The 47,045-nt window shown below is 35.8% G+C and carries 45 protein-coding genes and 1 pseudogene; 17 read left to right on the forward strand and 29 right to left on the reverse strand.

Features of this window, described 5'->3' with window-relative positions; all coding sequences use genetic code 11:
- On the reverse strand, window positions 1-330 hold a 330-nt coding region (locus AC07N0_RS22810; protein ID WP_494591145.1), incomplete at its 3' end, for a helix-turn-helix domain-containing protein.
- Window positions 331-332: 2 nt separating this feature from the next.
- Window positions 333-878, reverse strand: a complete 546-nt coding sequence (locus AC07N0_RS22815; protein WP_494591146.1) for a hypothetical protein — start codon at window positions 876-878, stop codon at window positions 333-335.
- A 364-nt stretch (window positions 879-1,242) separates the two neighbouring features.
- Here AC07N0_RS22815 and AC07N0_RS22820 point away from each other — a divergent pair, with 364 nt between their 5' ends.
- On the forward strand, window positions 1,243-2,016 hold the full coding sequence (locus tag AC07N0_RS22820) for an N-6 DNA methylase (RefSeq protein WP_494591147.1): 774 nt from the start codon (window positions 1,243-1,245) through the stop codon (window positions 2,014-2,016).
- 109 nt (window positions 2,017-2,125) lie between these two features.
- Here AC07N0_RS22820 and AC07N0_RS22825 read toward each other — a convergent pair whose 3' ends face one another.
- Genes AC07N0_RS22825 through AC07N0_RS22835 form a run of 3 tightly spaced genes read right to left on the reverse strand, consistent with a single transcriptional unit; the run spans window position 2,126 to window position 2,781 of the window.
- A complete protein-coding gene (locus AC07N0_RS22825) occupies window positions 2,126-2,290 on the reverse strand; it encodes a hypothetical protein (RefSeq protein ID WP_494591148.1) in 165 nt (54 codons plus the stop codon).
- Window positions 2,291-2,317: 27 nt separating this feature from the next.
- Window positions 2,318-2,611: a recombinase family protein gene (locus tag AC07N0_RS22830; RefSeq protein WP_494591149.1), complete on the reverse strand. Its 294-nt coding sequence runs from the start codon at window positions 2,609-2,611 to the stop codon at window positions 2,318-2,320.
- Window positions 2,596-2,781 carry a recombinase family protein gene (locus AC07N0_RS22835; protein WP_494591150.1) on the reverse strand — a complete coding sequence of 62 codons (186 nt, stop codon included), beginning with the start codon at window positions 2,779-2,781 and terminating at the stop codon, window positions 2,596-2,598. Before AC07N0_RS22835 ends, AC07N0_RS22830 begins: the two co-directional genes overlap by 16 nt.
- Before the next feature lie 363 nt (window positions 2,782-3,144).
- Here AC07N0_RS22835 and AC07N0_RS22840 point away from each other — a divergent pair, with 363 nt between their 5' ends.
- The gene (locus AC07N0_RS22840) at window positions 3,145-3,348 is read left to right on the forward strand and encodes a hypothetical protein (protein WP_494591151.1); all 204 of its coding nucleotides are present in this window, start codon (window positions 3,145-3,147) and stop codon (window positions 3,346-3,348) included.
- Between the two features lie 89 nt (window positions 3,349-3,437).
- On the opposite strand, the gene AC07N0_RS22845 is transcribed toward AC07N0_RS22840, so the two are convergent.
- The 6 genes from AC07N0_RS22845 to AC07N0_RS22870 form a co-directional block, all read right to left on the reverse strand.
- A complete protein-coding gene (locus AC07N0_RS22845; RefSeq protein ID WP_494591152.1) occupies window positions 3,438-5,789 on the reverse strand; it encodes a DUF262 domain-containing protein in 2,352 nt (783 codons plus the stop codon).
- Between the two features lie 2 nt (window positions 5,790-5,791).
- Window positions 5,792-7,123: a PIN-like domain-containing protein gene (locus AC07N0_RS22850; RefSeq protein WP_494591153.1), complete on the reverse strand. Its 1,332-nt coding sequence runs from the start codon at window positions 7,121-7,123 to the stop codon at window positions 5,792-5,794.
- A gap of 219 nt (window positions 7,124-7,342) precedes the next feature.
- Window positions 7,343-8,116, reverse strand: coding sequence for a hypothetical protein (locus AC07N0_RS22855; RefSeq protein ID WP_494591154.1), 774 nt, complete (start codon window positions 8,114-8,116; stop codon window positions 7,343-7,345).
- Window positions 8,117-8,179: 63 nt separating this feature from the next.
- The gene (locus AC07N0_RS22860) at window positions 8,180-8,917 is read right to left on the reverse strand and encodes a ParA family protein (protein WP_494591155.1); all 738 of its coding nucleotides are present in this window, start codon (window positions 8,915-8,917) and stop codon (window positions 8,180-8,182) included.
- A gap of 12 nt (window positions 8,918-8,929) precedes the next feature.
- Complete coding sequence (locus tag AC07N0_RS22865; RefSeq protein ID WP_494591156.1) at window positions 8,930-10,102, reverse strand: replication initiation protein; 1,173 nt, start codon at window positions 10,100-10,102, stop codon at window positions 8,930-8,932.
- Window positions 10,103-10,905: 803 nt separating this feature from the next.
- On the reverse strand, window positions 10,906-11,514 hold the full coding sequence (locus tag AC07N0_RS22870) for a hypothetical protein (RefSeq protein ID WP_494591157.1): 609 nt from the start codon (window positions 11,512-11,514) through the stop codon (window positions 10,906-10,908).
- Window positions 11,515-11,668: 154 nt separating this feature from the next.
- Here AC07N0_RS22870 and AC07N0_RS22875 point away from each other — a divergent pair, with 154 nt between their 5' ends.
- The 9 genes from AC07N0_RS22875 to AC07N0_RS22915 all read left to right on the forward strand — a co-directional run bounded on the left by AC07N0_RS22875 (window position 11,669) and on the right by AC07N0_RS22915 (window position 23,923).
- Window positions 11,669-12,343 carry a hypothetical protein gene (locus tag AC07N0_RS22875; protein WP_494591158.1) on the forward strand — a complete coding sequence of 225 codons (675 nt, stop codon included), beginning with the start codon at window positions 11,669-11,671 and terminating at the stop codon, window positions 12,341-12,343.
- A 112-nt stretch (window positions 12,344-12,455) separates the two neighbouring features.
- The gene (locus AC07N0_RS22880) at window positions 12,456-14,003 is read left to right on the forward strand and encodes a type IV secretory system conjugative DNA transfer family protein (protein WP_494591159.1); all 1,548 of its coding nucleotides are present in this window, start codon (window positions 12,456-12,458) and stop codon (window positions 14,001-14,003) included.
- 34 nt (window positions 14,004-14,037) lie between these two features.
- Window positions 14,038-14,823 carry a hypothetical protein gene (locus tag AC07N0_RS22885; protein ID WP_494591160.1) on the forward strand — a complete coding sequence of 262 codons (786 nt, stop codon included), beginning with the start codon at window positions 14,038-14,040 and terminating at the stop codon, window positions 14,821-14,823.
- 170 nt (window positions 14,824-14,993) lie between these two features.
- The gene (gene mobF / locus AC07N0_RS22890) at window positions 14,994-17,747 is read left to right on the forward strand and encodes a MobF family relaxase (protein WP_494591161.1); all 2,754 of its coding nucleotides are present in this window, start codon (window positions 14,994-14,996) and stop codon (window positions 17,745-17,747) included.
- Window positions 17,731-18,129 carry a hypothetical protein gene (locus AC07N0_RS22895; RefSeq protein WP_494591162.1) on the forward strand — a complete coding sequence of 133 codons (399 nt, stop codon included), beginning with the start codon at window positions 17,731-17,733 and terminating at the stop codon, window positions 18,127-18,129. Before mobF ends, AC07N0_RS22895 begins: the two co-directional genes overlap by 17 nt.
- An 822-nt stretch (window positions 18,130-18,951) precedes the next feature.
- Window positions 18,952-20,940, forward strand: coding sequence for a tetratricopeptide repeat protein (locus AC07N0_RS22900; RefSeq protein WP_494591163.1), 1,989 nt, complete (start codon window positions 18,952-18,954; stop codon window positions 20,938-20,940).
- Entirely contained in the window at window positions 20,937-21,266 is a 330-nt protein-coding gene (locus AC07N0_RS22905; protein WP_494591164.1) for a nucleotide pyrophosphohydrolase, read from the forward strand. The genes AC07N0_RS22900 and AC07N0_RS22905 overlap by 4 nt, the downstream gene beginning before the upstream one ends.
- A gap of 15 nt (window positions 21,267-21,281) precedes the next feature.
- On the forward strand, window positions 21,282-23,135 hold the full coding sequence (locus tag AC07N0_RS22910) for a DNA/RNA helicase domain-containing protein (protein WP_494591165.1): 1,854 nt from the start codon (window positions 21,282-21,284) through the stop codon (window positions 23,133-23,135).
- A gap of 182 nt (window positions 23,136-23,317) precedes the next feature.
- Window positions 23,318-23,923 (forward strand): recombinase family protein, encoded by a 606-nt coding sequence (locus AC07N0_RS22915; RefSeq protein ID WP_494591189.1) that lies wholly within the window; start codon window positions 23,318-23,320, stop codon window positions 23,921-23,923.
- 99 nt (window positions 23,924-24,022) lie between these two features.
- On the opposite strand, the gene AC07N0_RS22920 is transcribed toward AC07N0_RS22915, so the two are convergent.
- Together AC07N0_RS22920 and AC07N0_RS22925 are read right to left on the reverse strand one after the other, a co-directional pair.
- Entirely contained in the window at window positions 24,023-25,141 is a 1,119-nt protein-coding gene (locus tag AC07N0_RS22920; protein WP_494591166.1) for a radical SAM protein, read from the reverse strand.
- 447 nt (window positions 25,142-25,588) lie between these two features.
- Window positions 25,589-26,260, reverse strand: coding sequence for a recombinase family protein (locus AC07N0_RS22925; RefSeq protein WP_494591167.1), 672 nt, complete (start codon window positions 26,258-26,260; stop codon window positions 25,589-25,591).
- Between the two features lie 205 nt (window positions 26,261-26,465).
- Here AC07N0_RS22925 and AC07N0_RS22930 point away from each other — a divergent pair, with 205 nt between their 5' ends.
- Window positions 26,466-26,954 (forward strand): hypothetical protein, encoded by a 489-nt coding sequence (locus tag AC07N0_RS22930; RefSeq protein WP_494591168.1) that lies wholly within the window; start codon window positions 26,466-26,468, stop codon window positions 26,952-26,954.
- A 711-nt stretch (window positions 26,955-27,665) separates the two neighbouring features.
- Here the strand turns inward: AC07N0_RS22930 and AC07N0_RS22935 are convergent.
- The 6 genes from AC07N0_RS22935 to AC07N0_RS22960 all read right to left on the reverse strand — a co-directional run bounded on the left by AC07N0_RS22935 (window position 27,666) and on the right by AC07N0_RS22960 (window position 31,468).
- Window positions 27,666-28,232, reverse strand: a complete 567-nt coding sequence (locus tag AC07N0_RS22935; RefSeq protein WP_494591169.1) for a hypothetical protein — start codon at window positions 28,230-28,232, stop codon at window positions 27,666-27,668.
- A 173-nt stretch (window positions 28,233-28,405) separates the two neighbouring features.
- Window positions 28,406-28,573, reverse strand: a complete 168-nt coding sequence (locus AC07N0_RS22940; RefSeq protein WP_494591170.1) for a hypothetical protein — start codon at window positions 28,571-28,573, stop codon at window positions 28,406-28,408.
- 281 nt (window positions 28,574-28,854) lie between these two features.
- Entirely contained in the window at window positions 28,855-29,826 is a 972-nt protein-coding gene (locus AC07N0_RS22945) for an ArdC family protein (protein WP_494591171.1), read from the reverse strand.
- Between the two features lie 251 nt (window positions 29,827-30,077).
- A complete protein-coding gene (locus tag AC07N0_RS22950) occupies window positions 30,078-30,518 on the reverse strand; it encodes a JAB domain-containing protein (RefSeq protein ID WP_494591172.1) in 441 nt (146 codons plus the stop codon).
- A 32-nt stretch (window positions 30,519-30,550) separates the two neighbouring features.
- Window positions 30,551-31,189, reverse strand: a complete 639-nt coding sequence (locus AC07N0_RS22955; RefSeq protein ID WP_494591173.1) for a DUF8464 domain-containing protein — start codon at window positions 31,187-31,189, stop codon at window positions 30,551-30,553.
- A gap of 81 nt (window positions 31,190-31,270) precedes the next feature.
- The gene (locus AC07N0_RS22960) at window positions 31,271-31,468 is read right to left on the reverse strand and encodes a helix-turn-helix domain-containing protein (protein ID WP_494591174.1); all 198 of its coding nucleotides are present in this window, start codon (window positions 31,466-31,468) and stop codon (window positions 31,271-31,273) included.
- 759 nt (window positions 31,469-32,227) lie between these two features.
- Between AC07N0_RS22960 and AC07N0_RS22965 the strand changes: the two genes are divergently transcribed.
- Entirely contained in the window at window positions 32,228-35,599 is a 3,372-nt protein-coding gene (locus AC07N0_RS22965) for a hypothetical protein (protein ID WP_494591175.1), read from the forward strand.
- Between the two features lie 55 nt (window positions 35,600-35,654).
- On the opposite strand, the gene AC07N0_RS22970 is transcribed toward AC07N0_RS22965, so the two are convergent.
- The 3 genes from AC07N0_RS22970 to AC07N0_RS22980 all read right to left on the reverse strand — a co-directional run bounded on the left by AC07N0_RS22970 (window position 35,655) and on the right by AC07N0_RS22980 (window position 38,166).
- Window positions 35,655-36,113, reverse strand: coding sequence for a hypothetical protein (locus AC07N0_RS22970; protein ID WP_494591176.1), 459 nt, complete (start codon window positions 36,111-36,113; stop codon window positions 35,655-35,657).
- Window positions 36,114-36,454: 341 nt separating this feature from the next.
- A complete protein-coding gene (locus AC07N0_RS22975; protein ID WP_494591177.1) occupies window positions 36,455-37,438 on the reverse strand; it encodes a nucleotidyl transferase AbiEii/AbiGii toxin family protein in 984 nt (327 codons plus the stop codon).
- A complete protein-coding gene (locus AC07N0_RS22980) occupies window positions 37,435-38,166 on the reverse strand; it encodes a DUF6088 family protein (protein ID WP_494591178.1) in 732 nt (243 codons plus the stop codon). The genes AC07N0_RS22975 and AC07N0_RS22980 overlap by 4 nt, the downstream gene beginning before the upstream one ends.
- Window positions 38,167-38,504: 338 nt before the next feature.
- Here AC07N0_RS22980 and AC07N0_RS22985 point away from each other — a divergent pair, with 338 nt between their 5' ends.
- Entirely contained in the window at window positions 38,505-39,080 is a 576-nt protein-coding gene (locus tag AC07N0_RS22985; RefSeq protein ID WP_494591179.1) for a DUF6088 family protein, read from the forward strand.
- A 109-nt stretch (window positions 39,081-39,189) separates the two neighbouring features.
- Here AC07N0_RS22985 and AC07N0_RS22990 read toward each other — a convergent pair whose 3' ends face one another.
- On the reverse strand, window positions 39,190-39,663 hold the full coding sequence (locus AC07N0_RS22990) for a DUF1281 family ferredoxin-like fold protein (protein ID WP_494591180.1): 474 nt from the start codon (window positions 39,661-39,663) through the stop codon (window positions 39,190-39,192).
- A 645-nt stretch (window positions 39,664-40,308) separates the two neighbouring features.
- On the reverse strand, window positions 40,309-40,626 hold the full coding sequence (locus tag AC07N0_RS22995) for a hypothetical protein (protein WP_494591181.1): 318 nt from the start codon (window positions 40,624-40,626) through the stop codon (window positions 40,309-40,311).
- 640 nt (window positions 40,627-41,266) lie between these two features.
- On the opposite strand from AC07N0_RS22995, the gene AC07N0_RS23000 reads away from it, so the two are divergent.
- A complete protein-coding gene (locus tag AC07N0_RS23000) occupies window positions 41,267-42,451 on the forward strand; it encodes a tyrosine-type recombinase/integrase (RefSeq protein ID WP_494591182.1) in 1,185 nt (394 codons plus the stop codon).
- A 293-nt stretch (window positions 42,452-42,744) separates the two neighbouring features.
- Here the strand turns inward: AC07N0_RS23000 and AC07N0_RS23005 are convergent.
- Window positions 42,745-42,960, reverse strand: a pseudogene (locus tag AC07N0_RS23005) (SOS response-associated peptidase family protein); the annotation flags it as partial.
- A gap of 258 nt (window positions 42,961-43,218) precedes the next feature.
- A complete protein-coding gene (locus AC07N0_RS23010; RefSeq protein ID WP_494591183.1) occupies window positions 43,219-43,593 on the reverse strand; it encodes a helix-turn-helix domain-containing protein in 375 nt (124 codons plus the stop codon).
- A gap of 157 nt (window positions 43,594-43,750) precedes the next feature.
- On the opposite strand from AC07N0_RS23010, the gene AC07N0_RS23015 reads away from it, so the two are divergent.
- Both AC07N0_RS23015 and AC07N0_RS23020 read left to right on the forward strand, forming a co-directional pair.
- Window positions 43,751-44,266 carry a hypothetical protein gene (locus AC07N0_RS23015; protein ID WP_494591184.1) on the forward strand — a complete coding sequence of 172 codons (516 nt, stop codon included), beginning with the start codon at window positions 43,751-43,753 and terminating at the stop codon, window positions 44,264-44,266.
- A gap of 78 nt (window positions 44,267-44,344) precedes the next feature.
- A complete protein-coding gene (locus tag AC07N0_RS23020; protein WP_494591185.1) occupies window positions 44,345-45,145 on the forward strand; it encodes a lipid II flippase family protein in 801 nt (266 codons plus the stop codon).
- Window positions 45,146-45,517: 372 nt separating this feature from the next.
- Here the strand turns inward: AC07N0_RS23020 and AC07N0_RS23025 are convergent, their stop codons facing one another.
- The 3 genes from AC07N0_RS23025 to AC07N0_RS23035 form a co-directional block, all read right to left on the reverse strand.
- A complete protein-coding gene (locus tag AC07N0_RS23025; protein ID WP_494591186.1) occupies window positions 45,518-46,090 on the reverse strand; it encodes a recombinase family protein in 573 nt (190 codons plus the stop codon).
- 321 nt (window positions 46,091-46,411) lie between these two features.
- Window positions 46,412-46,849 carry a hypothetical protein gene (locus AC07N0_RS23030; RefSeq protein WP_494591187.1) on the reverse strand — a complete coding sequence of 146 codons (438 nt, stop codon included), beginning with the start codon at window positions 46,847-46,849 and terminating at the stop codon, window positions 46,412-46,414.
- On the reverse strand, window positions 46,846-47,045 hold a 200-nt coding region (locus AC07N0_RS23035), incomplete at its 5' end, for a hypothetical protein (protein WP_494591188.1). The genes AC07N0_RS23035 and AC07N0_RS23030, both read right to left, overlap by 4 nt.

Genomic DNA, 47,045 nt, shown 5'->3' on the forward strand with positions numbered 1-47,045 from the left:
TTTATATACGTTAGGGGCTTTTTCTCTTTTCTGTTCGTAATAACTGGCCAGAATGGGAATATCTAGGATAGTTTGTAGTTTGATTTGCGTATCAATTGTAAGATTCTCTTTACCACTGACTATTTTGGAAATTTGTTGGGGGGTTACTTCCATTTTTATGGCTAGTTCCTTTTGCGTCCAATTAAGTTGGTCAAGTCTTTCCAACACTTTCAAGGCAATTTGTTGAGATTCCCTAAGCATAGCTCGGTTTCTAATACGCTCTCTATTTTTATCGAGCGTATTAGTTTTTTCATCAGAAATCAGAGCTAAAAATTTTTCTTTATTAGTCATGTTTATAAATAAACAAGCTCATAAAATGAGCTATCGTCAAATACACCATTTTGCTGTAAATACGATTTTGCATTTTTAAGTTTTATTAGTTCTTGTGCAGTACCAGGGTGCTCCTGCATTGTTTGACTCATTTTGATAGCGCCCCCTGTAATTAAATAACAATCATGATCTATTCTAACGGCATATAACCGTAGTAGATTGTTTCTTATTTTACCTTTTTGTAAGGAAAGAGTCTTACCATACTCCGAACCTTCTAACGGCTGAAAATATTGTCCATAAGAACCATTCCCTTGTTTTAAATCTTCTAGAAGATCTTGAATTTGCTCTGCATTTTCTAAGATTCTTTCTATAAATCCTCTAGTATTTTGTATTTGATTTTGTTCTGCGAATTGATGAAGATATCCAATATCACTCCATAAATTCATTAAATTTTCGAATTCATCATATTCCTTATTCTTATCATGGAATACAAATAATTTGCCTTCTACTAAATCAACTATTCTCATAAAATTATCCAGAGGTTCCACCCGTCTGGTGTTCAATTGCATGTCTAATTAAACATGGCATTTTTGTTGTTAATTTTTGCATAAATTATTTAATATAGTTTAACGAATCCTAAATGGGTTAATTTCTAATCAAAGGTACAAATATATTTAATACAAACAACCTGTAGGTTAATTATATTATTATTTATATATATTTTTTCTTTAAATTATTAAATTTTAACCCTATGCACCCCAAATACTATTCCAAAATTTATAAAAACTACTCTTTGGGATAGTCATTATTCACAAGATGTTATGTACTAATAAATCTATCCAATAACTCACTTATAATTGGGGTTTTATTTATTCCAGTACTTATGATATACTACAATCATAGGTATAAAATAAGAGCATTATTATGCAGGACATGGTTAAATCGATTAGTCAACTTTCATATCGGCACAGTACATCAAAAATATTTGCTGATTTCGTTGAAGTGTCGGCAATTGCCTTGAGCAATGCCGTAGATAAAACACATTTTGAAGAAAGAGAAAAACGCTATTTGGACATTGTAAAGCAATATAAAAAAGAAGACTTTAGTACATTTACTCAACTATTAGGAATGCTCGTAAAGCACTTACATGATACTCCCCAAGATGTGCTGGGTGAGATTTTTCATGAGTTAGAACTACATAATGAACGCAAAGGACAATTCTTTACGCCATTTCCCATTTGTCAAATGATGGCAAAAATGATTATTGGGGACAATGTTCAAAGCATCATTGACAATAAAGGCTTTATAACCCTCTCTGAGCCTTGTTGCGGTACTGGCGCAATGGTGATAGCAGCAGCAGTAGAATTACATGCCCAGGAGGTCAATTATCAGCAAAGTATGCATGTCACAGCCATTGATTTAGATGCCACTTGTATTCATGCCGCTTACGTCCAGTTTTCTTTGCTTCATATCCCAGCAACACTTATTCATGGCGACACACTGACCTTAAAAAGATATAGTCAATGGCACACACCTGCCCATATTCTCGGTTTTTGGAAACAAAAAATAGAAAGGAGTAAAAAGGAGAGAGATTTAATGGAATTCGTTACTAATCTGCCTAAACAAGAAGTAGTAGATCCTATAATCCAGAAAGAATCTAATAAGCAAACACGACCAAATTTAGGAACACAGCTTACTATTTTCTAGAAAATCAAATTTTGACTTGAAGAGTATTCTACTTACCAATCCACTATTTCAAAAATATATCTAATTGGTCATTTCATGAGACAATAGTTAGTACCTGTTTTATTGTTTTTTACTGCTTTTGCTCATACACCCTCATTATCAAATTATGAACTGTATCTAAATGCCAATTTGAGCCTTCTCGATAAGTGGGAATTGAACGGTTATTTAACTCCGCTTTTAAGGCTCTGATTGTAGTAAAGCTTTCGCTCTTTAATTGCTCAATTACTGGCTGCATGGTTTTAGCAAAATCATCTGCAGATTTTTAATTTTGCTTTGATAAAACATTTTTACCACGTTTGCCTAAAATTACTCCTCGGTGCTTTGCCACTTTTAAAGCCTCTTTAGTTCTCGTTCTTATCTGCTCCTGTTCATGTTCGGCAAAAGCTGCGAGTAAATGAAGCATCAGGGGGTTTGTGTGGGAGTTATCAACGGCTACGAATTCAACCTTACTTTCCATCAGGCTTGAAATAAAAGCTACATTTCTGCCTAAGCGGTCAAGTTTGGCAATTACTAAAACCGCCTTTTGTTTCAGGCACTGTTTTATTGCTTCTTGCAACTGTGGGCGATTGTTTTTTTGGCCCTTTCAATTTCTGTAAATTCTCCAATTAAATTCCATTCCTTAAAATTTGTAAATTGTTGAACCTTATCGTTCTGAGCTTCTAAGCCTAAACCGCTTTTCCCTTGTCGGTCGGTTGATACTCTGTAATATGCAATTACTTTTCCCATTCTATGCTCAAAATTTTCAGAAAATTACTACTTTGTTCAGATATATACCCACGTTTATATCCGAACTAAGATAAAAAGCAATGAGAAAGAAACGTTTTTTATTTCGCCAAATAAAATTAAACATAAACTCAAAGGCTTATTGCTGGGCTGGGACAGAGTGCGTGGGCAGGAAATCAATGTGCCGTTACCGCTTGGCAAGGGTCTGTAAATGGGAGTAAAGTACCTCTGTTGTAATCTTAGGCTTGTACGGTTAGAATTGCGGATTGCAAAAGTGGTACGTTGGTGTGATTGGTGCAAAGAAATTTGAGCTTAAAGTTTTAGAGCCAAAAAAATTTATTAAGTGCTGTTTAACAAAAAATCCTATTGAAAATAGGAAAATATATTAGAATAAAAAATGCACAAAATAATAAAGCAAATATTCAAGCAACGGAACTTGGAACCCAATATAGAAATATTGGCATGACTTATGCAGTAATAGCAGAAAAATTAAACAGCCCTCACTATCAAACACGAAGGCAAAAAACATTTGATGGGAAAGCTGTTTATAGGCTTTTAAAAAGGATGTAAACAAATACTATTACTGGTAAATAATTGCATTTATATTTGTAAACTCTGAGTATAACAAAAATAAATTAATTTTAAACCCCGAATAATAGCTACGAAATATACTTTTGTTTTAAATCATTAATTAAAGAGTCAAAACTTTCTATCGAACTTTTTCCTTGTTTTATTAATTTGAAAATATTTATGGTATCGTTCTTTAAATCTTTTTTGTTTTTCCTAATTACTTCTATATCAAATTCATTTAAAATAAGCCATAATGTGTAAAAATCTTGAAGTGTTCTTCTAAAGTATCTCTTTTTGATTGGATTGAAAAATTCATCAAATGCTTTCTTTTTATCCAAATCACTTAAACTATTTTCCTCGCTATCCATTTCGAGTAATTCTTGAAAATTTGAAATGAATATTTCTGTATGTCTAATAGCCTCATAAAGTTTATTTTTCGTTTCTTCGTTTTCTGAAACTTCCTTCAATAGGTAAGTTATAGCCGCCTTTGGAATTCTTATGCTTGTTTTTTCATTCCTTTGATACTTTTCTATTACTTTTCTTTCTTTAGTAGGATATAGTTTATTATATTCAAGAAATACAAGAGATGTATATAGCTCTTCATTTTCCATTCGGTCGCCAGTATCATCAAGAAGAAGATATCTGATGTAAAACCATTTTTCATGAGAGCTAACATTTGATTTAATTTTTTTAATTACTTCAAAATCAACCCATGAATTCCACATTTCGAAAGAATTTTCTAAAATAGGGTATGGCTTGTCATTTAATCTGATAAATAAATCAACAGGATTGAAATTAGGATTGAGTTTTTCCTCGATTTCAACAACAGATAGTCCAAAATCCAAAATTTTATCTTTTAGTTTAACATCAAGAGCATCAAATGTACTTGAATTTAGTTCATTCAATATTCGTAATTTTCTTAAACTAAAATTATGATTTTTGGGTGTAACGGATTTTCCAGTTTCTGACATATAATCAGTACCTAAAAAACCTAAAATTGTTAATAGTCTTTGTTGTCCATCAATTACCTCTGAAATGTTATCGTTCTTTTTGAAAATAAAAATTGCTGGCAACGGGATTCCAAGCAAAATACTTTCAATTATTCCCGATGCTTTTGTTGAATTAATTACTTCTGCTCGTTGATAAGAGGGTCTAACTACAAATCTACTTTTACCCATGAGCCTTATAATATCATCAATGGATTTTCTTGATGGCTGAGGTTTTGTTATTCTTAAGTTTTCAAGTTCACTGAGCTGATTTTTGGTTTCACCTGATTTTTTTAATTCTTTAATTTGCTGGGTTGACTCCAAGTCACCAAGAACCCTAATATTAATTCCTCCCAAATCATAATTGACTCTAAAATAATCACATGTGCAAGCATATCTCTCCATAGTATCTTTATAATAATGATATTCGCTCTCATTATATTTGTCAATATTTTTCGATACATACTCACCAAAATTTTTATAAAAATTTTGCGTTTTTAGTTCAACAAAATCGAATGATTCTTCTTTTTCAAGTATGAAAAGCTGCCATAATAATGTTTCAAAAATTAACCAGTTAAATTGTAGATTAGATTGAGTTAAATACTTTTTTAACTCATTTATGAGATTAATCTTTGTGATTAGTTTTTGATAAAAAAGTGTTGAATTCTCAATTTCATTATTAACATAATATTCATATGCTTTTTCAGTCAAAAGAGTTCTTTCACTGCTTCTTGCATAATATTTAATAGGATAAATTGATAATGCGAGAATTTTTCTTATAAAATTTAATATATCTTCATCCTTTACTTCTTTTCTCGCTTTTGGGAAGAAAATGTCTATTATATTAGCTTTTAAATTATGGTCTTTCTTTATTTTTTCTTTTAAAAAAGTTGATAAATCATCATCATCATATTTAGCATTGTCAATTTCAACATTTTTTAATGGAGTAATACCTGAGTTATATCTCCTAAAAATTTCTTTTTTGATTTCATCTTCTAATTCTACACTAATTCCCTCCTTCACTACTTTAAACTCAAAAACCCTAATATTAGCCTCATCGAATAGGTCTTTAATCATTAATGGTTCTGTTCCTAATTGATTGTACGATTTCCTTGCTAAATCTCTCAAATTTAGAAGCCCTTTACTTGTTAAAGTAATTTGATTTTTTCTAAATCGATAAATAGTTTCAAAACGCTGTCTTCCATCTATGACTTCAATTTTATCCCCACTATTAAAAAAAATTAATGGTGGTATTTCTGTCCCTAAAAGGATACTTTCTATAAAGTAAGTAGCTTTGTGATGGTCCCAAACATAGTTTCTTTGATAGTATGGTTTATAATTTATTTTGTTTAGCATCCTCTCGCTAAACAAACTATCAATTGAGGTAGAATAGGTTTCAATTTTCAAATAGGACTTAAAAATTTCTTCGAAATCTTGTTCTTTAAATGATGACATAATTATGATTTTATTCTGTGGAATGCTTCATTTTCTAAATCAATAAAACCAAATACATACTCAATTAATGGATTGGTTTGGGGTAATTTATCAAGATAATAGGAAAGGTCTTCTAATTTTTCTATCGTAAAAATAAGAATATATTTATTGATAGGAGAATGTGTCAATATAGACTCAATTCTTTCAATAATATTTAAAATATGGTAACTTGATAATTTTAAACCTCTAATTTCAATTCCGATATCTTCAAATTTGCTACGTAGTAAGAAGTCAACACGAAAGGATTGATTATTCAAAGTCAAGCCATGTTCAAATAGAATTTCAGAATCTCTGAAAGATTCTCTTAACCATTTTTCAATTGCAATTTCTACTTTAGTTAAATGAAAAGTTGAAACATTTTCGATGTCCCTGAGAGCTACTTCATCTACTGGTTTACAGAATTTACTCGCTACATGAAAAAAATCAGAGATAGAATACATCCAAAAGTTCTTATGAGTTGTGCTATTAAACTCTAAAATTAACTCTTCTCTTGGTTTTTCAATTTTATCTGCCCTACTGTTGAGACGATAGCACCAATCTATTTTTGTATCTTTCGTTACATAAATTACATTTTTATTATTCTCTTTTGCATACTTTAATATTTCTTTCCAAATTATTAAATCACCATATTTAGAAAGTCCCTCTTTCTTTTCATCCTCATATCCTGGAGGAATTTTATTACTATATCTAAAACAACCCTCTTGAACAAACTCAATTTGCTCTAAGAATGTAAAACCATTTCCAATTTCAAAATATTGATTTATTATATTCCAAATCTCATCGTCTTTGCGTTCATTAAATTCGCCAATTATTTGATTTACTTTATTTTGAAAATTCTGGTAGAAAAGTAAATATTCTTCATGAAATTTTTTAAATGATTTTTCGGTAAACTCATCTATTATATTTTCTGAGAGATACGGATGTTTTCTATCCTTTTTAGTTTTACTATTTAACTCTTTTAATTGTGTTTCAAAATCTGATAAAATTTTTTTTGTATTACTAAGATAACCACTTTCTTTATTACCTTGTCTTTGGTCAAGTAAGTCTTTGTATGATAAAATTGGGGCAAGCCTCTTTTCGCCTCTATGTTTTAGAAATTCAAATTCAACTTGTGAAGGAATCCAAAGTCTTTTTTGTAAATTTTTGAAGATATTATCTTTAATTTCTTGAACTGTCGTCTCTGTGTAATAGTATAACTCTATTAAAGCTGATGTATCGAAAATTATAACTGCCTCCTCCCATAAACTATCTTCAAACTTACTTGAATATATATATCCATAATTGTCTTCTCTCATATATTTTGTTTAAATACTATTTTTGTATGGCTTTTGAAATTTAACTATTTTAATAAACTATTATATCCTTGGACATTAGCCATTTTTCTGACAATTGATATACGGTTGTAAAACAACTACGACACAGGTTAATTGAGTATCCTTTTTTTGTTGCCGTTCATTGACTAGTCTTCTAATTCAAGCGTCAAAGACACCTGTTATTGACCCTCCCTCCTTTTTTCAAGCTTTACGAATTAACCCCAATTCCTCAGCTTGCACTAAAGAAATATATGCTTTGTATGTTTCGGTAATTTCAGAAGTGTCTTGATTCAGTGATTGCCAAACTGAAACTAAATCATTTTCAATTAAAAAAGCACCTTTAATTTCAATCAAAATTTGGTCTAGCTTAGCTTTCTTTATTTTCTCTCTTATTTGTTTTACTAGAACATTTCTTTGTTCTATTTCAGGGGATACTTCTATCACACTATTATCTAGTTCTTTTGCAATACCATCAATCATCTTTGCTGTGATTACTTTCCCAGATGACTGATTTTTTTCTAATGCTTTTTCCCAGACTTGATTTCTAAAGTCTTCTGGAATTTTGCTCAGAGCAGCAGCATGAGATTCCTTTGTAGGAATTATAATTTGAGGTTGGTCCTCTATCTCATTTTTGTCGGAAATTTCCGACAAAGTATTTACCACAGCCGCTGCATCCATCAATTCATAGGCTCTTTGTCTTTTTAGATTCCATCTATCTCGACAATAGCTTTCAAATGTTGTGAATTTTTCTCTATATAGTTTATTATTCCTAATTTCAAAAAGTGCATTTCCAACTTCAACAAAAGTATTTAAACCTTTTTCGATGACAGACTCGCACAATAACAATCTATCTACTTCTATTGTATTCAACGCTGAAATAGATGTTTCCTCTTCAATCTGAGGCACAATATCCATTACAAGAGACTCGCTATGCAAGTCCCTTAACAAATCATTACTAAAATTTTTCTTTGCCATTTTATGCTAAATTAAACAACAATAATTCCTCTCCTACTATTACTTTTTCCAAAAGTTTATCTTCTATTGACTGAGCACCTCTTCACAAAGGACCATATAATCACTGGCACCTCTTGACTCTGGTGCATATTCAAAAATACTTTGAGCAAATGCTGTACATTCCATCAAAGATACATCTTGGCGAATATTAGATTTATAGAGTTTGATGTCGGAATTTTCCGACAGTTTTGTATAAATCATCTGACTGAATTTTGTTCGCATATCAAATTTATTCAACAGAATTCCGCCTAATTGTATATGAGGATTCATTCGTTTTCTGATTTTAGCACATAGTTGCAAAATCTCATCTAAGCCAACATAAGCAAAATTTTCACCTTGAATAGGTACAATAAAATAATCGCTTGCCACAAGTGCATTTACTGTCAAAGAACCCAAACTTGGTGGACAGTCAATTAAAACGTAATCATAATCCTTTCCCTCAAGTTGTTCTTGTAAGAAATATCCTGAGTCTGGTTCCATGTTAATTCTATACTCAAAACTCAAAAGTAATCTACTGGATGGTAAAATATCCAACGTCTCTTTCTTAATCAATGTTTGTTCAAACGTTGATTCTCCTACTAATAATTCCCCAATATGATGAATGTTATTCTTTACTCCTAAAGCTATGCTCAGGTTACATTGGGCATCGAGGTCAATAAGCAATACCTTAAATCCTTTATGAGCCAATGCTGCTCCTAAATTCAGCGTAGTAGTTGTCTTACCTGTGCCTCCCTTATTATTGGTAATTGAAAATACTTTCATATAATTTTTATACTAGTCTTTAATTAAATATTCTTCTCCATTGATAAGCTGTAACCTAAATCCCTCAGCTAATAGAGAAGCAACATAACTATCAAAATCTTCTGCGGATGCTACCCCCCTTTTTAGCATTGCGGTAAATCCTTCTTCCTGCTCTTTTACTTTTAATTTAACTGCTGGTTGGCTGGCTTCTTTACTTTTTATAGAAATTGGTTGCTTATAAATTTTATCATTTTTCTGATTCATATATGCTTCCATTAAATGCTGTTTCGTAATAGCAGAGTAGATAGCGCCGGGCAGAGACTTTATACTCCCTTTGGATTTTTTTTCTTTTAGTTCCTTAATAACATAGTGAATATAATCTTGGTCTATTTTTCCACTATTGAGCATTTCGCTAATTTCTTGCATAGAATTTAGGCTTACGCCTATCTCAGATAACAAACTCTGAAGATTATTCGGCAAGTTCAGCTCTTCTTCCATAGGTAACGAAAGCTGCCTGTTGATAACAAACTCCACCTGTTTCACAGAACGCCCTTCCTTGATTTCATTAAAAGAAAAAGCCATATCTGTTTGTGTCAACTCACGCTGAGAAACTAGTAATACCCATTTTTTAAAATCATAAAAATTTGGGTACTGCCCTTCAATGCCCATCATCGTTTTTAAATCATCAACCTTTAAGCTGAAGGTATTTGAATTATAAGCAAACGACTTCAATAACCAATAAATTCGATACGAATAATAGCTACGCAATTGAAGAAGTACTTTAATTTCTGCAACAGTAAAGTTTCCCTTCAATTGTAAAAGATAGGGCTTAACAAAGCTATTTAACTGGGCAACAATAAAACCAGAGCCGTCTTTATAACGGCAAGTAGCCATCAACGGGTCACTGATAATTTCACGTTTACCATTGTTGTCAACGGTCTCAACTGTAATAACTTTGCTGGATAATTTGATAACAGCTTCTTTGACATCTTGATATGCTTTCCCTCCATCAACATTCGAGGAAACCTCTGAGATAGGAATTCTGCATAATGAAAAATCGGTGTCCCCTTTATTTATACGACCTAATAAAGCAATGAAAAGGCGAGTTTCCATCAACGACATATTGAATCTTGCTTTTACTAATTCATTGTGTTGTGCGACCGTTATATCTGATTCTAGAATTGTAGTTTTCTTTTGCTGTCTCATAGATTCAAAAATAATATTTTATTGCGAGAAAATATCAATCGTCTCGCAATAAAAAAATATAAATTTAATTGACGGGGTTTTCCTCGTAGTTCATACGGGCAAAAATCAATCTAAGCACCCTGAACATTCATCAACCGCACTTGATATTGAGGTATTTCAAGACTGACGGGGTTTTTCTCGTAGTTCACGGGGTTTTTCTCGTAGTTCACGGGGTTTTTCTCGCAATTAACGGGGTTTTTCTCGTATCTAGACGGGGTTTTTCTCGTAATTAACGGGGTTTTTCTCGTATCTAGACGGGGTTTTTCTCGTAGTTCAATTTCACAATTGATTGATTATAAATATCTTACGGACATTTATTTATACAATAGTATAATAGTAGTAATAATAGTATAACTACTAAAATTAGTTAGATTTTATATATTTTAAAAAATGTAAACAAATGAAATAATCCGTGACGGGGTTTTTCTCGTAGTTGAATAAACTAGAGTTTAGAAAAATGTGATCAAGTAGGAGGGAGCAAATAAAAAGAAAAGTAACGAAACGATAAAAAACTTTAGCTTTATATCGTGACTTCAAACACATTTTAAAGGATATTTATGAGGCTGGTTTATTGATTGTCTATTCTTGGATATTTTTATATCTAGGTTACTTTCTAGCTTTTCTAGGTTACTTTTTTCTGCATCTTAGTTACTTATTGTGGAAATTTTAGAGCAATAAAGTCAGGATAGATTGAAAAAGAAATAATAAAATTGTGTACAAGAAAATCGATATTGAACATGATATATGCACTATTTCATGAAGATTTAGTCCATATCTTTATCAGGCTCTATCATATCTTTTGTATTTTCATCAAAGTCTTTCTCTTGTGGATAATCGTATTGAGCCATAAAGCTTTCAGGGGAGTTTTTAGAGGGTGCGTCTGATTTTTCTGGTTCGTTATGGGCTGGTTCAGCTTCTTTTGTTTTGTCAGGCGAAAATTGTCTATAATGAAGACTCTCCATGTAATTAAAGGATGATTTCACATCTTTTTCATTCCCTTTGATGTCTTTCATCTGTTGATTATCAAGATTCTTGAATTCATTATTACTGAATTGGTAATCTACAGTTTCTCGTATTTTCTGTGCTTGTTTAGGTTCTGAATTGACTAGCCCCTTCTCCATACTTTCATTAAACCCCTTTTGTATTTCGTATTTTTCCTGATTTAACCGTGCGACTTTCTGAGCGTTATTTTCACCGTAATTAGGGTTGCTATAGTTTGGAGGACGAAAAGTTAGCTGAGGGCCTCTATCAGGTCTTGTGTTCTGTATTTCTTGGTCAATTGCCTCTATTCGAGCCTTAGCCTCTTTAAAAGGTTCTTCAAGATGATTTAACTCTTCTGGAAATATTCTTTCTTCTTCTTTTTTGGTTTCCATACCCTGAGAATTTATCAATTTTAAATAGGACATTCTAAATTAAGAAAAAAATGAATCCTTTTGTTTTTTTGCTTCTATTCGATTAAAAAATCATTGAATTAACCATAGAATATGCTAAACTAGCCAAGTTGTTCCTTGCGTTTGAGGGTATAAAATGTTCACTGAATCAGAACAGGATTTAATCGACAATTGCTTTGGGGGAGATGCCGAAGCTTTTATTGCTGCCCATATCAATTCCAAGCGAAAAACACTTAAATGGAATGACCTTGTTGCGACTGAAAAAGTCTTTCCTGAATATGCCTTAGATGCCCGTAACCTCATAAAAAGATTATTAGGCTATCTTCCTCCTGATTATCTTACTATTCCATACGAAAACTTTATAAGAGCTATCGTGCATCGTTATCATAGTGGCGGTATTTCACAGGATGAAATGCTTGAACAAGCAGAAGAGTATATCAAGCTTATCCGCAATAAAGATATGGAGACCCATAGCAGTCTGTACTATTCCAGAGAAGTCTATCAACGGTATTTTGACTATTTGCCCGAATTCAAAGAAATCGTCAGAGAAAGGCTTACCCTGTTTCTGGGTTATGAAACTCAGTTAGAACACTCCGTCATTCCAGAGACCTTACTAAGAGAATGCTTTTTAGATGATAAGTTCCATCTTCAAGAAGGCATACTTTCTTCAACGGATATACAGGGGATAACCATTATTAAATATCGAGAGGCTTTATTTAAATTCGGTAAGGCAAAAGCGGATGACTCTGCTTTGATAGCGGTTGATTTATGCTATTATTTGTTGAAGAGTAAAAAACTGAGCAAAATATAATAGCCTAACAAACAACTTGTTACATTTTTTAAAATTATTGCAAAAAATATTTGTAATTATCCTATTTTAATATAGTTTTACTATATGTTTTACCCATATACATCTTGGTATAATGGACATTCACGACCTAGACTTTCCAATTTTACAATTCCCCTCTTCTGCCCATGAACAATCAACATGGACAATACGACACGCTGTTGAAGGTGTGCAGATATTTGGTGGCATTGGATCTGGTAAAACTTCTGGTTCTGGCAGGATGCTTGCTCTTAAATACCTAAAGGCTGGATTTGGTGGATTGGTTTTAACCGCCAAACCAGACGAAAAAGAGTTGTGGCAACAATACTGTGCAGAAACTAACCGAACGCAAGATTTGGTTATCATCGAACCCAACGGAAAATACAATTTTAATTTTCTAGAGTATGAATCTACGCATACGGATTCTAATGAAGCCATCACCGAAAATATCGTACAAGTATTAAAAACGGTTATTCGTGCTGGTGAAGAAAAAGATAGTGGAAAAGGAGATGACCCTTTTTGGGAATCTGCTTTAGATATGCTTATTTTCAATGTGATTGACCTTTGTAAAATTGCTTACGGTTCTGTTTCAGTGCAATTGATGTATGATATTGTTCAGACCTTACCAAAAGCAAATGAGACAATTAATTTGGAAGATGAATCAGAAAGTGAAAAACAACAAAACCCAAAAAAAGAAGTTAAAGCATTTGAAAAGGCATACCTATTAGCTAGGAACATTGTTTTTAAAAAAGTAAAAGCATGGTATGAGTCTCTCTCTATGCAACAACAAAACCTATTTAATGATACTGACCCAGAATTATATAATCAAGCTGTTTTGGAAAATGTAACGGAAACTCGTTTGATGAAATTTCTAAGCGAATTCTTTTTTGACAGTTTTAAGAACCTTAGCTCAAAAACACGCTCAATTATAGAATTCACGTTCTCTGGCTTTTTATTTAGATTACTTCGAGAACCTGTGTATTCCATGTTCTGTCGGCATAAATCCAATATTACGCCTGAGGATTGTTTGAATGGAAAAATCATTATCGTTAATCTACCCGTAAAAGTCTATCACAAGGTGGGGCGTGACTGTCAGATACTCTTCAAATACATTTGGCAGAGAGCAATGGAAAAGCGGAATATAAAACTTAACAAAAGACCTTTATTCCTATGGGCAGATGAGGCTCAAAACTTCTTGCATGAGCATGATGCTGAATATCAGGCTACGGCAAGAAGTAGTCGCATTTCTACGGTGTATATCAGCCAAAACCTACCCAATTACTATGCGTCAATGGGTGGTCAGAAAGGTGAATACCGTGTTAAAAGTTTTTTGGGGACGTTAGGTACCAAGATATTTCACGCCAATGCAGATATAGAAACGAATAAATATGCTTCCGAGTTAATTGGAGATGCGACCTTCTTTGACCCATCAAGAACCATCACTACTTCAACAGAATTTTCACAAAGCGATAGTCTATCACTTAAAATTGACAGGCAAGTAAGACCAGAAAAATTTATTAGTCTTAGGACAGGAGGAGAAAGAAATAATTATAGAGTGGAAGGCTATTTTCATCGACAAGGTGACAGTTTATCTGGGAAAAAGAATTTTATTAAAATGGACTTTGACCAATTATTTAGACCATAGGCAAAGATTTTTTTAACTTAAACCACCCCACACAATGAAAAGAAACCTGTATTACCACACCGTATTCCGCAGAAAGAATTGGATTAAAGAAATTATTTTAAACACTTTTTTAGACATGGCTTCTGCTCCAAGATTATTATTGGAAGTATTTACCAGAACTAAATTTGGAGAACGCTATTTTTCATTTTCAACAGCTATCGTTCTGACAGTAGCATTAGCATTCATTCCAGTTATCGCCTCTAACATACCAAGTTATAATGCTTATTCTTTTAGGAGAGCAGAGACTGGTTTTGGAACAGCTTTTCTTAAGCATTTCACTTGGTATGGTTACCTAGGATTATTTATGTATCAATGTATTAAGCGTAGAGAAGAAATAAAAAAAGAACCTTCCGTTTTTGATTTTGCTCGTTTCAGTCTATCTGCTGGGGTAATCAATCCCGTTTTTTATGAGTTTAAAATCAATGGTGAAAAACCTACCCATAGACAAGTTTCTATCTTGCTAGAGCCCGGCATTTTCTTAGGCATTGGTATTGTATTGGCTATCCTTCAACAGAGTGTAGGCTATTTACTCATATTTTCTAGTATTTGTTACTCTTTGAGTTGGAAGGGTGCTTATTACAAAGGAGACCAATTTGTCATGGACAAGATTGATGAACTGATTTCTAGTGAAGAGCTGGTTGATTCATTCGTCAATGGACGAAGACCAGAGGAAACCCGTGGTTTTGAAACCTACGGTAAAAAACCTGAAAATACAGATTTTAGGCGCAAAGTCGCAGATAGCTTTTTTGAAGACGAAGATGAGCCTGTGCAGGTATATTAAAGCTCCTAAGCTGTGCTTAGGGAAGACGTCTGATGAAATTTATTTACTTAATACAGTCTTATTCCTCGGCACAGCTTTTTACGACTATCTGATTTATCCAAGATGAACAGGCAATAACATCAACAGAAACATTCCCTGAGCGTTGTAGAGTATCCTTAAAATCCCTGAGCATGATAAGAATGATTCAAAGCACCTCGGCTGCTCATGCGAAAGCCTACTTCTCTGAGTCTCTATCTAAGTCGGATTATTATATCAACGACCAAGAACTCAATGGGCATATTCAGGGAAAATTGGCTGAACGTTTAGGGATTAGCGGTATTGCCACCAAGGAGGCGTTTTTTGCCCTCTGTGAGAACGTGAACCCAGCGGATGGTACTCCGCTGACCCCCAGGAAAAGAGAGGAACGGACGACAGGCTATGACATTAATTTCCATTGCTCCAAATCCGTTTCCATCTTGCACTCCCTGTCCAAAGACAGTCATATCCTCGATGCTTTTCACGAAAGCGTAAAGGAAACCATGCAAGATATTGAAAAGGATAGCAAAACCCGCATCCGAAAAAACAATGTTTACGATGACAGAGAGACCCAAGAATTAGTCTGGGCTGATTTTATCCATCAGACCGCTAGACCTGTAGAAGGTCATGCTCCAGACCCTCATTTACACGCACACTGCTTTGTCTTTAACGCTACATGGGATGAGCAAGAAAAACAAATCAAGGCTACTCAGTTTAGAGATATTAAACGGGATATGCCCTATTACCAGACGATGTTTCATAAACGCCTTTCAAATAAACTGATTAAACAGGGTTATCAAATCCGAAGAACAGAAAAGTCCTTTGAAGTGGAAGGTGTTCCTAAAAATGTTATCTCCCTATTTTCAAAACGCACGGATGAAATAGGTCGTATTGCCAAAGAGAAAGGCATTACAGACGTTGATGAACTCAGTGCCCTTGGTGCAAAAACTCGTTCAAAAAAGCAGACGGGTTTAAGTATGTCTGAATTAAAAGCTGAATGGAAACGACAAATCAAAGAATTGGATAAGAATGGACAAGAGGAAGGCGAACAAGGAAATATTCGCTTTGCTCCTGAAAAAGAAAAAACAGCAATTACGTCTAAGCAATGTGTTGATTATGCCGTTGAACATGGCTTTGAAAGAGCTTCTGTTTTGCATGACCGCCGTTTACTGGAATCAGCTTATCGCCATAGCATTGGTGATGAATCCATTTCTATGGATGAAATCGACAAGCATTTTAAGGAAGATAATCGGATTCTTCGTGTGAAAGAACAGTCTAAAATTCTATGCACGACCCATGATACGCTCAATGAAGAAAAGTGGATGGTCAAGCTGGCAAAGGAAGGAAAAGGGAAACTTAAACCCCTTTATACAAAAGTGCCTGAACTTAAATTAAATGGACAACAAGCACAAGCCGTTAACCATGTGCTTACAACCACCAATCGGGTATCCATCATTCGTGGCGCAGCAGGAACAGGCAAAACAACCTTGATGCAAGAAGCTGTAGGCTTAATGGAAAAAGCTGGCAAAAAAGTAATAGTGGTTGCCCCGACCGCACAGGCTTCTCGTGGTGTCTTGAGAGAGGAAGGATTTGAAAAGGCAGAAACGGTTGCCAAGCTTTTGACCGACCAGAATATGCAGAAGCAATTAGCCAATCAAGTTTTATGGGTTGATGAAGCTGGATTACTTGGCACAAAAGATATGACTTCATTATTGGAGATAGCCAAAAAACAGAATGCCAGGCTTATTCTGGGTGGCGATACCAGACAACATTCAAGTGTTGTCAGGGGGGATGCTTTGCGTATTCTGAATACCGTCGGTGGTATTAAAACCGCAGAGGTAAGTAAAATCTATCGCCAGAAAGATGAATATTATCGTTCAGCCGTAGAAGACTTATCCAAAGGCAATGTAAAAGATGCCTTTCAAAAACTCGATAGCATGGGTTCGGTAAAAAGTGTTTCACCGCTAAAGCCCAATGAAGCATTAGTCAGTGACTATGTGGAAGCCATTAAAAAAGGGAAATCTGCCTTGGTAGTTTCGCCAACGCATCAACAGGGAGATGAAGTCACTGATGCCATCCGAAAGAAACTAAAATCCGAAGGACTCATTGGCAAAAAGGAAATCAAAGCGACAAAACTCAATAGTCTTAATCTGACAGAAGCTCAAAAAAGTGATTGGAGAAACTTTGAAAAAGGACAAATCATTCAGTTCAATCAAAACAATGCTGGCATTAAAAGGGGTAGCCTTTGGACTGTGCAATCCAGTGCTGAAAATGAAGTCATGATTAGTAATGAAAAAGGTCACGCTGTTCCGCTTCCTACTCAAAAAAGTAGTGATTACGATATTTTCTCAAAAGGCGAAATGGCTATTGCCAAAGGCGATAAGGTCAGAATAACCCGTAATGGTTTTGACCAAGAGAAAAACAGGCTCAATAATGGACAAATTCTTGAAGTGGTTTCGGTTAGTAAAAAAGGAGATTTTATACTACGCAATGCTATCAGCAAAGGAACGTATAAACTTAAACAAGATTACGGTCATATCGCCCATGCTCATTGTGTTACTTCCCATGCCTCACAAGGGAAAACAGTAGATGAAATCTTTATTTCTCAGCCAGCATCAACTTTTCCAGCGACGGATGCCAAGCAATTTTATGTTTCTGTATCCCGTGCCAGAAACCGTGCACACATTTACACGGATGATAAAGAGCAATTGCTTTACCATGCCTCAGAGCTTGGTGAAAGACAATCAGCCATTGAGCTTGTCAGTAAGAAAAGCCTAACCGATGAAATGATTCACCATCAAATACGAGATGATTTGAACCGCACTTCTCCAGAGCCTCATAAAATAAAGCAAGCAGAAAAAGAGTCACTAATAAAATCAAATTACGAAGATTATGAGCCAAGATTATAAACTACGTTACGACCAAATACGGGAAGGAGACCCGACAAAATCCAACACCCCTGCCCCATCAAAGAGAGATGAATCAATGGAGGTTTATCATACACCAAGCCATGCTCGTAACCTGTGTCTAGTATGGCTTGATGGCAAGCGAATGTTTTTCAATTACGCTTATCTGGTATCTGGGGAGTTTTCAGCAAATGGAGCAAAGAATGTTATCCTGCTTCATTTTTCTTCTTATACCGTTCAACTGCAAGGGTACGGCTTAGAATCTGTTTTTATGAGTATTCTTGACTATACTCCTAAAATAATCGCAATGACCGATGAAAGATATGTAGTAGATTACTCTGAGATGGTAGTAACAGGCATTAGTGTTGAGAAAAAGAATGAGTAGCCTTGAAAATAGAAATTTAATTGCAAGAAGAATGAAGATGTATGGTCAAGGTTATCAAGCCCATCAAACCATTGATAATGTTAAGTAGAATAACCGTAAAATAAGAAAAGTAAAATAGTTTTGCTCTATTGATATGATTTGTCCAAGTTGCACTTACTTATAAGACAAGTTTAATTATAAAACGCAATTAAATTTTTTTGTATCATTGGAAATGGGCTTATTAGTGGTAAGTAGTATATATCAAAAGAAAAACGAAATAGTAATATGCTTAGAGTAGGGGAGAGTTGCAAGCGTTGGGGTATCGGGATTGAAAACCACCCAAGCAAGAGCCAAGCGAGATACAAAGTGATTTTATCAATAAGGTTCGCCCACTATTTGAGCAGGAGCAGGGGAGGGTCAGCAATTGAAAGTAGAATTGTTGGAATTAAAAGAGCAACAAACTCAAGAGAAACAAGACCTTAATTTGCAGGTTAGCGAAAACAAGATCAGCAGAAAGGAAGCCATGCATGCGACCCTTGAGATTAGTAAAAAATATACTCAAAAAATCGAAGAATTAAGCGAAACCTTACATACATTGTGAGTTGATTTAAGAAACCCATAATTCCGTAAAACCACAAATACAGGAATATGGGTTTATGGGATTGAGGGTTTTATGCAGATATACAAAAAATTCGTTCTTCAACAATCAAGGTAATTGAAATAGTTCTATACTACGTATAAAGGCTATTATTTAAGGAATTGAGCCTTGCAAATATCTATGTAAAAGATTATTAAAAACTAACTACCTTTGAAGAAATTTTATTTTACCAATTAAAAAGATTTATGATAATTACACACTTTATAGATGACTTTCTTCTTGAGCTTTTTCCACAAGCTCAAAAAAATGGCACGTTGGATAAAGACCAGTTAAAAATATTTCTTGAGTCATATTATACTCAAGCCGGTATTAAACCAGAAGTATCTATTACTGACACCTTTGTAACCATAACTATCGATATCCCTAAGATTTCAGCACAAGAAAATGATTTTAGGAGACTCACAAATTTGTGTGACAGAGGGAAATTTGCTGAAGCTAAACCATTAGTCGTTCAATTAATCAAAAAGAATCCTACTAATTCTGAATATTATAGAATTTATGGTCAAATTTTGTCGGATGAAGGGAATGTTGAAGAAGCAATTAATCAATTAATTGATGCATTATGTTGGGATCCCAATAACAAATGGGCATTGATTATGATGGCAAATATTTTTGCAAGGAATAAAAATGATATCCAAACAGCAATTAAATATTATGATCAAGCAATAAAAGTTGATCCCAATAATAGTATAGCAATCAATAATATTGGTGCAATATTGATGGAAAAGCGTGAATTTACTGAGGCAAAAAAGTATTTTAATAAAGCACTTCAGATTGATTCAACATACCCTAATACTTATTTTGGACTAAGTCTTATTTTTCAAGAAGAAGGGGACTTGAAACAGGCACTTCAAGAAGCAATACTTTCTTTGAAATACAGTAGTAATGGAACACAGTTATATAATAATGCACTATCTCAGGTACTAACTCTATCTCAAGAACAAATCAAGGTAACTGATATTGATCCAATCGTTAAAGGTTATGCTGCAAAATTAGAAGCGGAAGGAAATACAGAAATTGAAATACAACTTGATGAAACAATTCCAACTTCAGCGAAATTAGAAATTGCGGAAAATTATAATAGTGATAAACATGTAATTAAATATAAACCAGGAAAATCAGGTTTCCAACACCTTATAATGCATGAATTAGTGCATTTAGATTTGGTTTTAAAAGCAAGAGCGGAGAAAGTAAATAAATTATACACAAGCACACAAGAGTCAAAAAGAAAATTCTTAAAAGCTTATGAGAAAGATATAGAGAAACTTTCTAAGAAGGGAATTAGTGAGGGAAATATTGCCAATTTTATGTCAGAGATGTTTGATGGATTGAATAGACAGGTATTTAATACCCCAATCGATTTATTTATTGAAGATTTTCTTTATAATGAGTTTCCTCAACTAAGGCCATTTCAATTAATTTCATTATATTTAATTAATAGAGAAGGAGCTGAAGCTGTAACAACAACCAAAGGCTTAGAGCTTGTGCCATCGCAAATATTAAAAATAAGCAAGATATATAATATCATTAACTCATTACATTTTCAAACATTATTTTCGATTGATTTTGTAAAAGAATTAAAAGCTACTCAGATTGAGCTCGATCAGGCAAAAGGTATGTATGAAGAATACTTAGAATATCGTAATGATCGAGGAGCAGGGGAAGAATATGAACTTGTCCAGAATTGGGGAAATGATTTAAAAATGTCACCATATTTTGAAATAGTTGATGAAGATGATTACAGGAGAAGAAGTAAAGATGTTTTGGGTAGATTAGATGAAATTGAATCAGATCCTTATAATTTACGATATGATCCATATAGAGAGTCCCAGATGAAGCAATTCATTGAAAATCACTCTAATCAAGAAATAAATATGGCTGTTACCATGTATATGGTTGGAGCATTAGAAAAATATTACTCAAAAAGCCCTTCTGAAATTCAACCAGTTGCTTTTGAAATTGCTCAAATTGGTATAACAGGTATTTCACCCGAAGGTAAAAATTATAAAGTTTCATTTTTCCCAAAAGCTAATTTTACAGGATATCAACTTTTAGCATATTACTATATAACGTGGAAATTATATAATCCTGAAATGCATAAAAAGCTGGGATTACCATTTGATAAAGAGTATGAATTAGCTTTGCAGTTTTATCAATTACAATCCAAAAAATGAAAGAAATAGAACTTATTACTAACCGTCTAATTGAATTTAGGGATGATAGGGATTGGGAACAATTTCATAATCCGAAAGATTTAGCATTAGCAATTTCAATTGAGGCAAATGAACTATTGGAAGCTTTTCTTTGGAAAAATCATGATGATGTTGCGAGAGAAAAAATTGAAGAAGAGTTAGCAGATGTATTTTCATATGCTTTTTTGATGGCAGAAAAGTATGGATTTGATGTATATGAGATAGTAAATCGTAAAATAGACCTCAACAATAAAAAATATCCCGTTGATAAATCAAAGGGCACAACGAAAAAATATACAGAGTTTTAACCTAATACTTTAAACATGATTGTTTATCAAGCCACTAAAGCACAATTCAATAATGATGTTTTGACAAATAATATTGATAATATTATTTTAAATGAGTTCGAAAAAAAACTTCAAAAAAGCACATCTCTTTCAGAACAAAGGTCATGGAAAGAATCTATGTCATTTATGGATAGGATATTATGCACAAGTGATATCCCTGATAATTGCGGTGTTGTAATTGAATTTCAAATCCCGATGACCTCAAAAAGGGTTGATTTTATACTAACAGGTCAAGACCATACAGGAAAAGACAGTGCAATCCTGATTGAACTTAAACAATGGCAGTCTGCTGAACTTACAGAAAAAGACGGAATAGTTAAAACCAGATTTCAACATGGTAATGCTGAAACCAGTCACCCCTCCTATCAAGCGTGGTCATACGCTACGCTTCTCGAAAACTTTAATGAGACAGTTCAGAAGGAAAACATTCAATTAAGACCTTGTGCATATTTACATAACTATGTAAATGATACAGTTATTAATAATTCCTTTTATAAGGAATATATTGATAAAGCCCCCATATTCTTGAAAGATGACGCTCTTAAACTTCGTCAGTTTATTTCTCATTTCATGAAGTATGGAGATGAGAGCAAAATCATGTTTCGTATTGATAGTGGAAAAATAAAGCCTTCAAAGGGACTTGCAGATAGCATGGTGTCAATGATTAAAGGTAATGAGGAGTTTGTGATGATAGATGACCAGAAATTGGTTTTTGAGCAAGCAATGGCTTTGGCTAAGCAATCCAACGGTAGAAATAAAAACGTCTTAATTGTTGAAGGAGGACCAGGCACAGGAAAATCAGTAGTAGCAATTAATTTATTGGTTAAATTAACAAACAGAGAAATGCTTTCAATGTATGTATCTAAAAATGCAGCACCAAGAGCAGTATATGAGAATAAACTAACAGGAACATTAAAGAAAAGTCAGATTTCTAATTTATTCAAAGGCTCAGGTGCATTCATTGATACTCCAATGAATACGTTTGATGCTTTAATTGTTGACGAAGCACATCGTTTAAATGAAAAGTCAGGTCTATATGGTGTTGATGGAATAAATCAGATAAAGGAGATTATTAATGCATCAAAATTTTCAGTATTTTTTGTAGATGAAAATCAAAAAATTCATTTAAAAGATATAGGAGATAAAGAAGAGATTGAGAAATGGGCAAAAGAAGCTGGAGCAAACGTATACTATAATCAGCTAAGTTCACAGTTCCGTTGTAGTGGTTCAGATGGATATTTGGCTTGGTTGGACAATATACTTCAAATAAGAGAAACGGCTAATATAAATGTATCTGATTTGGGTTATGATTTTAGAATATTCGACGACCCCAATGAGATGAGATCCGAAATTGAAAAGCTCAACAAAATTAATAACAAGGCGAGAATGGTTGCGGGGTATTGTTGGGAGTGGGCGAGTAAGAAAAACCCTAATGATTATGATGTAGTTATTCCGGAACACAACTTTGCAATGCGCTGGAATTTAACGAAGGATGGTAGCCTTTGGATTATTTCACCAGAGTCAGTTAATGAGATTGGTTGTATACATACTTGTCAAGGTTTAGAGGTAGACTATATTGGTGTTGTGATAGGAGATGATCTTGATATTGAAGGTGATGAATTATGGACAAGACCAGAAAAAAGGGCTAAGTCAGATATGTCTATTAAAGGTTATAAGAAGCTTTTATTAGAAAATGATATGTCTTCAGATACCTTAGATAAAATTATTAAGAATACATATCGTACTTTGATGACAAGAGGAATGAAGGGTTGTTTTGTATATTTTACGAATAAAAAGGTTGAACAGTATTTTAAAGAAAGAATGAGGTAAAACACTTTGCCGTGTTTTCGACCGAGGAAGTACAGTATAAAGTAGTGGGTAGTTTAGGGGATTTATAAGCAACTATATCATAATAAAAATTCAGTAATGCAAAAGCTAATCTACATTCCACCAATTAGAAACAAATATAAGTTTCTCAGTTCTTCATACTTTAAACTTCGATAACGATATGAATATACGCAAGGGTTTCGACCCAGGACCAAAATTTAGATTTACAACCCGATGAATTAACGAAATTGGGATGTCAGAAAATTTACCAAGAAAAAGTGTTTTCGGGAAAAGAACGCCCTCAATTAATCAAAATGATTGAGAGTCTTCGAGAAGGTGATTCGGTGATGGTTTGGAAGTTAGACCGATTGGCACGATCATTAAAAGAGCTAATAAATCTGGTAGAAACTTTTAGAGTAAAAAAAGTAAATTTTACCTCAATTAAAGATTCCATTGATACATCTACCGTTCAAGGACGATTATTATTGAACATTTTTGGTTCATTAGCCGAATTTGAGCGAGATACTATCCGTGAACGCACCAAAGCGGGACTTTCGGCAGCCAAGGCAAGGGGTAGAATGGGTGGCAAAAAGAAGGGATTAAGTCCAGAAGCGAAGAAAAAGGCAGAAACGGCAGTAATGTTATACAAACAAAAGAAATCCGCAGTTGAAATTGCAGGAATTATTGGAGTAGGTAGAGCCACAGTTTACCGATATTTGGAAGAAATGTGGCAAGAACGAAATTTACAAAGTATTGATAATCAATTAATTACAGTCCTTATTTTATTTTAGGCCCAAATGGTGATTCCAGCCCAATAGGTATTAACACTGAAAATATAGTACAACTAAGATTGATTGAACTTTAGATTATTCTTTTAAACAGTTATTTTTTCAATGACTAGTGAATCGATACAGCAATTTTAATCGCTCCAATGCCTGAAGCTCAAAATACAAAGGGATAAATTGATGGTAAAGGCTACACTGAGGGTCTTTATTATCTTTGCGGTACACAGGGCATCCACTGGTACAAATATGTTTGTACCGACATTTTTTGCAATCTTCAGATTTCTTATCTTCGTCGTGTTTGCCCAGCGCTATCATTTCCACAAGGTCCAGTCGTTCATCGAAGATGGTGAAAGACGAAGGTGTTTCCTGCCCAAATTCCACATGGCAATATTTCAGCGTGCCATCCACGTAAATCGCCCCTCCTGAAAAACCAGAAGCACAGGTCTGAAACCCTAAATCATTGGGTTTGAGGTCACAGAATTGAAAGCGTTTTGAAAAGCTCCAACCGCTTTGAATGGCTTCTCGCATGATAGACAAAGAAGCATTCAGGTATTTTTCTAACTGAATAGCATCAATGTCCTCTCCTTTGACGATAGAATATCGAAAAGGCACATCCAGGGCGATGAGGTACTGGGTTAAGGCTGGCAATCCTGCCAAATTTTGATTTGTGATTACAGTATTCACCGAAACAGGAATCTTTTGAGATAGTAGCTTTCTCAAATTACTATCAACCACGTTGAAAGACCCCTTCCCCGATAAATATCTTCTGGTCAAATCGTGCGTTTCACCGACACCATCCAAAGATACGCCAAAGCCAAGACAATATTCTTTAGAAAAGTCGATAATCTCATCATTTAGCAAGGTCAGGTTAGTTAAGAAAGATACTTCTAAACCACAGCCCACCTCCTGCAATGCCTGTTTTGCGTAGGGAATAAATTGTTTCCAGCTTTTGAATTGGCTAAGAGGTTCGCCCCCAGCCAAGCGAAACTTGATTGATTTCAGCTTTTGCCTTTTTACTGTTTCTACCAGTTTATACAATAACTGCTCTTTTACGGCATCGGTCATGCCTTTGGTGGTATTGAGGGTAGAGATATAGCAATAGCTACACCCCAGATTACAGGTATCGGTGGTGTGAATCCAAAAATTGAGAGACTTGGTTTTCTCAGGTTTTTTAGGTTGGCTAAAACCCTTATTAAAACGAATAATCTCCGTTTTTTCCAGCATGGTAAAAAACCGATAGAGCTGCGCTGGCTCTATTCCCCAATTGTTTGCGATGGTTTCGATATTGTCCTGGCCATTGACCGATTGCAACAGGTGATACTGTGCCTCGTTTAACAACCGGAATGAGTTTGGATAAGAACAGTTCACCGCATAGGCATGGCTATCGCCAGACTGTTTAAGCAACAGGTCTGGCGATAGTTGAGGGATTAAATGTTTCATCTTTCGGTTAAGTTTTACTCATCAATTGAGGGGGTAACTGAAACCGTTATATCATCCGGTTCAAGGGTTTCTGGCGTTTCCGTCTCAAACCTGTTATCGCAGTCACCATAGGTGATGGGAAAGGTTATGGATGGGCCTGAATGACCAGATTGACTGAGCAATGCCAAATCGTCAAAGAGAATGTCGTTGTTGTTTGTTGTGAGCATGATATGTTGTTTTAATTGTTTTAGTCTATGCTGGTTGTTCCTTTTCCTGTCTGCTGATACGGGTTAGTAAGTTATATACTGAGCTGGGATGCCATTTGCCACCAGTTTGGTAAGTCGAAACTCCCTTTTTATTCAACGCTTCGCAAACGGCTCGGCAAGTCACGATACCGCGTTTTTTTAATCGTTGTATGACTGGCGACATTTTACGGGCAAAATCCTCGGCAGCCTGTTTGTTGGCAACCGATAAAAACAGTTTACCGTTTCTACCAAGTTCAACACCTCGGTTCTTTGCAGCCCTGAGTGCATCCTTTGTCGCTTCGCTAATTCGCTGTCGCTGGTCTTCGGCGACTGCTGCCAAAATATGGATGGTAAAACGGTTAGCATTGGGAGTATCCACCACCTTAATCTCGATTTTTGACCGGAAGTTGAATAACCTCGCAATCAGTTCCACATCCCGCCCCAATCGGTCCAGCCTTGACACGACAAGGGTTGCCTTGTTCTGCTTGCACAGGGCAAGCACACTGAACAACCCTGCGCAGTATTTACGGGTGGATCTTACTTCTACCACCTCTGTCAACAACTGAAAATCGTTGGCCATGCAAAAGTGTTTAACTGAATCTTGCTGTGCTTCCAGTCCCAGGCCGCTTTTGCCCTGCCTGCCTGTTGATACTCGATAATAAGCAATTGCCTGTTTCATAGACTTCCCTTTTGTTCATGGGTAAACCATCGTCTATATTTGAACATAAACAGCTTAAAATCCACTTAAGGGGAAAAATTAAATAATTGAAAATCAGTGCTTTTAAATTTCATCAAAGGGGAAAAATAGGGTTTTTTGTTTATGGGTTAACGATGGTTTACTTATAAACAAATCGCTGTGAAAATTTTAACCGTGGATGGTATCAATGTCTCTTGCCCTTTCCCTGATTATTTCCTTCCTTGCATTGCTGGCGACCTTTTATCAGGCGCACCTGCAACGTGTTCACAACCAAAAATCGGTCAAGCCATTGGCAGAAATCAATCTGAGAGATCGCGACGGTGAAATGTTCGTGCGCATCGCCAATAACGGCGTTGGTCCCTTAATCGTCGATAAGGTGGTTTTCACAAAGGGCGATAAGCAATACGAGCATATTCAGGACTGTCTGGATATAGACCCCAAGACCTATTTCCATGTCGAAGTTGGCGATACGAACAAAAAGGTCATCATTGCCGGAGGATTTTTAGAATTGTTTTCCAACGAACTCAATCCCAAAGAAAGCACAGAAAAGATTGAAATGTTCCAGAAGCAACTTTCGGTCCTTCACCTGAAAGTGCATGGACATGACATCTACAGTAATGAGATTACCGTTGAAAAGAGCCTGAGCTGGTTTGCTCGGCACCACTCATTCGCGTGAGGGATTGTCGCGGAAATCCTTTTTGAGGAACGAGAAAAGATTGCAGTAAAAGCCCGACCCTTCGGGTCACGCCCCAACCAGAGGAAAGTCCTCCCATTCAGGTCATTCGAGAAGTCCCTTCAATACCCTCGTTTTGATTATTTTACGGTTAAGTCATTATAAGTATTTGCAATTAAGAATATTGTTGAAAGGGTAGATTTGTTCTAACATACGACTTCAGGGCATGATAACCCTTACTTTATACGGTTTGTGACCGTGACCTCACTCCTCGACATATGGTCGGGGAGGTATTGGTGCTATGTTCAGGTTCTTCGGAACTAAAGACCAATACGACCTCTTATAAAGTAGGTTTATCAACTCCCCGATCACCAGGAAATCCTTCTCGGTGATATTGTCAGGAGGTTTTCTATGTGGTGGTTTCTGTTATTTGCAATACTCGCTTTTTTGATGCTTTTTATGTTGGGCTTGGCAAGAGTGGCCGGAAGATATGATGAAGAGGTTGAGGCGATGTATTTAAGAGAGCAAGAGTTCCGAAACACCCAAAGCGAGGTCAAAGAAGAATAAAAAATCTGGTCAAGGTTTCCTTTGACCAGATTTTACATTTATCGAGCTTTGCTATTACGAACTTTGTGGCTCTGACTATTTGACCAAATTCAAACTTTTTACGATAGGTATGCTTATAGTTTCTCCTATCAGTAAATCTTATACATTTTACTGACCAATATCTGCAAATTGTTCGGTAAGAACCAATTTCATTATTAAGTAGCCACAAATAAAGCCCCAAGTAGAAAAGAAAAGGATGATACCTACACACAGCATAGTTGCTTGGTATTCGTTTTGGGCAGTATTATTTGTAAGCACTAAACCTTTGCCCATTATCGATGCTACCTTAAGGGCAAATTTAGGAATCTCCTTAATTTCGACTAATGTTGCACCGATGATTATTTTCGCTAACCAATCAGAAATTTGTGTGAGGTTATTATTTTCCTGAAGGTTGATTTTAAGTGCAGCAACACGAACTTTTTCTTTATCATTTTCGGATAAAATAGGTGGGTTCACCGCTTGTGGGTTTATATCAGTAATAGGCTTAGGGACACTAAAAATAAACCCTAATAATCCACCCATAACCAAATAAGCAAATGACCACAATAGTAACAGACCTATACTCATGCCTGAAGTAGCAGAAAACAAAATCACTGAGATTAGTCCCAAGGCTGTACCAATCAATAACCATGTTGCTGTCCATTTATAACGCTCGAAATTGTCCTTCTTGTCCATGATAAATATTTAAGAGAGAGGGTTATTTTAAAGTATAAAAATAGAATGTTCATGACTTAAAAATAATGTTTATTATACAAAATAAATAGCGCTTTCCTTTATATATTTTATATTCAATTTTGGTACGCAAAAATCTGGTCAAGGGAAACCTTGACCAGATTAGATTTAAGGTATTAGGCTTTGTTCTTACGAACTGTCAGGGCCACTTTTTGTCCCAGACTGTCGAGCGATAGATTAAGCCCTTCACCGTCGGTATGTTCCCAGGCAACACCAGCTTTAATCCATTCAGGTTTTGTATTATCTCCGTTGTGTTTTACGAAGTACACTGTGTGGGTTGGCATTTTAGGGGTGTTTTCTTTTTGGTTAGACATCATCAAATCTCCTTTCTTTGTTGTTGATGATAGAAGCGTACAAAGCGAATAAGGTGGTGAAAGCTCCCCGAAGGAAAAAAATCGTAGTGCGCTATCTATTTTTTTCCGAAGTCGTTAGAGCCTTTTATGTAGTAAAAGGAGGGATAAGCGCCATCACAACCGTTGAAGCTAGGCTTCTATCAATCATTCAACGAACAAAAGAAATTGGTGATTGATAATGACTAACCAATGCAAACCCCTCAATTGCTCCCTCACGAAGGAGTAAACTTTTCCTGAGATTGCAAACCGTGAATGTATTCAACTGCTTTTTGTGCATGGGATGCCGCTGAGAAGATGAATCGCTTATCGTCTTGGAGGACTTTCAGCCATGACTGAATGTAAGCTGCATGTCCTTCTTCTGGCATAGGCTCGAAACCTAAATCTGCTGCTAAGAAACAAGCGCCTAATTCTGCCACCAGTTCTTCTTTCGCATAGCCTTCATCTGAGTGATATTTGCGTCCCAAATCACGATTTAAGCGTGTTGTATGTTTGGTCCAATGGGTAAGCTCATGGGCCAAGGTCGCATAATAGCTGGGAGCATCAACAAAGCTCTCAAAGGGTGGCATTTGAATGTTATCTAATCCCTGATTGTAAGAAGCCTTTGTACCGGTATAAATATCGGCTTTCGTTTGTGCAAAGAATTGCTCAAGCGCTTCTATGCGTTGTTGTGGATTAGTGATGACAGGTTCTGGAATTTGATAGAATACTTCCGGCAAGCCATCAATCTGTGCGACATTGAAGACAGTGTAGGATTTTAAGAATGGGATTTTAGTGACTTTGGTTTCACCATCTGTTTCATCTTCTTTGAAGATATTATCAGCATAGACCACCTGAGTTCCCTTCTCGCCTTTGCGTACTGTCGCTTTCAACTCAATGGCTTGTTTGAAAGTCATCCAGTGCGGATAAACATAGCCTTTTTCTGCGGAAGTTCCCCAAAGCATGAGGGTATTGATGCCTGTATAGGGAATATTATTCCAGCGCAAGGGGCGGGTAATTTGTCCTGCTAGATGTTCTGAGTTCCACGGCTTACGCCATGTGAGATTACCTTTTTCTAAATCTGCAAGGATTTTATTGGTCACTCGTGCATAAATATCCTGTTGAGAGGTGGTTTCATTCGTCAATTTAGCCTCCTTTGTTAGGCGTTTTGAAGGTTTTCTGTTTGGTTTTTTAGTAGAAGTTTTCATTTTCAATGCTCCGTAAGTTAGGATTACGGGGATTGATAGACCTGAAGTTAAAGCGAATGAGCCAGCAAGAATTTTGGTTGGGCGGGGAATGCAAAGCAGGCGAAAATTATTGTTGGTGGAATGAGCGCTTCAGGTAAATCTCCGTCCTTAAATCCTAACTTTTCTAATGGAGCATTGATGATGAATATCAAAACCAAACAGAAAAAAAGAAGAAGACTTACCTAAGCGAAATGAGACTGGAAAACACTGAATCACACCGGAATGAGTGATTTATCCGAGAGAGAGGTATATCCATCAGCCGTGATAATTAAGTGGTCGAGGACTCTAATACCAAGCAAGTCCCCTGCCTGCATAATTCTGTGAGTTAACTCAATATCGGCTTTGCTTTCTCTTAAGTTCCCAGAAGGATGGTTATGCGCCAGGACAATCGCACAAGCATTTGCCTTTAAAGCAGTAACGTAAATCAGCCGTGGGTCGATAGGACAGGCATCTAACCCCCCATTGGCAATTTCGGTAATACCCAAACAGGAGTTTTTCCTATCAAGTAGCATTATTTTGAACTGCTCCAACAATTCTATTTTGTTGTAATCCCAAGTATCTCTCAAGATTTCGTAAGCCTCAAATGAATTCGTTATCAAGGGTCTATCTTGGGCTTTAATATTACTGCGATATACCAATTCGATTTCGGCCACTTTGAATAGTCGAGTGAGTTTATTGCTCTTGCTCATTTAATGGCTCCTATCAATCCCATTATTTTCATGTGCCAGGTATTTACATCCTGATAAGGTTGGTAAACCTTATTCATGTTGACCTGTTTAAGGGATGGTTCCGTGCTAAATAATTCTGAAAGCATTCCACCTGCTTTCAGTCCAGCTTCATTATTTTCAAACCATGTAAAGCAATGCCGGTATCCGTAATGTTGGATGTAAGGCAAAGTCTTTTTCATGCGTGAGAATGAATGCAAAATGATGCTATCGCCTTTGGGTCGCTTACCATTGAGCTGAGTGATGACTGAAAGGAAATCCAATGCATTCTTGTACACATGAATGACTTCTGGCTTTGGTACAGCTCCCCTAATAAAAGAAATACCCTCAGCTCCTACATGGCCATTGAAGAATGGATTTATCAGCTCAAAGCCTCCTTCTTCACTGGGAAAGCCTAAGGCTAAAAAACTTTTACCTGTTTCTTTTTCCTGCACATGAAGTTCTTTGAAATATTGTTTGGCCAGATTTAAAGGGATACCTCGACTTTCGAGGAACCGAATAAGTCCAATATGTTTAATGTTTTTTTTTGATTTTAGGACCAGTGAAATATTAGGCTTGCTCAATATTTCGGAAATAGGTATATCTGTAGGATGTTCCATATTATTGTGTTCCCTCAAGAAAGCGGTGATATTGCGAGCTAGGGGAAGAAGAGTTTTCGTAGAACTTTTCTTCCCTGCCCTTTACCGGCAGAGCTGTCGTTCTATGAATTTATTCAAAGCTGATAAACGATACCTGACAGACCTTCCTACTTTTAGGGGTTGAAGGTCATACCGTTTGGTACAATCCCAAACGGCTAAAGTTCCGACGGTAACACGTAGATACTTGGCTGCGGCTTTACGGTCGAGCAAAGGCTCTAAAACATTTTTATTGTCTGGCATTGGCAATTCCTTTTAATGAGTATTCACCACCAGAAATTTCTATGAATTTCTTAGTCAGAAAGATTGATAAAGGATTTTATTGGGCGGGGTCAATACAACCAGAGATTGATTAACGAAGGATAAACTCGGTAAATGTTCGGGACTAAAACTTGCCCTTCAAATATTTGCTTTCTTCCATCAATTATCATGAAAACGGTGGGTTCCAGTCTTTTTCTCAGAATATTTGGGTTTTTAATCAATCTAAAATCATACCCTTGTCTATCATCAGATTTATTAAGTCTATTGCTTACTGCCTGTATTTAATCTATCGTAGTAATTAGCAATTTTGCTAGGGTTTAGAAACCTCTTTATGAGCGGCTTTTGTGTTGCCGTATGAACACTTCTCGGTCTGTGGTCGGGAAGGCGCATGTGTATGTCCAAGCCTTAATTGGCTAAAGATGTGCGCGACCTCTCATAAGGTTTTTCTAACTTCCCGATCATCTAGACGAGGTGTTAGAAATGGAGAAACAAATATATATTACCCCTTTAGCATACGCACTAATAGTTTGTGCTAGTTACACTGAGCACACACCATCAAAGAAACTCTCTAACGAAAAAGATAGGGTGAAAGACCAAGAGCCTTGTGGCGTACAGCCACGAAGTGATGAACAATACAATAAAGAAGATCCATAAATTTTAAGTCAGATGCCAAGTATAGAAGGCATTAACAACATTTTACACTACACGATTAGTCAATACATTTTTTTAAATAGGTGCATCATGAGAGAAAATACTTTTCTTTGCTTATTTCTTGTTACATTGATGCTGTCAGGATGTCTTCCCGGAGAAAAGCAACAAAATGCAGTCATAGAAAAAGCAATGGCTAACACGAAGGAAGTATATGCTTATAAAATAGCTACAGATTTAACGAATACCGTTCTTACTACTGCTTCAACGAAAATACTTTCAAACAATCCTGATTTAAAAACCGTCCTCTGTGCTTCAACGGGGGAAAATACCTCACAAAAGGTCATTGCTTACATTCCTGCAACGTCAAAACTGGCTCGTGAGGGTAAATTACCAGCCTCACTTGGTTTAAGAATGATAGAACAATTAAAAAGCGATTTCGGTTCACAGGCTGTAGGAATGGCTCAAGACATGAATACTGTGCTTGCTGAATGTGGCATAACAAGGGATATGGTGGCATTAAATGCTCCTGTACTTATGACGGAATCCTTTGCCGAACAACAAGCTAATCAGCAAGAAAGTAACCTGCTAAAGATTCAGGTACGTTCTTGTGAAGATGTAAACGGACAGAAAGTGCCTGGCATTATCGTTCGTAAAACTTCCAAAGATGGCAAATCCACCACAGAAAGACATTGTGGTCAGGCAATTGCACAAATCAATAAACTTGATTTAGGCATTGCCACCGCCTTGATACCCAACTGGAAAAAACGCTTGGCTGGGGATATCAATGCGACAGAGCCTTTTAAATGCATCGTTCGCCATAAAGAAAATATCAATAATCCTTGCGTTCCACTATCTACCATTGATAAAGGCGAGGTGCTAAAATGCACCGAAAAAAAGGATTTACAGGATTACGTGGTTAATCCTGTCTATACCCCATCCGCAGAGAAGTTCACGAGCGGAACAGATAAATCCTGTGGATATGGCTGGATAGGTCAGTTGGTTGCTCGTATCAAGTCTAAGAGCTGTACCATCATGAAAGGTGGCAAGCAAATCGAACCTGCTACTATTCATTCCGTTTATTATGTGGGTGCAAAATGTAGCCGAGAAAATATTCAAAATGTCTTCAATCAATGTCCTGCTGGGAGTGATTATCGGGATGGTACATTTTATGCCAGTTACGGCCGTGCCAGTATGAAAACACCCATCGCCATGGAAACTACCGAAAGAACCGATGACAACATGTACAGTGCTATTGCTCCTCCTGATTACCGCCAGCGTGTAGGGATTGATGAGGTTAACAAGGATATTGAAGGCATTAAATCTGCGATGAAGGTTAATAAGGTTTTCTTTACGGAAGATGATAGTCTAAAAGGTTATTCAGATAATAACCAGTTTGCCAATGCCCTTATTCGAGCCATGGGAAAAGAGAACATGGAGCTGGAAGATTTTGCCTGTAATATCCAAGGCAGTAACTGTATGACCCCAGACGCCCCCGACCATATTGTTGTTATTCTCGACCAGTCAGCCAGCATGGGTTCTTCAATCGATACAGTGACGGCAACCCCTGCAATGGCCTCTGCCTATGAGTGTCGTGCCGGCTTAAAAAACCTGTTTCGTTCAAGCATTGCCAGCGAGACTTGTAAGATGGTTAAAGAGTTTAGCAGACAACAGACTATCCAAGGTAGTGCTGAGTTAGTGGACTATCTGAAAACACCGTGGGCTGGACAAAGTGCGCCGAGTGGAAAGCAAATGGATTTATACCATCAAATTGAAGATGCTCTAATCAATCGAGAAAAATACCGTCCTTATTTGCAAAGGGCTTTGGCCACTGGCTGGACTTGTGCGGGCCGGAATGGAGAAGAATTTCCTTACAATATGTTTGGTAGTTGCGACGGACCCAATAACTGTTATACCTGTGCTGGACAATGTGAACAAAAGCAAATCTTTTTCTTACCTAAAGATTTACAAGTTAAACGCATTGAAGCTGCACAGATGATTCTTGAGAAGTTATCCCGTATGCGCATTAAGCCTGGCACACGCATTACATTCGGCTCTTTTGTCAATGATGTGCCAAGCGTTCGTTCGATGGTATATTGTCCTTTTGAGTATCAAGGAAACGGGTTTTGTGACAATAAAAGCGAACAAGAAAGCCTAAGCAGTTTGTTTATCCGTCGGAATAATACAGAGGTATATGTTCGTGACATTAAACAAACCTACATCATACCTACAGAGAAATTTACGCCTTATCAAATTTCAAAAGGTGGATTTGGTTTTTGGGAAACCTTTGAAGAAGCCAAACAGCAACATACAGAGCAAGATGAACAAAACAAATACGATTTTGGCGAATGTTTCAACATAGATGATTGTGGTGGAGAGGAAGGACAATGTGAGTATGTCGGGGGGAATGCTCCTTCTGCTTATAATACGCCAGAGTGTAGAGGGGCAAGAGAATGTCAGGCTAATCGTGCTCAGCAATTGGCTATTTATAAAGACCATTCATGGTATCAGGGGCATGTCACGGAAACCACCACTTATTACGGTGGGGATGGATACGATACCTATTGCACCAATCGTCGATTGAAAGATACGGCTGGGCAACTAATCAAAGTGTGTCGCTTGCCGAATGACCCTTTACCCTCTGGATCGATGCCTGATTGCAAGGTGTATTGTGACGAAGTGTCTAATTGTACTCAATACATTTATCGTGATGGCAGTATAGATAATGAGGAATTATTGGCCTGTCTTGATAGATGCCGTCCACATAATACCTCAGGGAGTATCTCGGTTGAGGCCTGTTATACGGCTCAAAACCTGTTCAATGGAAAAGCCTCCGTTGACTGCAAGACCAGTACCCTTCCAACAATACTCGATTATCGTCCTTCTGATTTTTATAGTGGCCGTCAAATTCAGGTAGCGTTGACCCGTAAAGTCCGCAGTAAAGCAAATGATGCTGACTCCTCCCCTGCCCCAATGAACCAAGTTGTTCAGGGAGCAGATTATGGAGGAAACACCCCCTTGTTTCGTACCATTGACGAGACGTTGAATACGCCTGAAATTCAGATAGACATGGCTGAACAAAAGAAGGTCAGGTTTATCGTCATGACCGATGGGGTTTCAACGGATAGGGATACCGTGACCGATGCCCTCTGTGGGACTGGTAATGCGTTGACTGCACGTATTGCCAAGAATGCGAATGCAAAGCTACTGGTGGTAGGTTTCAATCCATTATCGCCCGTACTGAATAGCTGTCCTCAGGGCGATTTATTCATTAACGATTTTGATTTAGTCGATAAAGGCAATAAGATGAAACGATTTATTGGCGCCGAAGACAATTCTTTGAATGCTACCGCAGGAAAGCAGTTCTGTATCGACCATTTTGGATTAGGAGCTATTTATAGCGATGCGTCTGTCCTCAATAATACCGGACTAGAAGCGTTATGCAGGGGCTATGAAAGGGAGTAAGCAATCAAAAGGCTCTCACGGATAAGTGAGAGCCTTTTGAGGAAAGCCTTGTATCTCAGTATCTAAAGTCAATGATAGCCTGGTCGTTGCTTTGGCATGCTTTTCTATATTCTTCCGAGCTGTAGGGCTTTGAATAGGTTTTCTCCGTCGAAAAGATAGTGAACTGGGTTTGGGCATTATGGGCGAATAAATAGAAAATCCTTTTATTGACATCATCCTTTACCAGCACATAAGAGGCTGACGGTCTTTTAGCATCTGAGACACTGGGGTTCTCTCCCATGTCTTGTTGATTGCCTTTAAACGTCCATTCCTGAAAACCACTCGAATTTACTTTGATGTTTCCGTTGGCAGGATTAACAAAACTGATTTTTACATTTTCGTTTCTGTTTCTTGTCCGAAGGCCTTGCTGAGTCTGGCCATTGGATGAAGTAAAACTAATCACCTTGTTACTGTCGGCTGCAACGGTGAACAAAGCTCCATCGATATAGATGGCGATTTGCTGATAGCCACTCAAAGTATCACCAGCAGGTTTAGGGGCTGGTGGTTCGGGGATGGGTGGAAACGTTTTGGTCGGCTCAACGGCGACAGGCGGATTAGTTGGTGTAAAGGGGGTAACTTCCTTTTCTTTACAACTGGTCAATAGGCTACTGGTCGCTAGTAACAGGCTGAAGAAATAATTCCGGTACGTTGAGAAAGAACCTTGAGACATTGTGATACCTCCTTGTGCATACATCCAATGACCAGATAAGAGCAAAGAAAACCGTTAATTTCAATTACTTTAATTTTAGACAAAGTTTATAGCAATCTACTCGACTATTCGCAAGACGCATTTTATGTCGTTAATAAGCGGACAGTTTAGGGAATTTCAATACCCCATTCAATATCAGTCATTCTATTTCTGATGGCTTTGAGCATCTCTAAAATATCTTTTTCATCAGGAAATGAAGATCCGAACACTAATGCTTTAAAATCTCCCCTGTACACGCCTTTTAGTTCTTCCCATACACCCTCTGTATCAGCAAACAATAAGGCATCATTAGGGTGATTTACTAGCCATTGATTATTATTTCTAAAACTAACTACATCATCTTTTGCTACCTTTAGGAGCATTTCATCAAACTCTTTCGATTTAAAGAAGGCTATATTTTCTTCATCTTTTAGCAACTGGTTTAAATCGTAAGTATGACGTATTTTCTTTTTCAAATCTTCAATCGGGTTGTCTCCATAAGAGAATCTTACAAGGCTCATTATTTTCTCACAAATCGTTCTTCTTGGTTCGAGCACCTGTACAGCAAATGGCATTAGGCCATATTGTTCTGCTAATTCATTCTGCCCAGCATTGACCATCATATCATAGATAAAACTATTGATTTGCCGTGTTGTATAAGGTTCATAGTATCCCAGCCAAGTTGCTTCCAAGATAATTACATCCCTTACCTGTCCATAATGACCAGTAAAGAGTTTTGTGTAGCTATGGGCTGTCTTTCGGTTCATACCCATTTTGTGGGTAATGCCATCTACCTCTACTTCTGGTAACTCCTCCGAAACAACTTGTCCAATAGTCTTTAGTTTTCCTTTAAGTTTAGAATCTGTTTCTCCCTCTCTGCGTAATACTACTAAATCGATATCCTCAGAAAAGCGTTCAATTTTTTGGAAGCATTTCAATAAAGAAGTCCCTCCCTTAAAAATAGTTTCTGAGCCTATTGCACTGGAAAATATTTTGTAAAGTGCATAGGTTACCCAGTAGTCTTTTTCTACATAGATTGCTGGAATATTTTTCTGGTCTGCTGTCGCACGCACAGCCTGTTCAAAAAGTTCTTTGTTCTCGTGTAGTTTCATTTGATATTCCAATCTGAAGCGGTGTAAAGAACTTGGTTAGCAGATTTGAGCTTATATATAGTCACAGGATTGAGATGCTTACGCAAATTGTTGAGCCAATCATCTTTCACGAGATCCAAATCATCCATAATAGCTCCTAGCAACGCGATTGTTGATGGTGGATACTTTAAAGCTAAATCCATGAGACTTGACAGTTCACTATCTACCATATCTTTCATGATACTTCGCAATCGCTTAATAATCATATACGAAGAAGTATCAGGGATTTTTTTAATATTCCTGATAGCATCTAAAATTTGTAATAATGGAATATTTTTTTTTGTGATTACATTTTTTTGTAAGATGAAGGATATCGTATAATTCCCTCGCTTCAAAGGAGGTCGAAAGTCGTTTCGTCCAATTTGAATAAGGTTGCTTACTTGTGTCGTTAATCCTAATTCTCGAAAAACGCCCACCCCTGTTAAATATCCAATAATGCGTCCATCATCTTCTAGTAAGTCTTTTACGATTTGTTGTTGTTCTGGTTGCAATGTACCAAAAACCGTTATTTCCGGCTTATAGAATTTTCCCTTTGATAGCTTTTTGAGTTGGCCACTAGAAGCCATGCGATTAAGAGCTTTGATAATGGCCTCTTTTGAACTTGAGTCATCCAACAAATCTAGATAGCTAAACACCTCCCCATTAGGGATTTTTAGTAGCTTATTCTGTATGGGTGATTTTGTTTTCATGCTTCAAAGATAACACAAATAATACAAAATGTCCAGTTTTTTATATAAAAAACTGGACATTTATACACATATAAAATTGCTACAAACTTGTAAATACTGCCATTACTACTACCATTTCTACCCAAACTCCTTAAATAGTCTAGTTTTCGGCACTCGTTATATAAATCTGTAACGCATTTATGTGCTTCGCTTGCCCCATTATCCCAACACAATATAAATACAAGTAATCTCAATCATTTGTATTATTGATAATTAAATGATATTTATGCATGAATTTTAAATGAAATTTCGTGCATAAAGACATAAATTCATATACACTATATTAAAAAGGAATAGTTATGAAACTTGATGAACTTAAAGCACATTTAAAGCCTGGAGAGGTTTATCGTAGAGCAGATTTAGAACAATGGTCTAAGTCTGTAGATCGTCATATCCAAGAACTTGTAAAAAGCAAGGTGCTTCATAAATTGTCACAGGGCCTCTATTACTATCCAAGTAAAACAGTTTTTGGACAAACACCGCCAGACGAAGAAATCTTGGTGCATCAGTTTCTGAAAGATGACCGATTTTTAGTGATGTCCCCTAATCTCTATAATACCTTAGGCGTGGGCACTACCCAGCTCTATAACAAGCGTGTTGTGTATAATCATAAACGTCATGGAGAGTTTATGCTTGGCAAGAGAACCTTTTCTTTTTTTATAAAGCCTCACTTTCCGAAGAAAGTAACCAAGGAATTTTTACTTGTGGACCTTGTTAATAATTTAGAAAATTTGGCAGAGGATAAGGAACAAGTTTTAGAAAATATCACATCAAAGAAACAGTTCTTTGATGTGAAGAAATTAGAACGAGCTACCAAAAATTATGGTAGCGTTAGAACCAAAAAACTTTTATCAGCAGAGACCAATACAGCTTAGACTAGTGCTAAATAATTTTAGTAACAAAACTGGTCTATACAGTTTTGCTATTATAATAGCTTTTAAAGGTTTGTTCCATTAAGGCAACAAACCTTTAAATCTCTTACTGTCAGAAAGATAGTTTTCGTTCCAAAAGTATTTCCAATATCTCGTACTCAATGGTGTAGACTTCTCCTTCAAAGTGATAGGTGTCAGTTTCTTCCTCAAAAGAATACATTTCCAATTCTTCATTGCTTAAACATACATCGTCCAGTATTCCATTTTGGTAACTTGCTCTACCGTATATACAGTTACCCATTTCTTCATAGTCATGAATGAAGTTCAATAGATACCGTTCTGCTATCGTCCTTAATATTTCGGTATTGGGAACCCATTTTGTCTCATATTGAAATATGCCCTCGTCTCCCTCATTCCAATAAATATCGAAAAAATAACTTCCGTTAGTATGGTCTGCAAAGTCAGGCAGTTGCCCTTTATACGTTTCGTCTTGTCTTTCATTCATCGTTTGGAAAAGCTGTTGTACTTGCTTGATTGCTTCGAGACTTCCCTCGAAGACAACCGTATTACTGCACCAGTTTGCCATAGGTTGTGTTATTAAGTTTGATGTGATTTGATTTTTCTAGATTTATTCGGCAATGAGAGGTGGTGCTGTTTCGTTTCACTTTATTACCAATTTCAATGCTGTATTTTTTCATGTCTGACATTTTTTTTATTCGTGTAAAGAGTCGGAGTATGCTTTGTTTCGTTTCATGAGCATAAAAGGTTAGTGTTTAGCAGGAACAAGGTTTTACCAAATAAATACAATCCGAATGGGTGGAGATTTTTTGGTAAACCCAAGGCTTGACCTTGTTCCTGGGTTAAGAACACGTTCATACCTTTGCTCTTGAAATGGGACAAAACAGCATCTGGCTCTTGGATAAAAGCCTATGTGGAAGCCAATGCAAAAAGCATTTAGGAAATGGGCAACTATAATGACAAAACCTGTATTTTCAGGTAGCAGAATTTCTAAATAGGCGTTTCCGGTATCTTAAATCAATATGGTTTAGCAGACACATAAACGACACTAAAAATGCTAAGGGAAATTAGGAAAGGTTTTTAAGTGTGGTTTCTTAGGATATCCTGACAAAGGGAAGTGCAGTAGAGGAAAAAAAAATATGCTTTGAGGATTAAGTACGGACATAAAAAAAGCAGGAAATAATCCTGCTTGTAAAATAAATCTGAACTGGCTCTAACTTACTTCCAATTTTGAAAAATAACCCCTGAAATGTACCATCAGGATTTCTATAAATCTTCCGATAATATAGCCTTTGGTAGCTTCATCGGGTACCGTATTTTTATGCCATAGCATTACTATCTCAATACCGTTAGTGTGATCTTTAGGCTGCAAAAAAACTTTTCCAGACCATTGTTCTGGGAAATGGTTGTAGAGAATCTCACCTTGGGTACTTGTTTTAATCTCCCAGGTATGTAATTCTCCTTTTTTGATTTTGGCATTGATGCTATTATATAAAGCATCCCCATTTTCTGTATGTATAATTATATTCATACGATAATTTTTTTATGTATATGTACGTAACTACTTGACAAACAGCATACCACCATGTGTTTAATGACAAAATGACACACATTTCTCAAAAGGGGATGACAATTTGTTACGAGACAAAAGCATCCTCTATTGACTTGAATTTATGCGATACTAAATCCATTCTTTACTGATTTTCTGACTCGTGACCTTAGCATAAATCTGTGTAGTAGAAATATTTTTATACCCCATCATTTTCAAAAGGGTTTTGACGAATCAACCCCTTTTTTATTGCCAGCTCTGCCAAATCAATCAGTGGACTTTCAAGAGACATTTATCTATAATAATACAGGCTAATGTATAGATATGGATTTTTTCCCTTGAAAAGTAAAAGATAAAATCAAGGGTAAGTAGAGAGAAAAGGTTTTATCTTTTCATTTCGTGGCAAAGGCTTAGGGGTTGGTTTTGAATCCCCTTGGGGACGCCACTACTTGATTTACGGGTATTACCCAATCTTAATCAAGCTAATGAAAATAAATGTTTTTCTCTCCTTATTGATACATTGGTCTTACCGCCAATTATTGGTTCTAGGGTAAGATTTAGGGTAAGATTTTATTACCCATAATAATCTTACCCTGGTAGCCAAGCTGCCAAGGAGTAACACATGTCCCTTTCGGACTTAGCCATTCGCCACGCCACCCCTAAACAAAAACCATTCAAACTATCGGACACTGAGGGACTATTCCTCGACGTCAGACCTACAGGAAAGAAAATATGGAGGCTTAAATACTATTTTCTCGGGAATGAACGCCTTTACACAATTGGTCACTATCCAAGCATTAACTTGGTCAAAGCTCGTGAAAAGCGAGATGAGTTAAAATCAGTCATTGCAGAAGGTAAGAATCCTTCCGAGATAAAGGCTCAGCAAAAGCGTTTAGCCATCTTTCATAATGCTCAGACATTTCAGGTTGTTGCCGAAGAATGGCACAATCGTAAACTTGATACTTGGACAAAAGCGTATGGCAGAACCATTTTGTACAGGTTGCAGATGAATGCTTTCCCTTGTTTTGGGAATAAGCGCATTTCGACGATAACAGTACAAGATATTATCCATTGCTTGCATAAAATTGAAGACCGAAATGCCCATAATTTAACAAAGCGAATGTTGCAAATTATCGGTCAGATATTGCGATATGCTGTTGTTACAGGTAGGGCTGAGAGAGATGTTACGCCTGACCTTCGTGGGTCTTTGAAAGGGTATAAATCTGGTCATTATGCATGCATACAGCCAGAAGAAATTCCAGATTTTCTAAAAGCATTGAATTCAAATAATGCTCGATTATACCGTCAAACAATCCTTGCAATACGTTTGCTAATGTTAACTTTTGTCAGGACAAAAGAACTTATTGAAGCGACTTGGGATGAATTTGATTTTGACCGTAAAATCTGGATCATTCCACCTGAAAGGATGAAGATGAGACGACCACATGAAGTTCCGCTTTCCAGACAGGTTATTGAGATTTTGCAAGAATTAAAGCAAATGTTTCTCACAGCACAATATGTTCTTCCAAGCATCATACATTCTAAAAAGCCAATAAGCAACAATACTATTCTGAAAGCACTGGAATCTATGGGCTACAAAGGCCGTATGACTGGCCATGGTTTTAGAGCCTTAGCTATGAGTACTATCAAAGAAAACTTCGATTACAGGCATGAGGTAATTGATAGACAGCTTGCTCACCTTCCCCCAAACAAGGTTGACCAAGCCTATGACCGTGCCCAGTTTATGCCTCAAAGAACACAAATGATGCAAGATTGGGCTGATTATATTGACAAGATTTGCACTTAAAATGGTTTTCTATATGTTACATGCAATTCTACATTGCAAGGTATTACAACTTATATACTCCTACATCTTTGATACTTCAAATTTTAAGTAGTAAATTTGAGTAATAGGTGTAGAACTATTTAATCAAATAGCTCAAGCGATTTTCGTTTGAGCTATTTTCTTTTCAGGGAATTAGAGAGAAATGTTATCTCTAATCTGAACTTAGAAAATAACTACACTACAATTCCAGCTCTCATCTGTTCTTCATTAAAGGGTTTTATTATATGTTCTAAGTTTATTGGTCCTTGACTTAGCTATACATGATAATCTTCTTTTGCTATAATCAAAGGCATTCTTTTTTTTGTATTGTGAATGATTCCCATCAATGAATTTGCTTCTGTTGTTATAATAGCAAAAGTTCGAACAACAGAATTAGGCTTTAATGGGTTGTGCCAAATCGACCAAATGCCCCCAAGCGCAAAAGGTTCATCATCACTTAGCTTAACAAGATGTTTTAATTTACCAGAGAAATTGTGTTGCCACTAATAGAATCCGTCAACAAGAACTAAGCATCGCCTGTTACTTGATTTGCGAAATGCTGGCAAATCACAGAAAGCTTCACCTCTTGCATTCAGTGTTTGTCATTGCTCCAAATTTGTCTAGGACTGTAATAAACCGTATCTAATAAATCCTAATCAAATTAAGATGAAGGCTCACGTCAATAATTTTAGTAGTGTGTTGAATACAAAAAGGTCATCAACTATTTGTTGATGACCTTACTAAAATGTCTAGGTTTTGATTAACTCACCAAATTTTTCAATAATTGTTAAGTTTTTTTCTAATAGAGTGTCGTATTTATCAAACCTGCCTTCTATTGTCGTCAATAACCTTTCTACTATTTTAAAAACCTCATTTGGCTCTACCTTATTAAAGGTACTAGTTGAACTTTGTTTAAAAATAATACTAGCATCAAAATTAATAACAGTCTCAAATGTTACGCCCAAATATTCGGCAATTATTTTAATTCTTTGGGTATCTAATTTAGTCTCTTCTCGTTCTATTTTTCCATAGGCTTGTGGTGAAATATTTAAATGGGTAGCAACGGCTTCTTGTGAAATCCCTTTGATTTCACGAATCATTCTGAGTTTTTCTCCAATTTTCATGTGAGTGTAGTTTAACAACTGATTTTAGTTTTTAGATGTAATTAGAACATGCGTACATACAACTTTTTGCTCTATCAAATATAATATATAACGATGAACTTTGAAGAAAAAAAACATTTCCATTTAAATTATTTTTAAATACCTAAAACAAAAAATTATGAACAAGAAAATTGTTACATTTGTGGCTATTATTTCTATGGCTTTTTTTGCATTTGCTTGCATGAATGAGAAAGAAATAGAAAGTTTAGATGAATCTCAAAGTAAAGAAGTTCAGATGAAAACGATTGAAGCTGACCCTCTTGTAGAAAGGCTCAAAATTGTTGCCCAAGATTTCAAAGTAAATTATGGTATCGTAAAGTCTCAGGATAAAAACTCGAGAGATATCAGAATCATAATGAAATCAATGGAAAACTTTCGTGAGATGAAAGATATTACTCGACAACTTTCAAAAAAATACCCTAATTTGGAAAGTCTTTCAAAAGAACGAGCTATTAATAAAAAAAGCCAAAGAGATGGTGTGTGTACATTTTGGGAATATATGGAATATTTACTTAGATCATCTTGGGAGTGTGGCGAGGGAGATGCAACAATGGATATGGATAATGCTGATATCGATGCAATGCTCAAGGATATTGCAAATTGTCAAGACGCAATTTATTATTCTATTTGTTAATAAAACAAATTAAAAAATAAGCCAGGAAGTCTCTACAATATATTGAGTAGGGACTTCCTTGAATTTTCAAAAAGGGAAATGAGAATTATAATAATTTTACTAGTTTTAAACCTTATAATAAACCTTATAGCGACCCTCTCCTTTTCTGCAAGGATTGCAGGTATTAGAACAGGAAAAATTGCACTTGCTTTTTCATTATTTAACATTTTGAATGTTATTTCAAGAACTGCAAACGGCTTTCAAGCACCTTTGTTAGCAAATTATGTTGAAAAAACTATAAATAGTGATTTAGGGAGTACAACTTTTACTTTTAGACTAATTCTATTATCTTTTACTTTTGCAACCTTATTAGGAATATTTTTAACTCCAACGACACAGAGAATATTTTTTAGAGCAATAATAGAATTCTATAAAGTTAAAACCTTTGGTAAAATGTTTATATATTTTATTTCCAAGGGGTCTCTATTAAAAAAAGCAATAGGGTATTTTACCGCCCCAAGATATTCAAACATTACATTACTATTTAAACAAGAAAATTATCCTTGGAAAATTTTCATTCTTAATACTTTTGCAACTGCTATACTTTCTGTTGGAGTAATTGCATCAGTATATGCTGGGTATTTAAATCCTCAATATAGAAGTACAGCTAGTAATTTATCAGCATTAATAAATGGTTTTTCTACAATAGTTATGTTTGTTTTTATTGACCCATATTTGTCTATACTTACAGATCAATATATGTCAAAAGAGATAAATGAAACGACTTTTCGCTTCAATATAGTTTTCATTATGATATCAAGACTATTAGGAACTATATTAGCACAATTTTTATTAATTCCAGCCGCTCACCTAATAGCTTATGTTAGTTACCAAATGTAAAATTTTCACACTGTGTTAGCATATGTTTTTTATTGTGAAATAAATACATTAATAAAGATTTTTAATCTAACTAACTGTTCAATAAATTTTCAAACTTTAATAAACTCAATTAGTTAAAACTTACTATCATGCATGTACGTGTGTGCGCATGATATACAAAAAATCAACTAATTCCATTTAATATAAAGCCAAAATATTTATTAAAATCAGTTCGCAATTATCAATAGAACCATTCGCAATTAGAAAACCTTTTTATCAATTAAAATTAGATATAGATTATCCTATAGGTATTTAAAAACAGTTTTTCTTCACAAGCAATGTTACAAACTAATTATCAATGAAAAATTATGATTTAAAGCTAATATGTATTATTCATATATTTCTTTTCTGACCCATCGCTTCCAAATACCGATAAACAGTAGCCCTTCCAACATTTATTACACTGGATATTTCATCCACAGATTTCTTTTGTTGGTACAGTATTACTGCTGTTTCTGCTTTTTTTATAGCCTCTGGACTTAATCCTTTTTTCCTTCCGCCTGTACGACCTCTTGCTCTAGCTGAAGCTAGGCCAGCTCTCGTTCTTTCACGGATGATATCTCGCTCAAATTCTGCTAACGAAGCAAAGATGTTTAAGAACAATCGTCCTTGAGCTGTCGAAGTATCAATGGCATCTTTCATTGACACAAAATGTACTTTTTTATTATCTAGTGTTTCAATCAGCTGTATTAATTCTCTCAATGACCTACCTAAACGATCTAGCTTCCAGACAATAAGAGTATCCCCTGCTCTCAAATTATCCAGTAGTCTTACTAATTGATAGCGTTCCTTTCCTGAGGACACTTTCTCCTGATAAATTTTCTCACAACCAACCTTTTTTAGCTCGTCTGTTTGTAAATCTAAATTTTGGTCCTGGGTTGATACCCGAGCATATCCTATCTTCACCTTTGTATCATTTAGAGTATCAGTATTGTTTTTTGATACTTTGTTTTACAAGATAACAATTTGATACAATATAAAGCCAAAAATTCTTATCAAAAAATCCTCATAAAAATATCTCGTCAAACGGTCGTTTTATGAGATAATAGATTTCTGTACTTAAAGACTAAAACAGAGTTACCTTTGGCCCAGGTTTTTATAAAGAAGATTTTTAATCTTGTGAATTGAACCTCCAAACTTTTTCATTTACAGCAAGCCTCTCTTATATCTTAGGAGAGTAGATATGAGTATTGATGGGGTATATTCTATGTTCATTGTACACTCCTCTTACTGAACAGATATATCATCTGTAATCATCTTATCTACGTTTAATGTCGGGATGATATATTTTGAGTAAACGGTTGACTCTGTTTTAGCAAAAAGTATTCCACGTGTTGTCCCAGTAGTTATCATGGCTAAATGAACAAGAAAGCCCCTTGGAATTACAGACTCTTGCTCAGAATTTTTCTTAAATGATTGCCAAGAAGCATCTTCTACTTTGAAATGACAGCTAATTTGAATTTTTAAAAAAACTTTTTGGTCGTGAAGGAATTCCACTCCTATAAAAACACCAATAGTCATTACATTGGGATCTATCTTAAACTGTAATTCAGTTTTTAATTCAGTAGATTCTTTTTCAATGTAATACTCATCAAATATAGCAAACTGCTCGGTTTTTATTCCTTGAATTTTGAATTTCAACGGTTGATTTTCTTTTTCTATCATACGGCTTGCAAATAATTATCGTCAGAATAGTCTTCTATCAGGACTACTTTCATAGTTTCTTTATAGAAACTAGGTATCTTTCCATTGTGTTCTATATACACTTCTTCCTTAAACTGGAATTTATATACGTTAGGGGCTTTTTCTCTTTTCTGTTCGTAATAACTGGCCAGAATGGGAATATCTAGGATAGTTTGTA

The sequence above is a fragment of the Arcicella sp. GW821-FHT09D11 genome (assembly GCF_059416265.1).

What these genes read in the sequence shown, in the direction of transcription:
- AC07N0_RS22820 (WP_494591147.1), top strand. Translation starts at nt 1,243, where the DNA reads ATGGTTAAATCGATTAGTCAACTTTCATATCGGCACAGTACATCAAAA.
- AC07N0_RS23030 (WP_494591187.1), bottom strand. Translation starts at nt 46,849, where the DNA reads ATGATAGAAAAAGAAAATCAACCGTTGAAATTCAAAATTCAAGGAATA.
- AC07N0_RS22965 (WP_494591175.1), top strand. Translation starts at nt 32,228, where the DNA reads ATGAGAGAAAATACTTTTCTTTGCTTATTTCTTGTTACATTGATGCTG.
- AC07N0_RS22935 (WP_494591169.1), bottom strand. Translation starts at nt 28,232, where the DNA reads ATGGACAAGAAGGACAATTTCGAGCGTTATAAATGGACAGCAACATGG.
- AC07N0_RS23000 (WP_494591182.1), top strand. Translation starts at nt 41,267, where the DNA reads ATGTCCCTTTCGGACTTAGCCATTCGCCACGCCACCCCTAAACAAAAA.
- AC07N0_RS22860 (WP_494591155.1), bottom strand. Translation starts at nt 8,917, where the DNA reads ATGAAAGTATTTTCAATTACCAATAATAAGGGAGGCACAGGTAAGACA.
- AC07N0_RS22975 (WP_494591177.1), bottom strand. Translation starts at nt 37,438, where the DNA reads ATGAAACTACACGAGAACAAAGAACTTTTTGAACAGGCTGTGCGTGCG.
- AC07N0_RS22985 (WP_494591179.1), top strand. Translation starts at nt 38,505, where the DNA reads ATGAAACTTGATGAACTTAAAGCACATTTAAAGCCTGGAGAGGTTTAT.
- AC07N0_RS22855 (WP_494591154.1), bottom strand. Translation starts at nt 8,116, where the DNA reads ATGGCAAAGAAAAATTTTAGTAATGATTTGTTAAGGGACTTGCATAGC.
- AC07N0_RS22865 (WP_494591156.1), bottom strand. Translation starts at nt 10,102, where the DNA reads ATGAGACAGCAAAAGAAAACTACAATTCTAGAATCAGATATAACGGTC.
- AC07N0_RS22885 (WP_494591160.1), top strand. Translation starts at nt 14,038, where the DNA reads ATGAAAAGAAACCTGTATTACCACACCGTATTCCGCAGAAAGAATTGG.
- AC07N0_RS22990 (WP_494591180.1), bottom strand. Translation starts at nt 39,663, where the DNA reads ATGGCAAACTGGTGCAGTAATACGGTTGTCTTCGAGGGAAGTCTCGAA.
- AC07N0_RS22910 (WP_494591165.1), top strand. Translation starts at nt 21,282, where the DNA reads ATGATTGTTTATCAAGCCACTAAAGCACAATTCAATAATGATGTTTTG.
- AC07N0_RS23015 (WP_494591184.1), top strand. Translation starts at nt 43,751, where the DNA reads ATGAACAAGAAAATTGTTACATTTGTGGCTATTATTTCTATGGCTTTT.
- AC07N0_RS22900 (WP_494591163.1), top strand. Translation starts at nt 18,952, where the DNA reads ATGATAATTACACACTTTATAGATGACTTTCTTCTTGAGCTTTTTCCA.
- AC07N0_RS23010 (WP_494591183.1), bottom strand. Translation starts at nt 43,593, where the DNA reads ATGAAAATTGGAGAAAAACTCAGAATGATTCGTGAAATCAAAGGGATT.
- AC07N0_RS22960 (WP_494591174.1), bottom strand. Translation starts at nt 31,468, where the DNA reads ATGCCAGACAATAAAAATGTTTTAGAGCCTTTGCTCGACCGTAAAGCC.
- AC07N0_RS22845 (WP_494591152.1), bottom strand. Translation starts at nt 5,789, where the DNA reads ATGTCATCATTTAAAGAACAAGATTTCGAAGAAATTTTTAAGTCCTAT.
- AC07N0_RS22930 (WP_494591168.1), top strand. Translation starts at nt 26,466, where the DNA reads ATGTCTCTTGCCCTTTCCCTGATTATTTCCTTCCTTGCATTGCTGGCG.
- AC07N0_RS22815 (WP_494591146.1), bottom strand. Translation starts at nt 878, where the DNA reads ATGCAATTGAACACCAGACGGGTGGAACCTCTGGATAATTTTATGAGA.
- AC07N0_RS22835 (WP_494591150.1), bottom strand. Translation starts at nt 2,781, where the DNA reads ATGGGAAAAGTAATTGCATATTACAGAGTATCAACCGACCGACAAGGG.
- AC07N0_RS22955 (WP_494591173.1), bottom strand. Translation starts at nt 31,189, where the DNA reads ATGGAACATCCTACAGATATACCTATTTCCGAAATATTGAGCAAGCCT.
- AC07N0_RS22880 (WP_494591159.1), top strand. Translation starts at nt 12,456, where the DNA reads ATGGACATTCACGACCTAGACTTTCCAATTTTACAATTCCCCTCTTCT.
- AC07N0_RS22940 (WP_494591170.1), bottom strand. Translation starts at nt 28,573, where the DNA reads ATGCCAACCCACACAGTGTACTTCGTAAAACACAACGGAGATAATACA.
- AC07N0_RS22875 (WP_494591158.1), top strand. Translation starts at nt 11,669, where the DNA reads ATGTTCACTGAATCAGAACAGGATTTAATCGACAATTGCTTTGGGGGA.
- AC07N0_RS22945 (WP_494591171.1), bottom strand. Translation starts at nt 29,826, where the DNA reads ATGAAAACTTCTACTAAAAAACCAAACAGAAAACCTTCAAAACGCCTA.
- AC07N0_RS22870 (WP_494591157.1), bottom strand. Translation starts at nt 11,514, where the DNA reads ATGGAAACCAAAAAAGAAGAAGAAAGAATATTTCCAGAAGAGTTAAAT.
- AC07N0_RS23020 (WP_494591185.1), top strand. Translation starts at nt 44,345, where the DNA reads ATGAGAATTATAATAATTTTACTAGTTTTAAACCTTATAATAAACCTT.
- AC07N0_RS22850 (WP_494591153.1), bottom strand. Translation starts at nt 7,123, where the DNA reads ATGAGAGAAGACAATTATGGATATATATATTCAAGTAAGTTTGAAGAT.
- AC07N0_RS22920 (WP_494591166.1), bottom strand. Translation starts at nt 25,141, where the DNA reads ATGCTGGAAAAAACGGAGATTATTCGTTTTAATAAGGGTTTTAGCCAA.
- AC07N0_RS22905 (WP_494591164.1), top strand. Translation starts at nt 20,937, where the DNA reads ATGAAAGAAATAGAACTTATTACTAACCGTCTAATTGAATTTAGGGAT.
- AC07N0_RS22995 (WP_494591181.1), bottom strand. Translation starts at nt 40,626, where the DNA reads ATGAATATAATTATACATACAGAAAATGGGGATGCTTTATATAATAGC.
- AC07N0_RS22925 (WP_494591167.1), bottom strand. Translation starts at nt 26,260, where the DNA reads ATGAAACAGGCAATTGCTTATTATCGAGTATCAACAGGCAGGCAGGGC.
- mobF (WP_494591161.1), top strand. Translation starts at nt 14,994, where the DNA reads ATGATAAGAATGATTCAAAGCACCTCGGCTGCTCATGCGAAAGCCTAC.
- AC07N0_RS22895 (WP_494591162.1), top strand. Translation starts at nt 17,731, where the DNA reads ATGAGCCAAGATTATAAACTACGTTACGACCAAATACGGGAAGGAGAC.
- AC07N0_RS22825 (WP_494591148.1), bottom strand. Translation starts at nt 2,290, where the DNA reads ATGCAGCCAGTAATTGAGCAATTAAAGAGCGAAAGCTTTACTACAATC.
- AC07N0_RS22980 (WP_494591178.1), bottom strand. Translation starts at nt 38,166, where the DNA reads ATGAAAACAAAATCACCCATACAGAATAAGCTACTAAAAATCCCTAAT.